Origin of the sequence: Tessaracoccus coleopterorum (assembly GCF_011174705.1) — a bacterium.
GTDB lineage: Bacteria > Actinomycetota > Actinomycetes > Propionibacteriales > Propionibacteriaceae > Arachnia > Arachnia coleopterorum.
The window spans coordinates 773202-829188 of sequence record NZ_JAANIJ010000001.1; the positions used below are offsets into that span (position 1 = coordinate 773202).

Genomic DNA, 55987 nt, shown 5'->3' on the forward strand with positions numbered 1-55987 from the left:
GCTGACGCCGCACGCCCTTGAGCCTGCGGTACGCGACGAGGCCGGCCACGATGATCAGCAGCAGCCCGACGCCGGCGACGATGAAGGCGAGCTCCACGGAGAGGGTGGCGAGGCCACCCAGGGCGAACCATCCGGCCGCGCCGCCGACGAGCGCCACCAACGTCGCGATGGCGACCATGCCGATGATCCACTGGATGGTGGTGATGATCCAGGTGCGGTCGAGGCCCTGCTCGGCCGCGGCGAAGGCCACGAGGCCCGCGGCACCGAGGCCGCCCGCGAGGGCCCAGATGCCGACCTGGCCCAGCGTCGAGCCGGTCAGGGCGGCGATCAGGGCACCGAGCAGCGCCCCTGCGCCGAGCGCGAGGGCGATGGCCGCGACGAGTCGTCCGGCAAGCAGCTTGCGGCGGTCGGTCGGGCCGTCCATCAGCCAGAACCCCTCGGCCGCGGAGGCCGCGACGGGGCCGAACATGCGCGAGAGGATCAGGGTGGAGGCCAGCACACCGGCCACGGCGGCCCACGGCAGCAGGCCGCGGGCGGCGATGCAGCCGTCGGTGTCACAGACGGCCACCACGCGCTGCGCTTGGATGATCGAGGACACGAGCATGGCGCCGATCAGCACGATGCTGAACACCATCACGTAGCCGTCGGAGAGCACCTGCATGAGGTTGCGGTCGGCGCGCCCGCGGCGCCAGTCGCGCATCAGCAGCTTCAACTGCTTCTCGTCGACGACGCCCAGCTCGCCGAAGCGCGGGTCGGACACGCTCATCAGGCGCCCAGCCGGATCTGGCGGGCACCGATCGCCTCGAGCAACGACGGCTCGTGGCTTGCCAGCACGATCGCGAGGCCACCCTCGAGTTCCTGCTTCAGGCGACGGCCGAGCCATTCGACGCCCTCGACGTCGAGCCGCTGCTCCGGCTCGTCGAGCACCAGCAGCCTGCGGGGACGCACGAAGGCGGTCGCCAGGGCGAGGCGCCTGCGCTGACCGGACGAGAGGGTCGAGGGGAGCTGCCCGCCTGCGGAACGAGTTGCACCTCGTCGAGCACCTCGTCGACGAGGGCGTCGGGGTCGGTGAGCCCGTGGGCACGGGCGAGCAGGTCGAGGTGCTCGACCACGGAGAGGTCGGGGAAGAAGTCGAGGTCGTCGATGACGGTCGCGACGTCGCGGCGGATCGCGGCGTTCGTCTCGGAGACCTTCACGCCGTCCACCAGGATCGTCCCCTCGTCGGGGCGGTCGGCGCCGCAGAGGCAGCGCAGCACGGTCGACTTGCCCGCGCCGTTGCGTCCCGTGAGCGCCACGGCCTCCCCTCGTGGACCTTCATGGAGAAGCCCTCCACGATCGTCACGGGGCCGTAGCCCTTCTTCAACTTGTCCACCTGGAGCACGACATCTTTCTTAGCCACGGTCCCATTGTGGGCCATGGGGGAAAGCGGAGCGCAACGCACCCTGTCCGAGGTCGGCGCTAGGCTGGCGCAATGCAGAACCAGAGGGCCGGGCTCGACAAGCAGCACGCCGATGTCGCCGCCATGTTCGACGGCGTCGCGAAACGCTACGACTTCATGAACTCGGTGATGTCCGGCGGGCAGGATGCGGCCTGGCGCCGCGCCACCGTCGAGGCGATCGATCCGCGGCCCGGGGAGCGGGTCCTCGACCTGGCCGCGGGCACGGCGAAGTCGTCGGCCGCGATCGCGGAGCGGGGGGCCGCCGTGACGGCCGCCGACCTTTCCTTCGGGATGCTGAGCGAGGGTTTGGCCAACTTCCCGTTCCTCGACTTCGCCAACGTCGACGCCCTCGCACTCCCGTTCGCCGACGAGGTGTTCGACGCCGTCACGATCAGCTACGGCCTGCGCAACATCGACGACACGGCCGCGGCCCTCACCGAGCTCCTGCGGGTCACCCGGCCGGGGGCCGCATCGTCGTCAACGAGTTCTCGACGCCGACCCACCCGGCGTTCCGCTACGTCTACCAGCACTACCTGCCGGTCGCCCTCCCGCGATGGCGAAGCTGTCGAGCAACCGGGCCGCCTACGGCTACCTCGCGGAGTCCATCCTCGCGTGGCCCGCCCAGAAGGAGCTGGCCGACATCATGGCCTCCGTCGGCTGGAGCGACGTCGAATGGCAGAACCACACGGGAGGCATCGTCGCCCTGCACCGTGGCAGGAAGGCGATGTGAACTCCTTCGTGCTGGACGCCTACTCGGCGCGCAGCTGCCCGGTGAAGACGTTCAACACCTTCGATCCGACCCGCGCGGAGCCACCACTCGACGAGTCGCTGCGCGAGTCGTTCCAGGGGGCTCCGACTTCCGCGACGCCGTGCTCGCCCGGATGGCGGCGGCTGAGGAGGCGGTCGACCTGCGCGGAATGAGCGCCCCGGCGGAGGAGCGGGCGGAGGCGTGCCTCGCGGCCATGGGCCTCGGGCCCCCGTCATCATCGGTGGGCTGCTCCCTCTCGACCTCGACGGTCATCGCAGCGGGCGCCCCGACGCGCTGATCCGCGGCGAGGACACCGCCTCCGGCTCACCCGGCTACTGGCCGCTGAAGGTGAAGCCGTACCGGGTGCGCGAGCGGCAGGCGGGGTCTGAGACGCTGAGCACCTCGACCCTCGCCGCGCCACAGGCGCTGGTGCCCCTTCACGATGCCCGTTACCGCGTCTACCGCGAAGGGTGCTGCTGGAGCTCGCCCACTACCGCCGGATGCTCGAGTCGTGCGGCTTCGCCTCCGGGGTCAACCTCGCGGCCGTGGTCGGCGACGACCGCAGTGCTGGTGCCGAGCCCGGCATCACCTGGGTGGATCTGACGATGAAGTTCATCCGCACCTACTCGAAGACCGCGGGCCACAAGCTGCGCTCCACCATGGAGCGCTACGACCACGAGCACCAGTTCAGGGTCTACGTCGCCGAGCACGCGGCCACCCGCGTCCCGACGATCCGACGCCACCTGTGGTGCGCCCATCCGGGTGAAGGAGTGCGAGTGGTGCGCCTGGTGGCAGGTGTGCCGCCCGCAGATCGACGATGACGACCTGTCGCTGCGGATCTCGAAGGCGCCGCTCGACGTGCGGGAACTGCAGACCCTGTTGTCGCTCGGTATCAGCACCGTCGCCGAGCTCGCCCGGGCCGACGTCGACGAGATCCTCCCCGCTTACCTGCCCGGACGGGGCACCGCGACCGGGCCGAGCAGCGGCTGAGGCAGGCCGCGCGCCGGGCGCGGATGCTGGCCAACGGAGTCAACCTGGAGCGGGTGAGCGTCGATCCGATCGGGGTGCCCCGCTCCCCCGTCGAGGTCGACCTCGACATCGAGACGGCCGATGACGGTTCGGTGTACCTCTGGGGCGTGCTCCTCACCGACGAGGAGGGCACCCGCTACACCTCCTTCAGCGAGTTCTCCCATTTCTCGGAGGACCGCGAGGTCGAGATCGCCGCCAGTTCGCCGCCTGGCTGGTGGAACTGGCGGCCCGCAGGCCCGAGGTGTTGGTGTACCACTACAGCGACTACGAGACGGTGCATCTGAGGCGCCTGGCCGAGCGGGCGGGCGACGACCCCGACCTGCTCGCGGCCTGTGGGCTCATCAGGGGCACTTCGTCGACCTGTTCGGCTTCGTGCGCGACAACTTCGTGGGCGTCGACGGCCTCGGCCTGAAGGTGGTGGCCACCCGCGGCGCACGGTTTGCCTGGCGCGACGAGGAGCCGGGCGGCCTCGCCTCCCAGTCGTGGTTCCGGGAGGCCGTCGAGTCCCCGATCCCGCTGCGAGGGCCAGCGCGCGGCAGCGTGTCCTCGAGTACAACGAGGACGACGTGCGCGCAACGCTCGCGGTGCGCGCCTGGTTGACGGCCTTCGACGATCCCGACACCGCCACGGAGCCGGAGCCTGCCTGAGCGTCGCGCCTGACCCGCTGCCAGGGAGACTTGGCCGATGCTGCGCTGGCTCGTCATCCCTTTGTCCTGCTGGCCTCGGGTTGTCTCTCCCCTCCCTCCTACCGGGCCGACGAGAACTTCACCGATCCTGCCGCCATCGAGATCGCCCGCGCCATCGAGGCGGGGGAAACCGGGCGCGTGGAGCAGTTGCTGGCCGACGGCTCAGATGCCAACGTGGGAGAGGGCCGCATGACGATGGCGAAGTGGGCCGTCCTGATGGGCCGGCTCGACTCGCTCACGCTGTTGCTCGCTGCGGGGCGGACCCCGACGGGACCGGGGAAGGGGCCGACCCCTGCTGTTCGAGGCAGTGCGCACGCGCGATCCGAGCTACGTGACGGCGGTGCTCGAGGCCGGGGCCGAGCCGGGCATCCGCCACCCGGTCGCGAAGACCTACGTGCTCCATGAGGCATGCAGCTTCCCCGAGCGCTCCGTCCTGGAGCCGCTCATCGCCCGTGTACCCGACCTGGACGCGACCGACGCGGAGGGGATCACCGCTCTGCACGTGTGTGGGGTCGCCAACCAGGGCGCTCTGGTGCTGCTCCTCCTGGAGGCCGGGGCCGACCCCTCGCCACGGACAACTCGGGGCGCACGTTCCAGGACGGCTACTTCAACTGGGACACGGGGCTCCTCAACGAGCGGGCCGCCTCCGAACGCGCCGCCGTGGTCGCGTGGCTCGAGGCCCGCGGGATCCCGGTCGACCCGCGCGCCTGAGGGTCACCCCGCCGCGGCGGGTTCGCTCTCCTGCTCCTCTGCGTGCGTGGTGACCCACAGGCGGCCGGCCACGAACAGGCCGAGCACCAGCAGCCCACAGGTGAGCACGAACGGCCACCGCCGGTCCATCCCCGACAGCCAACCGCCGATCCAACCGAAGGGGGCCGTGACCAGCATCACGCAGGTGCGCTGGATCGCCATCACGCGGGACCGCTCCGCCGGTTGACGTGGAGCGCCACCAGCGACTCGGCCAGCATGAACAAGATGCCCGCCCGAACGCGTCGAGCACGAGACAACCGGCGAGCAGCGCGTAGGTGGTCGCGTCGGCGCCGCCCTCCGGCGCCGCGATCCCGACCAGCAGCGCCTGCCCGACGAGGTAGACGCCGAACCCGATGAGGGTGGGCGCCTTCAGGTGCCGGGAGTGGGTGAGCCTCGGGATGATGGTGAAGAAGAAGAGCACCGACAGCAGCGAGCGGACCATCGGGAAGAACGGGAGCAGCGCGTCGGGGACCCGAGGCGCTGGTTGATGATGACCTGCCAGAAGGTGCCGTTGATCAGGACGACGGCGCCGACGATGGCGGAGATGGTCAACGAGAAGAGGGTGCCCTTAGACCGCACGATCAGGCCGAACACGCCCCGGTACTCGCGGAGCGAGGTCCAGATCGAAACCCCACGCGTCTGCTCCATCCGGACCCGACCGGTGGCGGTCTCCGTGGTGAAGCGGTAGAGCAGCCAGATCTTGACGGACATGATCAGGAAGGCATTCACGTACAGGATCCGCACGGCCAGTTCGAGGCCGAGGCCCGAGACCAGCAGCGCGGCGATGGGCGCGAACAGCGCGGAGAACTCGGCGGCCACCTTCACCAGGGAGTAGACCTTCGGGATCTCCGCACGGTCGATGTCCTCGACGAGGAGGCAGTCCCACGAGTTCTGGGTCACCTGCCACGCACCGTTGATGATTGACGCCGCCAGGAACCACCAGAAGTTCTGCGCGAGCGCCCAGATGAGGCACGGGACGACCCAGGCGATGATGTCGAAGATCGCGGTGGTGGCCCTACGGCCCAACTTGTCGGTGATCACGCCACTGAGCAGGCCGAACACCACCTGTGACAGCATCGAGATGGTGGCGAGCAGGCCGATCTGCGCGTCGCGGACTCCGAGCGCCAGCATGAACACCGACGCGTACGGCGCCACGAGTTGCATCGACAGCCCCAGAGGGCTCGGTGTATACCGATGCCCGCCCGTTGCCTCGGAGGGCGAGCAGGGTGGCGATCATGGGGTTGCGCTGGCGGGTCACCCGGCCAAGTCAAGCCGGGTCGCAACCGGTTTGTCCAAACGTGGTTCACACACGGGCGACGATGAACTCCGCATCGGAGTCGAGCGCCGCCTGCAAACCTCCTGCGTCGGTGACCGTCATGGTGCGCCAGCCGAGCGCCGAGGCCACGGCCGCCAGGTCGGACCGCTGGGGGTCAGGAACACCCTGTCGAAGCTGTCCGCGTACTCGGGCGCCCCTGCTCGAGGCCACGGAAGATGCTGCCGCCACCGTCGTCGACCACGACGACGCGGAACCGTTGCGGCCACGGTTCGGACGGTGGGCGGACCAGCGCCCCGACGTCGTGCTGGGCGGTCAGGTCGCCGAGCAGCAGCGTCAACGGCCGGCCTGTGGAGAGCGCGATGCCGGTGGCGGTGGCGATGGTGCCGTCGATGCCTGCGAGGCCGCGGTTGGCCCAGGTGACGGGGGTCGCTCCCGCACCGGGCTGACGTCGGCGGCCCGGATGATGGAACTGGAGCCGTACATCAGGTCCTCGCCGGAGTCGAGCGATGCGAGCACCGCGTCCGCGACCACCCGCTGCCCGAAGGCCGGGCCCGGGGGCGCCACGGGAAGGCGCGCCAGGCATCCAGCCAGGCCGGGTCCTGCGGGTCCAGCTGCACGCGGTCGGCGATGATGGCCGCCCGGTGCCCGGGGTCGTGCCAGCGCGCCGAGTCGGTCACGACGACGAGCTCGACGTCGTCGCGCCTGAGCAGCGCGTTGACCGGGCGCGACAGCGTCGGGTGGCCGAACATCACGACCCGTTCGATGCCGTCGGACATCGCGAGGAGCGCGTGCCGGTACCCGGGGATCGCGTTGGGGCCCGAGCGGGCATTCGACGTCGGTTCCGCGAAGAGGGGCGCGCCGCTGACCTCCGCGAGCGCGCGGGCCTCCGCGCCCACCGCGGGCGACGCGTCGCCGGCCAGCACGACGGTGCGGCGGTCGTCGAGCTCGACGATCTCGGTGCCGAGCGACCGGGAGACCCGGAGCCTGCGGGGTTCGGGCGGCGGGAGTTCCCCGACGAGGGGTTCCTCGAACTCGAGGTTGAGTTGGACCGCCCCGGACGTCTGGTGCGGCGGCCCTCGGCCGTGACGACCCCACGGTGCACGGCCGCCGCCCAGGCCGCCGGCCCCCGGACGTCGAGGAAAGGCGCGCGACGTCGAGGGCGGCGGTGCCGACCAGGCCGACCTGCTCTCCGGTCTGGCTGGCCCCTGTGCCGACCTGGTGGGCGGGCCGGTCGGCGGTGAGCAGCAGCAGCGGGACGCCCGCGAGGGTGGCCTCCATGGCCGCGGGAACCAGGTTGGCGACGGCGGTGCCAGAGGTTGTGATGACGGCGACGGCCCGGCCGCCCGCCCGTGCGAGGCCGAGCGCGGTGAAGGCGGCCACCCGCTCGTCGATCCGCACATGGAGCCGGAGCAGGCCGAGCCGGTCGGCCCGGTCGACGGCGAGCGCCAGGGCCGCCGAGCGGGAGCCCGGCGAGAGCACGACGTCGGTGACGCCGACACCGATCAGCGCGTCGATGACGGTCGAGCCGAGTGCGATGCTGCTCATCTGTTCCCTCCACGATCCGGTTGACCCTCTCCCACCGGGCGAGCCAGAAGTCGGCGAGCTCTCCGACGGCCCGGTTGGCGGCGAGCAGGTCGGCGTCGACGACGACGGGCCCGACGCGGAGCAGGCCGTCGACCGGGCGCAGCGGGTCGACGACGACATCCGAGGCGAGCAGCCGCTGCGTCTCGAGGCCGCAGGCATACGGCAGGTCGGGAAGGGCCGCGGCCAGCGCGACCCCGGCCGCGAGGCCGACGGAGGTCTCCACCGCCGACGACACGACCACCGGCATGCCCAGCTCGGCGGCAAGTTCGAGGCAACGCGCCGCCCTCCGACGGGCTGCACCTTGAGGATCGCCACGTCGGCCGCGCCCGCCCGCTTCACCCGCATCGGGTCGTCTGCCCGCCGGATGGATTCGTCCGCGGCGATGGCGACCCCTGATCGAGGGCCCGCAGCCACGCGAGGTCTTCGACGGTGGGGCTGGGCTGCTCGACGTACTCGAGCCCGAAGCCCGCGAGTTCGGCGATCGCGATCCGCGCCTCCTCCCGCGTCCAGCCACCGTTGGCGTCCACCCTCAGTCGGGCCTCCGGCAGGGCGTCGCGCACCGCGGCGACGCGGGCGATGTCGTCGTCGAGCGGTCTGCCGTTGACGGCCACCTTGATCTTGATGGTGCGGCAACCGGAGTCGACGGCGCGGCGGGCGGCCTCCCGCGGGGGCAGCGCCGGGACGATGCCGTTCACCTCGACCGTCTCCCGCACCGCCCGGGGATGACCGAGGGTGGCGGTCTCGAGGGCGGCCCGCAGCCATGCGGCCGCCTCCTCGTCGCCGTACTCCGGGAACGGGCTCCATTCGGCCCAGCCGGCCGGGCCCTCGAACAGCACGCCGGAGCGGCGGGTGATGCCCGGAAGGGCACCGTCATGGCGATGTCGTAGACCAGCGGCCTCATCCGAGGAACACCCCGACGAGCAGGCCGAGGCCCAGCCCGATCTCGGCGAACCCGGTCGATGCGATGACGGGGATCAGGCCGGGCCGGCTGCCCCACCGAGCACGCGGCGCAGCGGGTCGATCAGCAGCCCGAGCGACAGCAGAGCGATGAGCGAGGCCCAACCGGTGAGGGCCGCGAACACCACGATGCCGACGGCGGCGATCCCGCAGAGCACGGCGTAGAAGATGCGGGCATTCCGATCGCCCAGGCGTGCCGGGAGCGTCAGTTTCCCGGACTCGCGGTCAGTGGGGATGTCCCGGATGTTGTTGGCCACCAGGATCGCGCTGGCGAGCGCACCGACCGCGGTACCAGCGACCCAGGCGTGCGGCGGGGTGGAGCCGGAGATCACGAAGGTGGTGCCGACGGTGGCGACCAGCCCGAAGAAGACGAACACCATCAGTTCGCCGAGCCCGAGGTAGCCGTACGGCTTCCTCCCGCCGGTGTAGAACCATGCCGCAAGGATGCTGAGGGCACCAACGAGCAGGAGCCACCACTGCCCACTGAGCGCGACCACCGCGAGCCCGGCGACGGCCCGACCCCGAACGACGCGAAGGCCGCGGCCTTGACCGAACCTGGTGATGCGAGCCCCGATGCCACGAGCCGGACGGGCCCGACCCGCTCGTCGTCGGTGCCGCGCACGCCGTCGGAGTAGTCGTTGGCGTAGTTGACGCCGACCTGGAGCGCGACGGCGACCACGAGGCAGAGCAGGGCGATCAGCCAGTCCTGGCTGCCGACCGCGAGGGCGGACGCCGAGCCCGCGAGGATCGGGGCGAGGGCGGCGGGCAGCGTGCGTGGGCGCGCACCGGCCACCCAGATGGAGATGGAGTTGTTCATGGTTGGACCAACTCTAGGAGCTTTTCGCGGTCGGGCTTGCCACCCAGGCCCCTGGGGATGCGGGGAACCAGCACCAGTTGACGCGGAAGGGAGGCCGTCGGGAGTTCGTTGCGGAGCGCCTCCCGCCAGGCGTCCAGGGTGCCCGACGGCGCGAACAGCACCACGCGGGCGCCCCACTCGTGGTCGTCGACGGCGAACACCGCCGACTCCTCCTCACGGCGGGCCACCACCGCGCGCACCAGGGCCAGATCGACGTTGACCCCGCCGCTGATCACGACGTCGTCGATCCGTCCGTCGATGACCAGCCGCCCGTCCACGAGGTGTCCGCGGTCACGGGTGAGGACGGCGCCGTCGACGAGGGTCTCCGCAGTCAGATCGTCGCGACCCAGGTAGCCGCGGAACACGCTCGGGCCGGCGAGCGCGATGCGCCCGTGGTCCCCGAGCCGGACGTCGACGCCGGGCAGTGGCACGCCGTCCCAGACGACACCACCGCAGGTCTCGCTCATGCCGTAGGTCTCGATGATCCGGATCCCGGATCCCTCGGCGCGGGCCCTGAGCTCGGGACGCAGCGCCGCTCCGCCGACCAGCACCGCATCGAACGCGGCGAGACGCGCGGCCTTGGTCGGGTCGCTGAGGGCCCGGTAGAGCTGGGTTCCCACGATGGAGACGCAGTTGCGGCCGGGGTGCGGCTCCAGGGTTTCGAGGGCCGCATCCGTGACGGCGATGCCCCGGCCCAGGATGCCCCGCACCATCACCATGAGGCCCGCCACGTAGCGGGGCGAGAGGGTGAGATGCCAGGTGGCGTCGTAGCCGAGGCGTTCCCTGGCGGCGCCGGCCCCTGCCACCAGCGCGTCGCGGTGCAGCACGACGAGCTTTGCGTCGCCGCTCGATCCCGACGTCGCCACGACGGCGCAGCCCTCGGGGCGATGCCCTCCCCCGGCGCGAGCCATGGTCCCGGTCCTCCCGCGAGGAAGCGCGCGACCGGTGTAGCCAGATCCTCCATCCTGCAAGCCTATCGACGGCGGGTAGAATGACCACATGGTCCGGGTAATCCTCATCATCGCTGTCGTGATGCTGACCGTGTACTGCGTCGTCGAGGTCGCGCAGGCACGTGGCTACGGCGTGCGGGCCATGCCCCGTTGGTTGTGGGCGTTCACCGTCATCTGCGTCCCCTGGTGGGGCCGGTCTGCTGGCTGATGTTCGGCCGTCCGGTCGGCCCGGGCAGGCCCGCGGGCCCCGAAGGCACCGGACGACGATGAGGACTTCCTGCGCGGCCTGCGCTGAGCCGGGCTTGACAGGACCGCCTCGGACCTGTGGGAAACTGGACCCATGAGTGATGGCGTGAGGGCAGTGATCGCGTGGCTGCGAGAGTGTGGCCGGCAGTTCGATGCCCGTGCCGATGAGCTGAACGAACTCGACCGGGCCCTGGGCGATGGCGACCATGGCACCAACATGCGCCGCGGCTTTGAGGCCGCCGAGTCGCTCAACCTCGAGGAGCATGCACACGCCGCCGACGCGCTGCGCCAGGTCGGGATGGCGCTGGTGAGCAACGTGGGCGGCGCCTCCGGCCCCTCTTCGGCACCTTCCTGCTGCGTGCCGGAGCCAACTGGCCCTCGTCGGTCAGCACCGTCGGTGTGGCGCGCGCGGTCCGCCAGGGCCTGAACGGCGTCGTCGCGCGGGAAAGGCCGAGGTCGGCGACAAGACGATGGTCGACGCGATCGCGCCGGCCGCCGAGTCGCTCGAGCGCTCCGCGGCCGAGGATCTCGACATCGCGAACGCCCTGCGGTTGGCCGCCGAGGCCGCCGAGGCCGGGCGCGACGCTACCGCCTCGATGGTCGCCCAGCGCGGGAGGGCACACCTGCGCGCCGCGGAGTCGGTGGGCGTGCTCGACCCGGGGCGGTGTCGATGTCGATCATTCTGCGCACGGCGGCCAACCACATCGCCTGACTTGCGAACAGCGCACGTGATTGCTTATTTCGCGCGGTGAGCTGAGGGCCATAGCCTTGGGGTCATGAGCTTCCAGGCACCACACAAGGCCGTCATCCTCGCCCGCGGACTCGGTTCGCGCATGCGCAAGGAGGCTGAGGGCGTCACCCTGAGCGACGAGCAGTCGAAGGCGGCCGATGCGGGCGTCAAGGCGATGATCTCCGTCGGGCGGCCGTTCCTCGACCACGTCATCAGCGCACTGGCCGACGCCGGCTTCACCGACGTCTGCCTCGTGATCGGTCCCGAGCACGACCTGATCCGCGACTACTACGACAACATCGCCAAGTCGCGCGTCACGATCAGCTACGCGATCCAGGAGGAGCCGCTCGGCACCGCCAACGCCGTGTTGTCGGCGGAGGAGTTTGCCGGCGACGACCGCGTGCTTGTGATCAACTCCGACAACTACTACCCGGCCGAGGCCCTCGCGCTGCTGGCCGGGGTCCCCGGCTCCGCACTGGTCGGCTTCACCCGCGAGGGCATGCTGACGAGGTCCAACATCGCCCGCGACCGGATCGCCGCGTTCGCGCTGGCGACCGCAGACGCGGAGGGCAACCTTGACGAGCTGGTCGAGAAGCCCGACGAGGCGACCATCAGCCGGCTCGGCGACGACGCCGTCATCTCCATGAACTGCTGGCTCTGCGGGCCCGCCATCTTCGCCGCGGCCAAGGCGATCCCGCCGTCGGCGCGTGGCGAGTATGAGATCACCGACGCCGTGCGCCGGGCGATCGAGGACGGTGACCCTACGCGGTCGTCAAGGCCGATGTCGGCGTGCTGGACATGAGCAACCGCGGCGACATCGCCTCGGTCGTCGAGGCGCTCGGTGACAGCGAGGTCGTGCTGTGAAGTGGTTCGTCCCCGGCCGCCTCGAGGTGCTCGGTAAGCACACCGACTACGTCGGGGGCCGCTCGCTGCTCGCCGCCGTCGACCGCGGCGTCACCATCGAACTGAGCGACTCCGAGGGCCCGGGCTTCCTGGTGTCCTCGACCGCGATCGAGGGTGAGCAGCGCCTCGTCCCCGGCACCGATCCGGGGCTCGCGAAGGGCCACTGGGCCAACTACGTCCAGGCAGTGCTCGACCGGCTGCAGCTGAACTTCGGTGAGCTGGCCCCGGCCCGCCTGGTGATCGACTCGGACCTGCCGCTCGCCTCCGGCATGAGCTCCTCGTCGGCGCTCGTGGTGGCCGTCGCGCTCGCCGTGATCGACCACAACGGCATCCGTGAGCGCGCGGAGTGGACCTCCAACATCTCCGACGCCATCGACCTGGCCGGCTACCTGGCCACGATGGAGAACGGCCTGACCTTCGGCACCCTCGAGGGGCTCCGCGGCGTCGGTACCTTCGGCGGCTCCGAGGACCACACGGCCATGCTGAACTGCCACCCGGGCCAGCTGACCGAATTCACCTTCTGCCCCATCGTCGAGGGCGATTCGGTGGCCCTCCCGGAGGGCCTCACCTTCGTCGTGGCCGTTTCCGGCGTGCTGGCCGAGAAGACCGGCGCCGCCTCGAGCACTACAACTCCCTCTCGCTGAACGCGGCACGGCTCGCCGAGTTGTGGAACGACGCGACGGGCAGCGATGACGCCACCGTGGCCGACGCGCTGGCCTCCGACGAGGACGCCCTCGAGGGACTGCGCGCAGTAGCGGCCCACGACGAACTCCTCACGCGCCGCCTCACGGCCTTCGTCACCGAGTCGGAGGTGGCCATCCCCGCGCCATCGAGGCGCTGCGCGCCGGCGATCTCGAGGCCTTCGGGAAGGCCGCCGACCTGTCGCACCGCAACGCAGACGCGGTGCTCGGCAACCAGATCCCGAGACGAACCGGCTGCAGTCCCTTGCCCGGGAGATGGGCGCGATCGCCTCGACCGGCTTCGGCGCCGGCTTCGGCGGCTCGGTCTGGGCCCTCGTCCCGACGGAGGGCGCGCAGGCCTTCGGCGACCGCTGGCTCGCCGCATACCTGGCCGAGTATCCGCAGTGGGAGGAGACGGCCTCGATCGTCCTCACCCGTCCGGGCGGCCCGGCCGTCGCCTGTGAGCCGGATCCACGACTCTCTGGTGCGTCTGCTCTCCGATTGGCCCGCGGCCGACGGTGGGCAGGCGCTCCTGCTGTCCGCTACCTGGACTTCGCGCGCGGCGGAGCCTCCGCGCTGCGCAAGGACGGCGGCCCCGTCCACTTCACGGCGAGCCTGCTGCCGTTCAGCGAGGACCTGACGCGTGTGCTGCTCGTCTTCCACCGCAAGGCGGGACGCTGGCTGCAGCCCGGCGGCCACATCGAGGAGGGCGACGCCTCGATCCCGGAGGCGGCCCGGCGTGAGGGCGTCGAGGAGTGCGGCATCGCGATCGACGGCGACCTCGTCCCCGCGGAACTGGACGCCCACGTGCTGGGCGGAGGTTTCTCCTGCCATGAGCACCTCGACATCCGCTTCGCCGTCCGGGTGCCCGGTGACGCCGTCCCGCACGCATCGGATGAGTCGGAAGACGTCGCCTGGTTCGATCTCGCCTCCGTCCCGCCCGAGCTCGGGTCGCTGGTCGCGGCCGGGCTGTGGTCGCTCCGCTGACGGAGACGGCGCACGCCCGGCATCGGGTCCGGGTGATCCGATCGGGCCCTAGGATCCTACCGAGCAGGGAGGGCTTAGTGAGCGAACAGACATTCGTGGACGAGACCGGCACCGTCGAGGTGGAGTTCACCGGGACAGAGGTGGACGCGGTCCGGGTCTCGAACCTCTGGAAGAACCGCATGGGTGCGGAGGAGTTGGCAGCCACCATCACGCGACTGATCCGGATGGGGCTTCCTCCCTGCCCGAGCCTGCCCGAGCGGAACTCCGGGCGGTGTCGCTCCCCGGGCCGCGGTCGCCGGGTATCTCGCGGAGAACCGGGCCGGCCGGGCGGCCACCCGCCGCTATCTCGAGCGGCTGCGCGCGGGCCAGGTGACGCGTCCCGAGGCGAGGCGCGTCTCCGTCGAGAACCACGTGGAGGTGGTCGCACGCGGAGGCCGGTTCTCCGAGCTGCTCCTCCACGCGCCCTGGGCACAGGAGGCGACGGTGCAGACCATCTGCGACTCGATCATGGAGGCGCTGGCGCAGTTGCCGCTGGTGGAAGACGTCGAGCCTGATCCGGACCTGACCGAGGCGAGGGCCGCTACGCGGCCGCCCGCCGCTACCTTGTCGAGAAGTAAAGGAGGAAGCCACGATGTCCATCGAAGCGACCCTCGGAACCATCGGCGACCTGATCGCCGACCTCGAGGAGACCTACACCCTGCAGGCCGATCTGGTCGACGCGGAGATGAAGAACCAGGAGTCCGTCATCGGCGCCTTCAAGCGCTGGACGTGCGAATCCTGGCCGTTCTGCCCAGCGGTGGCTACTCGAGCGACTCGGAACCGGGCGGCATGGCGAAGTTCTGGCACACGATCAGGGAGAACGACCACCCCGATCAGGGCAAGGCACGCGAGCAGGTGGAGGCCGCGGCTGCCGAATACAACACCACGGACACCGCGCAGATGGATCGACAGGCGCAGTTGTCGACGATCCCGACCGATCTCGGTGACTTCCTCAGGGACTGGCTGAGCGTCGACAACTCCTTCGCCAACATCTACTACCCTCGAATGCCAACGAGATCCCGTCCGTGGGGAAACCTGGCTGAGCACCGCCTCCGGAGGCTACGACAGCGCCATCGGCACCCAGCGGACGGCGGCCGACACCGCGCGGAGCGTGCTCGGCGACCTGATCTCCAACAGCTCCGCGTTCCTGACCGAGATCACCGACACCATGGCGTCCTTCACAGATCTTGCCCTGCAACAGGAACAGATCTACCTGGACGCCCTCCTGTCGATGGCCCAGGACTACACCAGCATCGGTGGCTACATCGACGCCGCGAAGGGGCTGCTGCAGACCGTCAAGTCGGAGCGCGACATCTACTACCAGCGCGTCAACGAGCAGGGACGGCTGCTGGCGGCGGCCGTCGACTCGGTGATCCAGACGACCCTGCTGGAGAACGACCTCGACGGCATCGGCCCCGGAGGAAGCTGGCCCGACCCGCAGAATGTGGCGACGAACAAGGACAACCCGGCCGGACCCACGCGCGATGAGATCATCACGGACGCCGAGTGGTTCCGCAGGCACATCGCGTACTGGGACGATCTCAGCTCCGACCTGGCCGAGCTGAAGGTCTCCGCCGATGCGGCCGCCGTGCTGCCGATCAAGATCATCGACCTGCCGCACTTCTCCGCTGTCCAGTCGACCGCGCTCAACGGGCTGGCCGAGAGCCTCCAGACCGCGATCGGGCAGGGGCAGAGCGCCGCAGGGAAGATGAGCGATGCCCTCACCCGCAGCATCCGTAACTACATCAACAACGAGCTCGGAGCGGGAGCGGAGGCGGATGCGTTCTTCCATCAGCACGTCGGCGGCTAGCGCTCTCACCGCACTGTTGCTGATGACGGCAGGCTGCCAGGCGACGCCGCCGGAACCGGGTTCCGCCCGCGAGGCGGCCGCCGCCGTCCTCGGCGAGGCGATCGGCGACGGCACCCGGGTCGTCGGCTACTCGATCGGCGCCGACGTCGTGCTCCTGGAGGGTCGGGACACCAGGCAGCGACGCCTGTATCCCGTCAGGCAGAGACCGGATGAGGCGACACCCAGCACCGAGGGCGGCCCCTGGGTGCTCGGCAGAGACTTCGATCTGGCCGCGAGCCTCGCCCGGGCCGAAGCCCAGCTCGACCGGTGCCCGGGATGGGGCGAGGTCGACGTGCGGGTCCTCTCCCAGAGGCGCTGCTGACGGTGACCCACTGCGATGAGGCCTCTTACGCCATGCTCAACGACCGGGAACTGCCGCCGCTCGGCGAACCCGTGGACGGCAGGGCACTGGCCACGCTGATCACCGAGCTGGAGTCCTCCGGTCTGGAGGGTTCCGTGACCGCCATCGAGTACCACCGGGCAGAGGATGCGGTCACCGTCTCCTATCTGGGTGACGACAGGCTGCGGGAGTACCACTGGATCCGTGGGTGGAGCGGGGCGACCTCACTGGTGACGGCCAGTGACATCCCTGCCGGCACGCGCATCCCGATCCGGCCGCAGGCGCTCCTCGGGGCACCTGCCGAGCTGGATCGGATGGTGGACGGTGCGACCGGAGCCGACGTGATCCTGATCGGGCCGGCGGCCGGGGCGATGCCGTCGAGGTGCAGGTGAGCTGACCGGGCCCGGTCAGTCGAGGTGCTGGTCCTCATAGCTGCGTGGGTCCTCGATGGGCTCGAGGTGCCCAGTCACGTGCAGGTCCGGGAACTCGGAGCGGATCTCGTCGATCAGATCCTCCATCGCGTCGTGGCCCTTCTTCACACTCCACGCGCCCGGAACCAGCATGTGCATCTCCATGAAGGCGCGGGCGCCGGAGACGCGGGTGCGCAGGGCGTGGAAGTCGATCTGGTCGCTGGAGCGGGCCGCAAGGATCTCCCGCAGCCGTTCGTTGGTCTCCTTCGGGAGCGCCTCGTCCATCAGCCCTGCGGTCGATTCCGACACGAGCCGCCACCCCGTCCACAGGATGTTCAGGCCGACGGCGATCGCGACGATCGGGTCGAGGATCTCCCAGCCGGTGAGCCACACGAGCCCCACGCCGATGACGACGCCGACCGACGTGATCAGGTCTGTCATCAGGTGATTGCCGTCGGCGCGCAGTGTGATCGAGTTGTGGCGCCGGCCCGCCCGGATCAGCACGACGGCGACGACGCCGTTGACCGCGGCCGCAACCATCGAGATCAGCAGGCCGATGCCCACCTGCTCGAGCGGCTGCGGGTCGAGGAGCCGCTGGATGCCGAACACCAGGATCACGGAGGCGGCCACGAAGATCATCACGCCCTCGACGGCCGACGAGAAGTACTCGGCCTTCGAGTGGCCGAAGTGATGGTTCTTGTCGGCCGGCTTGGCCGCGATGCGCAGTGCGATCAACGCGACGATGGCGGCCACCAGGTTGACAACCGATTCGGCGGCGTCGGAGAGCAGGCCGACAGAGCCGGTGATGCGCCACGCGACCGTCTTCAGGGCGATCGTGGCGAGCGCGGCCGCGATGGACAGCCAGGCGAACTTGGTCAGGTCGACGCGGGGGAAGTCACGGTTTCAATCATCCCGCCCCACACGGGAGGCCAAATCTGGGAGCGACCCGGGTGCCGACGGCAGACCCGGGTCGCTCTCCGCGTCAGCGACGCACCAGGTTGCGCACCTCGGTGCCGTTGCGGACGGCGGCGACGTTGTGTGCCAGCAGCACATCCCGTGTTGCGGCCGGCCTCCCGCGATGTGCGGGTGATCAGCAGGTTGGGCTGGTCCCACAAGGGCGAGTCGGCGGGCAGCGGCTCCGTGGCGGTGACGTCGATCGCGGCGGCCGCGAGGCGACCCGACTCCAGGGCGGCGACCAGCGCGTCCTCGTCGACGGTGCTGCCACGGCCGACGTTGACGAGCACTGCGCCCGGCTTGAGCTCCGCGAACCGCTCCGCGTTCATCGCGCCCGCGGTCGACGGGTGGTTCGGCAGGATCATGACGAGCACGTCGGTGTCGGCCAGCACCTCGGCCAGGCCGTCCTCGGTGACGACGGGGACCCGTCGCGGTCGCCCGCCGTCCGGGCCACCCGGTGACCTCGGCGCCGAGCATCTTCACCAGCGGCGCGAAGGTGGAGCCGATGGAGCCGTAGCCCCAGATGGTGACGCGGGCACCGTCGAGGGTGGTGACGCGGCCGTCATCCGCGCGGGTCTTCATGGCGCCCGCGTGCTTCACGTCCCAGGTGTGGCGGGCGGCGTTCTGCACCGCCAGCGGCAGCAGCCGCAGCAGCGAAAGGGTCATGGCGAGGGCGTGCTCGGCGACGGGGCCGTCATGGAGACCGACGCCGGTGGCGATGGGACCTCGGCCGGAAAGCCCGCCGCCACGATCGAGTCGGGCCGGCCAGGAAGGCCTGGATCAGCTTGAGGTCGGTCAGCCGCTCGGCCGAGTCGCGCAGCACCTCGTTGGATTGTCCCCAAGCCACGAGAACCTCGGCGTCGAGGTGCTCGTCTGGGACGGGAACGGTCTGGTCGATGATGACGATCTCTGCGTCATCGATCTCGGGCAGGGCGCCCGGTAGGCCCTCGGAACCAGGATCTTCACGATGCTCCTTGAATGTTCGGGTGTCGTCGGTTCCAGCATGTCACATACCGGATGGGCGATCCGCAGCGGAAGTAGGTAATCTGCTGGGGTGCTGACGATGCAAGATGCCCTACGCCGACTCTCCGACTACTGGACCTCGAAGGGCTGCCTCACGTGGCAGCCGTTCAACACGGAGGTGGGTGCGGGAACCATGAACCCGGCCACCGTGCTGCGGGTGCTCGGACCCGAGCCCTGGGACGTCGCCTACGTCGAGCCCTCGGTGCGCCCCGACGACTCGCGCTACGGCCTGAACCCCAACCGCCTGCAGACACACACCCAGTTCCAGGTGATCCTGAAGCCGGAGCCCGGCGACCCGCAGGAACTGTACCTCGGCTCGCTCGAGGCCCTCGGGATCGACCTGTCGAAGCACGACGTGCGGTTCGTGGAGGACAACTGGCAGCAGCCGGCCATCGGGCATGGGGCCTCGGCTGGGAGGTGTGGCTCGACGGCATGGAGATCACCCAGTTCACCTACTTCCAGCAGGTGGGCGGCCAGAACCTCGACCCGATCCCCGTCGAGCTGACCTACGGCGTCGAGCGCATCCTGATGGCACAGCAGGGCGTGACGCACTTCAAGGACATCGCCTACGCCACCGCCGCCGACGGCCGCATCGTCACCTACGGCGAGGCCTTCGGGCAGCAGGAATACGAGATGAGCCGCTACTACCTCGACGACGCCGACGTCGAGGCAAACCGCAAGCTGTACGAGACGTTCGTCGGCGAGGCCACCCGCATGGTCGAGGCCCGCCTACCCGTGCCCGCCCACTCCTACATCCTGAAGTCCAGCCACGCGTTCAACGTCCTCGACGCCCGAGGCGCCATCTCCACCACGGAGCGTGCGAAGGCCTTCGCGACGATGCGCCGCCTGATGCGCGACACCGCCATCCTCTGGATCGAGCGACGCGAGGAGCTCGGGTTCCCCTGACCCGCGAGCAGGCCCCGACGCCCCGCCACCCGGAGGCGGCCCCGGCCGAGCTGCCCGACACGCCGCAGACGTTCGCGTTGGAGATCGGCGTGGAGGAGCTTCCCCGCATGTGGTGCCGCAGACCGTGGAGGCCGTCCGCGAGGCGCTCACGTCGAAGTTGGCCGCGACCCGCCTGACCCACGGGCCGTCACGGTCGAGGGCACGCCCCGCCGCATCGTCGCCACCGTCGAGGGCCTCGCCGCCGCGGAGCCCGACGCGGAGCAGCTGCGCAAGGGCCCGAAGTGGTCGGCCGCCTTCGACGCCGACGGCAACCCCACCAGGCCGCTCGAGGGCTTCATGCGCGGCCAGGGCGTCACCGCCGACCAGGTCATCAAGGCCGAGATCGGCGGCAACGAGCACGCCGCCGTCGCCGTCACAGTGGAGGGCCGAGGGGTCCTCGATGTGATGGCGGCCATCGTCTCCGACGTCGTCACCGGGTTGCGCGCCGAGAAGAACATGCGCTGGAACGACCCGGCCCTCTCCTTCTCCCGCGCCATCCGCTGGCTGGTCGCCCTGTGGGAAGCGCCGTCGTGCCCGCCGTGATCTCCGACGTGACCGCCGGCCGCACCACCTACCTCCAGCGCCCCGTCGTGGGTGAGGAGTCGGGCAGGCGCTCCGACGGCGCCCTCGTCGGCCGCGTAACGATCGCCGGCGCCGACGAGCTGCTCGCGACCCTCGCCTCGGGCGCGATCGCCCTGTCGAGCGACCGGCGCCGCGCGTCCATCGTCGAGCAGGCCACCGCGCTGGCCACGGGCGTCGGCGGCACCGTCGACGTCGAGGGCGAGGCCGCGCTGGTCGACGAGATCACCAACCTCGTCGAGGACCCGCACGGCGTGCTCGGCAACTTCGACGAGCGCTACCTCGACCTGCCCGAGCGCATCCTCACCACCGTGATGCGCAAACACCAGCGCTACCTGCCGGTGTACCGCGACGGGAAGCTCGCCCCGCACTTCGTCACCATGGCCAACGGCCTGTGCGACGACGACACCGTCCGGGCGGGCAACGAGTCGGTCATCCGCGCCCGCTACGAGGACGCGCTGTTCTTCTGGAACTCCGACCTGGAGGCCGAGGACGTCGACACCTTCGTGCCCGGGCTCGAGAAGCTGACGTTCGAGGACCGCCTCGGCTCGGTCGGTCTGCGCGCCCGCCGCATCGCCGATGTCGCAGGCAGGCTCGCCGACCGCGTCGGCCTCGTCGGCGTCGAGCGCTCGACGCTGGATCGCGCCGGGCAACTGGCCAAGTTCGACCTCGCGACGCAGCTCGTCGTGGAGATGAGCTCGCTCGCCGGGTTCGTCGCCCGCGAGTACGCCGTCCGCAAGGGTGAGACGCAGGCCGTCGCCGATGCCCTGTACGAGATGGAGCAGCCGCACACCTCGGCCGACCCGTCCCCGCCTCGACGCCCGGCGCGTTGCTCGCGTTGGGAGACCGGTTCGACCTGCTGGCCGCCATGTTCGCGCTGGGTGCCAAGCCGACCGGCTCGTCCGACCCGTTCGGCCTGCGCCGCGCCGCCCTGGGTGTGGTGCGGATCCTGCGCGAGTCGGCGGGCACCCGCTCGAGTCGCTCACCGTCCGCGCGGGCCTCGAGGACGCTGTCGCCCGCCTCGCCGAACAGGGCGTCGAGATCGCGGCCGACGCCGTCGACTCCGCGCTCGAGTTCACGATCGGGCGCTTCGCGCAGCTGCTGCGCGACGAGGGCACCCCGGCCGACCTGGTCACGGCGATCCTGCCCGCGGCCGACGCCCCGGGCGCGCGGCGCGGCTGCTGGCCGAGCTGTCCGCCCTCGAGGGCGACGAGCGCCTGGGTCGCCTCGTGGCGACGCTGGTGCGCACCTCGCGGATCCTCCCTGATGGCGTCACCGCGGGCTTCGATGCCGCCCTCCTGACGGAGCCGGCGGAGGTCGCACTCGCCGGCGCCGTCTCCGGGCTCCCGGAGGGCTCTGCGGGCCTGCCGCTCGGCGACCTCCTCGAGGCGACCGCATCGGCCGTCGACGCGGCGGAGCGGTTCTTCGAGGACATCCTCGTCAACGCGGACGACGCGTCGGTGCGCGCGGCCCGACAGGGCCTGCTTGCCTCACTGCTGGAATCCGCCCGGCCGGGATCGACTGGAAGGCGCTCGACATCGCGCTCGGCTGAGCGGGGCCGATCCGGCCTGCACGGTGGAGGGCCGCACCCGTCGGGTGCGGCCCTCCGCCGTTTTTCAGGACCTGTTCAGGCGATCCGGATCCCGAGGATGTCAGCGAGGACGGGCGCGAGCTCCTGCACCTGGTCACCGGTCATGGTGACCCCTTGAGGCCCTCCGGGTTGGACTCGAGCCCGTTCAGCCGTGCCCCTTGAGGGTGAGGCGCCTGTTGCGCGAGCTCGTCAGCACCAGCTTGCCGATGGTGACGTCGACGAAGTTGAGCACCTCGATCTTCGCCTCGGACAGGTCGAGCTCGCCGACGACGGCGCGGTCGATCTCCAGCCGGTTGATCGTGGCGCCGCGCAGGTTGAGGTAGTCGATCTTGCCTCCGAGGATCCGCACCCGCGTCCAGGTGCCGCCGAAGGCCTGCGCCGCCCCGATCCTCGAGTCGGAGATGGTGACGTCCTGCAGCGACGACTTCGCGAGCGACAGGTCGGCCGCGCGGGCACCGTCGAACTCGACATCGACGAGCCTGCAGCCGATCAGTCGCGCCCGTCGAGGTCGGCCCCTGTGAACCGGCTGTCGAGGAACCGCAGGCCGTGTCGCTCCGGCCCTCCGAACGCGACCCCATCCAGGTCGATCCCCTCGATGTAGCCATCTTCCAACAGGTCCTGCACGTCGATCGTCATGGGCCCCAGAGTAGCGACGCGGCTGAAAGTGCCCCGCCGCGCACCCCGTCGGGCTTCCACTGTCGCTACGCTGTGCGCCATGGCAGGTAAGGGCTGGTTCGGACTCCCCTTCTTCTCTCTCACCCGCGCGCGGAGGTGGTGTCCTGCGTGCTGTCGGGCGGCGGCTCGAGGGCGAGCTTCCAACTGGGGGCGCTCGAATATCTCTACGCGCACGACGAGCAGTTCACCCCGACGATCTTCGTGGGTGCCTCGGCGGGGTCGATCATCGCGGCGGCGCTGGCCCAGGCCGACGACCCCGACGGCCAGCGGGCCTACCTGCGGAAGCTGCGCGCCATCTGGGACTCCATGACCTCGGCGGGCGACATGTTCACCCCGCGTCCCTGGTACGACCGCCTCGCGACCGAGGGCCCGCAGTGGCTGGAGATCGTCAAGCCGCTGCGGACCGAACACAAACCCGCGCCGCCGAAGCCGCGCCCCGCGCTGCTGCCGTTCCTGCGGAGCAGCCCCGCGAGCCCCGTCTCGCCCCGCTCACCTGACGAGCCGCCGAGCCCGTTGGAGCTCGCGCTCGCCCCGATGACGCGTCGCCGGTGCGCTCGGAGTGGTCGCTGGCCACCCTGTCCGGGATCGCCACCCATCTGGGCCGACTCCCGCGGCTCGGGAGCGACCTGAACACCATCGCCCACGGCCTCGAGTCCACGAGGTCGATGTACCGCCCCGGCCCGGTGCTGGCCCAGTTGCTGCGGGAGGACACGTTCTTCCCGCCCCGGGTCGCCGCCTCTGGCGCCACCCTGCGCATCGCAATGGTCGCCCTCGAGTCGGGCGAGCTGCGCTTCATGACCGAGGACGGCACCCTTGTCGACCGCGTCAACAAGCCGGTTGACGACGCCCACCACGACCTGACCACCGGGGTCCTGGCCTCCTGCTCCATCCCGGCCGTGTTCCGACCGGTGCCGATCGGCGGTGAGACCTACGTCGACGGCGGCGCCCGGGAGAACCTGCCCGCCGAGCTGGCCATCGGCCACCTCGGCGCCGCGCGCAACTACATCGTCAGCTCGCAGTCGACCGGCGTGCAGCGGCGCGCCTCGATGGCCGATGCCGACCTGTTCGCGATCGTGATGCGCTCCACCGAGATCCTGATCGACGAGGCGGGACGCGACGAGTTGGCGTACGCGCATTCGGCGGGGTCGATCGTGATCTACCCGGAGCTGAGCGTGCACGACGCCATGACGGTGGACCCGGCGCTGATCGCCATCAACGAGGCCTACGGCTGGTTCCGCGCCGCCGAGCAGCACCTGCACCTGGACACCTCCGCCGAGGCCCGGCACCGTCGGATCACCGAGCTGCGCGTGCGGTGCGTGCAGGCCGAGCGGGAGTACCTGGCGAGCGAGGCGCCCGAGCGGCGCAAGCTGTCGGCGCTCCGGTCGGTCAAGACAGAACTGCGCGACGCCGTCCGCTCGGCCGGCGCCATCCCGCTCCCCCTGGGGCCGAGCAGTGGTGGAGCACGTGGGAGCCGAGCGCTGTGCCGGTCGCGATCGACCCGCCCTGGCTGGCACCCTGATCCGGGCTTGCGGCCCGGTAGGCTCCCGGGAATGCCCGACCACTTCCCAGGCGATCCCCGCTCCAGCTACCAACGGATGCTGGACGGAGACGACTACATCGCCGACGATCCGCGCATCTTCGAGGCCACGCAGCGTGCCGCCCGACTCGCCGACCGCTACCACCGCGAGGTGATCGACGGCGATGACGCCGCCCACGCCACCCTCGTCGAGCTGCTCGGCGATGTCGGGGAGGGCGTCGGAGTCCGGCCACCGCTGTTCGTCGACCTCGGCTCGAACATCCGGATCGGGGCCAGAACGTTCACGAACTTCAACCTGACCGCGCTCGACGTCGCCCCCATCACCATCGGGGAGGACTGCCTGATCGGGCCCAACGTGCAGCTCCTCACGCCAACCCATCCGGTCGCTCCAGGACCCCGCCGCGACAAGGTCGAGGGTTCGGCCCCCATCACGCTCGGCGACAACGTCTGGCTCGGAGGCGGCGTCATCGTGTGCCCCGGGGTGAGCATCGGAGACAACTCCGTGATCGGGGCGGGCTCCGTGGTGACGCGCGACATCCCCGCCAACGTGGTCGCCGTCGGCAACCCGGCCCGGGTGGTTCGGGACCTCACCTGACGGCCACCGACCCCTCCCGCACTCCCGGAAAAATCGGCCAGTAGCCGATTCTGGCCGGTCCCGCTGAAAGGATCGGCCACCGACCCCTCCCGCAGGAGCGCGTGAGGATCGGGCCGCGACCCGTGTGGGATCCGTTAGGGCGCTTCCGACGGCGACGCCGCAGGAGTGGGCTTGAGGCATGCCCGGAGCGGGCACCTGGAAACCTCTCCTCGGGAGCAGTCATGCTCGACGCAACCTTCGTCATCCTCATCGTCGCCCTCTTCGTGGGCGTCGGCCTCCTTGCGAGGGGGTCGAGCGGTTGTGATCGTCTTCGAACTCCTCGCCACCGTGCTGGCCGTCGCCGGCGTCGCGTACCTCGTGGTCGCCCTGATCCGGCCGGAGTGGTTCGCATGATCTCGGCCGTCCTGACGTTCGCCGTCGTGGCCGTCCCCTCGCGCTGGTCTACCGGCCCCTGGGCGACTACCTGGCGTGGGTCTACACGTCCCCGCGGCACTGGCGCGTCGAGCGGTGGATCTACCGTGTGGTCGGCGTCGACGCGGACGCCGGCCAGGCGTGGCGCTCCTACCTGCGCGGCCTCCTCGCCTTCTCCGCCGCGGGCGTCCTCCTGCTCTACGCCCTGCAGCGGATCCAGCCGCTGCTCCCCTGTCGCTGGGTCACAGGGCGGTACCGCCCGATCTGTCGTTCAACACGGCGGCGTCCTTCGTCTCCAACACCAACTGGCAGTCCTACGTGCCGGAGTCGACGTTGGGAAACCTGATCCAGGCCGTAGGCCTCACGGTGCAGAACTTCGTGTCGGCCTCCGTGGGGATCGCGGTGGCGATCGCACTCGTGCGCGGCATCGCCGCCCGCTCGGGCGGCCAACTCGGCAACTTCTGGGTCGACCTCGTCCGGGGTGTGCTGCGGCTGCTGCTGCCCATCGCGCTGATCGGTGCCGTCGTGCTGATGGCAGCCGGCGTCGTGCAGAATCTCGCGGGCCTCACCCACATCGCGTCGATCTCCGGCGCCGGCACGACGCTGCCAGGTGGGCCGGTCGCCTCGCAGGAGGCCATCAAGCTGCTCGGCACCAACGGTGGCGGCTTCTTCAACGCCAACTCGGCCCACCCATTCGAGAACCCGGGACGTTCACCAACCTCTTCGAGGTGGCGCTCATGCTGCTCATTCCGGTGTCCCTCACCCGGGCGTTCGGCCGGATGGTGGGCGACGTGAGGCAGGGCTACGCGCTGCTCTCGGTGATGGGCGTCCTGTTCGTCGGGTCCTATGCGGCACTGGTGGCGATCGAGTCGGCGGCCGTGGGCACCGCCCGGCGCTGGCGGGGCCGCGATGGAGGGCAAGGAGGGCCGCTTCGGCATCGTCGGCTCGGCGCTGTTCGCCGTGGCGGGCACCGGCACCTCCACCGGCGCAGTCAACTCGATGTTCGACTCATACACGTCGCTCGGCGGCCTGGTGCCGATGCTCAACATGATGCTCGGCGAGGTGTCGCCCGGGGCGTCGGCTCGGGTCTCTACGGGCTCCTCGTGCTCGCCGTCATCGCCGTGTTCGTCGCGGGGCTGCTCGTCGGCCGCACCCCGGAGTATCTGGGCAAGAAGATCGGGCCACGCGAGATGAAGCTCGCCACCGCCTACATCCTGGTGACCCCCACGCTCGTCCTGGCGGGCACCGCGCTGAGCTTCGCACTGCCCGGCATCCGCGAGTCGATCTCCGGCACCTCGATTCTGAACCCCGGACCGCACGGCACGGCCGAGGTGCTCTACGCCTTCACCTCGGCCGCCAACAACAACGGCTCCGCCTTCGCGGGTCTGACGGCGGACACGCCGTGGCTGAACACCGCCCTGGGCGTCACCATGCTGCTCGGCCGGTTCATCCCCATCGCGCTCGTCCTCGCGCTCGCCGGCTCGCTGGCCGACGTGACCCCTCCGTCCCGACGGCCGGGACCCTGCCCACCCACCGGGGCCTGTTCGTCACCCTGCTGCTCGGCGTCGTCGTGATCGTCTCAGCACTCACCTACTTCCCGTGCTCACGCTCGGGCCACTCGCCGAAGGGTTCACACGATGACCACCACCATCACCCGGCCCCGACCCGCGGCCGGACCCCTACCACCGCATCGTCGCGCTGGCTCCCGGCCCTGCCGGGTGCCGTACGCAAGCTCGATCCGCGCGCCCAGTGGCGCAACCCGGTGATGTTCCTCGTCTGGGTGGGCGCCGCACTGACCACGGTGCTCGCCATCGCCGAGCCGTTCCTCGGTGGCCCGCGCCGTCGGGCGGTGCCGCCGTGCCGCCGTCGTTCACCGCACTGATCGCCGGCTGCCTGTGGCTCACCGTCCTGTTCGCCAATCTCGCCGAATCCGTCGCCGAGGGCAGGGGCAAGGCCCAGGCCGAGTCGCTCCGGCGTACCCGCACCACCACGCTCGCGCGGCGGATCGACGGATACAGCCCCGCCGACGACGGGGCCGCGGAGCGGGTCGCCGCCGTCGACGTGGCATCGTCGGAGCTGAAGCTCGGCGACGTGGTCGTCGTCTCGGCCGGTGAGATCATCCCCGGTGACGGGGACATCATCTGGGGCATCGCCTCGGTCGACGAGTCGGCCATCACCGGCGAATCGGCCCCGGGATCCGCGAATCCGGGGGCGACCGGAGCGCGGTGACGGGCGGCACCCGCGTGCTGTCCGACCGGATCGTCGTGCGCATCACCTCCAAGCCGGGTGAGACGTTCGTCGACCGGATGATCGCATTGGTCGAGGGTTCGGTACGGCAGCGCACACCCAACGAGGTCGCGCTGTCGATCCTGCTCGCGGGCCTGTCGATCGTGTTCCTCGTCGTGGTGCTGACCATCAACCCGTCGCGTCGCACGCGGCCGCGCCCGTCAGCCTGACGGTGCTGGTGGCCCTGCTCGTATGCCTGATCCCGACCACCATCGGGGCGCTGCTCTCGGCCATCGGCATCGCCGGCATGGACCGCCTGGTGCAGCGCAACGTGCTGGCGATGTCGGGGCGCGCCGTCGAGGCGGCGGGCGACGTCGGGACCCTGCTGCTCGACAAGACCGGCACCATCACCTACGGCAATCGCCGGGCGACGGGGTTCCTGCCCCTCACCGGTGGCTCCGTCGACAAGCTCGCCGCGACGGCGGCGCTCGCATCGCTCAGCGACCCGACACCCGAGGGTGCCTCGATCGTCGAACTCGCCGCGTCGCTCGGCATCACCCCGGACCCGGCCCCCGGATCGACCGCCGTGCCGTTCACCGCGCAGACCCGCATGTCGGGCGTCGATCTCATCGACGGCACCGAGATCCGCAAGGGGCGGCGGCGACGGTGCTGGCCTGGCTCGACGAGCCGTCGGCGGAGGCCACCGAGCTTGCCGACGAGATCGGCGGGACCGGCGGCACGCCGCTGGTGGTCGCCATCCGCGCGCCGCGGCACCGCTCCGTGCTGGGCGTCGTCCATCTGAAGGATGTCGTGAAGGAGGGTCTGCGCGACCGGTTCAGCGAGCTCCGCTCGATGGGGATCCGGACGGTGATGGTCACCGGCGACAACCCCCTCACCGCCGCCGCGATCGCCCGCGAGGCCGGCGTCGACGACTTCATCGCCGAGGCGACACCGGAGCAGAAGCTGGCATACATCCGTGCCGAGCAGGAGGGCGGTCGACTGGTCGCGATGACGGGCGACGGCACCAACGACGCGCCCGCGCTGGCCCAGGCGGATGTGGGGGTCGCGATGAACACCGGCACGTCGGCCGCGAAGGAGGCCGGCAACATGGTCGACCTCGACTCGGACCCCACGAAGCTCATCGACATCGTGGCCATCGGCAAGCAGTTGCTCATCACGCGCGGCGCCCTGACGACGTTCTCCATCGCCAACGACGTGGCCAAGTACTTCGCGATCATCCCCGCCATGTTCGCGGGCGTCTACCCCGGGCTCTCGGCCCTGAACATCATGGGGCTCCACTCCCCGCCTCCGCGGTCGCCTCCGCGATCATCTTCAACGCCCTCGTGATCGTGGCGCTCGTCCCCTCGCGCTGCGCGGCGTGCGCTACCGCCCGATGGGGGCCGCGCGGATACTCGGCCGCAACCTCGCCATCTACGGGCTGGGCGGCGTCGTCGCACCCTTCATCGGGATCTGGGCCATCGACCAGCTCGTGCGCCTCATCCCCGGATTCTGAATCGAGCAGGCCATGACCACCGTCTCCCGCCAGGTCGGCGTCGCGCTCCGCGCGCTCGCCCTGTTCACCGTCCTCCTCGGCCTCGTCTACCCGGCCGTCGTCACCGTCATCGGCCAGGTCGCGCTGCCCGTGCAGGCGAACGGGTCGCTCCTGCGGGCCGCCGACGGCACCGTCGTGGGCTCGTCGCTGGTCGGCCAGAGCTTCCTCGACGCGTCGGGCCGGCCCCTGGCCGCTACTTCCAGCCCCGGCCCTCCGCCGGCGGTTACGACGGCGGGCCTCCGGCGGCAGCAACCTCGGCCCCGGGAACCCCGACCTGGTGCGTGAGATCGCGGCCCGGCGCGCCGCCATCGCCGCCTTCAACGACGTCCCGGCCTCGGAGGTGCCCGCCGACGCAGTGACGGCCTCCGCGTCCGGGCTCGACCCCGACATCAGCCCCGCCTACGCCCAACTCCAGGTCGCCCGTGTCGCCCGGGCCCGCGGCCTCAGCGGCGACGCCGTCGAGAAGCTCCTGACGGCCCACACCAGTGGAGGTGGATACTTGTCGCAGACCATCGTCAACGTCGTCGAACTGAACCTGGCGCTGGACCGGCAGGAGGGCTGAGGTGGCTGTTCGCGGGCGGCTGCGCGTGCTGCTCGGCGCCGCTCCCGGCGTCGGGAAGACCTACAGCATGCTCGACGAGGGCCGTCAGCTCGTCGAGGACGGCGTCGATGTAGTGATCGCCGTCGTCGAGGCGCACGGCCGGCCCGCCACCGCTGCCATGATGCAGGGTCTCCCGCTGGTGCCCCGCCACGCCGTCGAGCACCGGGGGTGCTACTCGACGAGATGGACCTGGACGCCGTGCTCACGCGTGCCCCCGCCGTCGCGCTGGTCGACGAACTGGCACACACCAACGCGCCGGGGTCACGCAACGCGAAACGCTGGCAGGATGTCGCGGAGCTGCTCGCGGCAGGCATCGATGTCGTCACGGCCGTGAACATCCAGCACATCGAGTCGCTCAACGACGTTGTCGAGACCATCACCGGGGTGCCGCAGCGCGAGACGGTGCCCGACTCCGTGCTGCGCGGTGCCGACCAGGTCGAGGTGGTCGATCTGGCACCTGAGTCGCTGCGTGACCGCCTCGCGGGCGGGCTCGTGTACCCGGCTGAGCGCATCGATGCCGCCCTCAGCAACTACTTCCGGCTCGGCAACCTGACGGCGCTGCGTGAGCTGGCCCTGCTGTGGCTGGCCGATGAGGTGGACCAGGCGTTGACGAACTACCGCGCCGAGCACGGGTTCGCCGCCAAGTGGGAGGCCCGCGAGCGGATCGTGGTGGCGCTGCCGTCCGGCCCGAGGGCGAAACCCTGTTGCGGCGCGGGGCCAGGATCGCGGCCCGCGCCGGCGGCGAGTTGATCGCCGTCCACGTCACCACCCAGGACGGCCTGCGCCCCGGCAATCCTACGGCCATCGCGGAGCTGCGCGCGCTGGCGGAGACGCTGGGCGGCAGCTACCGGCAGGTGGTCGGCGAGGACATTCCCGAGGCCCTGATCGAGATGGCCCGCTCGGTGAACGCGACGCAGCTGGTGCTCGGCGCGAGCCGTCGGGGCGGCTGGTGGCTGCGCTGACGGGGCCGGGGATCGGCTCGACTGTGATCCGCGACTCCGGCGACATCGACGTCCACATCGTGACGCACTCCGCGGCCGGGGGCAGGAACCATCTGCCGCGCCGCGGAGGGGCGTTGTCGCTGCGTCGCCGCGTCGCCGGCTTCGCCCTCGCGCTGGTCGGTGGGCCGCTGCTGACCTGGCCGCTTGTGACGTTGAGGGGCCGGAGACGATGACCGGGGACGTCCTCAGCTACCAGCTTCTGGTGGTCGTCGTCGCGCTCGTGGGCGGCCGGTGGCCCGCGCTGTTCGCCGCCATCATGTCGGGCCTCACCCTCGACTTCTTCTTCATCGATCCGCTGCACACGGTCACCATCGCCGACCCGCTGCACGCCCAGGCACTCGTGCTCTACGCGGCGGTGGCGGTGCTCGTCAGCTTCGTGGTCGACCGCGCGGCGCAGAAGACACGGGCGGCCCGCCGCGCCGCGGCCGAGTCCGAGTTGATCCAGAGTGTGGCGGAGAACGTGCTCCGAGGTGGGGACGCCTTGACGGCGCTCGTGACGCAGCTCGTCGAGGCGTTCGGGCTGGAGGGCGCGACCCTGCTGGACCGTGGCCAGCCCATCGCGGCGGCTGGCACCCCGGGGGCGAGGCGACGCGCCTGCCGGTGGCCGACGACGCCGTCCTGGAGCTGCACGGACCGGATCTGCCCGCCTCCGAACGCAGGCTGGTGGGCGTGGTCGTCGCCCAGCTCGGGGCGGCTGTCGAGCGTCGCCGCCTGGAGCAGGCGGCCAGCGAGATCGAACCGATCGCCGCCTCCGACCGGGTACGCGGTGCCCTGCTCTCCGCGCTCAGCCACGACCTGAGGCGCCCCTTGCCGCCGCGACGGCCGCCGTCGGCGGGATGCGGCTGGCCGGACTCGAGCTCTCCGAACCCGACCGGGCGGAGCTGCTCGCGACGGCGGACGAGTCGTTGGCCGCGTTGTCGAGGCTGGTTACCGACCTGCTCGATGTGTCGCGGCTTCAGGCCGGCGTGCTCACCATCGAGGTGTTCCCCGTCGAGTTGAGCGAGGTGCTCGACCTCACTCTCGGCGAGTTGGGGCCTGATGCGGAGCGGGTCACGGTGGCTCTCGGCCATGACGCGGCCCAGGTGTCGGCCGATCCCGTCCTGTTGCAGCGCGCGCTCGTGAACCTGCTCACCAATGCGCTGCGCTACGGCCACCACGTGCGGGTGGCCACCAGCGCGTTCGGTGACCGGGTCGAGGTGCGCGTCGTCGACCACGGGCCGGGGGTGCTGCCAGAGCGCCACGGCGACATCTTCGTCCCGTTCCAGCGCCTGGGTGACGTGGACAACGCGACGGGCCTGGGGCTGGGGCTCGCGCTGTCGCGGGGCTTCGTCGAGGGCATGGGCGGCACCATCGAACCCGAGGACACCCGGGCGGTGGCCTCACCATGGTCGTGTCGCTCCCGATCGCACACTTTGAGGAGGTTTCGGCATGAAGATCCTCATCGCCGACGACGACCCGCAGCTCGTGCGGGCGTTAAGGATCACCCTGAATGCGAAGGGGTATCAGGTCGTGACGGCCTCCGACGGTGAGTCGGCCATCGCGGCGGCCATCGATCACCGACCCGACCTGTATCTCATCGACCTCGGCATGCCTCGGCTGGACGGGCTTGAGGTGATCCACGCGATCCGCGGCTGGTCTGACGCTCCGATCCTCATCGTGTCCGGACGTGCGGATTCGGCCGACAAGGTCGAGGCCCTCGACGCGGGCGCCGACGACTACGTCACCAAGCCGTTCTCCGTCGACGAGTTCCTCGCGCGGATCCGGGCGCTCGGTCGACGCTCCTCCGAGCACGCCCCGGACGCTCCGCCACAGTTGCGCATCGGCGCCGTCACGATCGACTTCGCCGCCCGCACCGCCTTGTCACCAGGCGGGTCGATCCGGCTGACCCCACCGAATGGCAGGTGCTGGAGTTGCTCGCCAGGAATCCGGGTCGACTGGTGACGCGGCAGACGATGCTCACGCACATCTGGGGCACCGAGCACGCCCGCGACACGGGATACCTGAGGCTGTACCTTTCGCAGCTGCGCAAGAAGCTCGAGCCCGACCCGTCGACCCCGAGGCACCTGATCACCGAGCCCGGGATGGGCTACCGCCTGGAGCCCTGACCCGATCGTCGTCCAGTGGGCCCGCACGGGTGGCGGCATGCCGCTAGAATGCCAACGCCCCTATAGCTCAGTCGGTAGAGCAGTGGACTTTTAATCCATGGGTCGCGGGTTCGAGCCCCGCTGGGGCACCGGCTGAGGACCCAGTGGGAGTGGCTTTGGTGCCGTCTCGGCGAGCCGCTCAGGCTTGAGAGTGGGCCTTCGAGTGGGCCTGCACCAGGGGTCGCAGCCCGGAAAGACGGCGCGACCCCGCGGGGTGGCAGGCTGGGCGCATGAGTCCGTGGATGTGGTTGGCCGCAGTCGTCGTCGTGGGATGCCTCCTGCTGGCCGGTGCGCTACTGCTCGACCGGCGGGCCCGGCGCCAGGTCACCGGAGCGGGCCAACCCGCCCCGCTGAGGTCGAACGAGGCCGTCGACAGCCACATCCCCACCTACCTCACCCAGGATGAGATCGACGCCCTCCCCTTCCCGGCCGCGGGCACCACGGAGTGGCCCCCACGCAGGCGAAGGGTTCGCCTTCGGGCACGCCTCACCCGACTTCGCCACCCTGGCCGAGGGCGGCGCCGTGTGGCAGTGCCCCAGTCTGCTGATCGTCGACGGCGCCGTCGAGTCGATGCGGGAACTCCTCACCCGGTATCCCGGGCGACCCCGAGACCCCGCTCGTGATCGTCGCCGACGCATTCCACCGGGACGTCCTGGCCACCCTCGCCGCGAACAGGCGGGCCCTCGGCGTGCCTATCGTGGCCGCAATGGCCGGGATCCGGGACCGCCGCCGGCTCGCCGAGGTCACCGGAGCCACGGCGGTCACGCCATCAGACCTGCAGGCCGGGTACGTGCCCGAGCAGGTCCTGGGCCACGCCGCGCGCTGGTCGAGCACGGCGACGCGATGCTGGGTCGACCCCTCGACTGACGCGACAACCCTCAACCTCGAACCTCAACCTCCACCCCGAACCTCAACCGGGGCTTGAGCTGGCTTGCCCCTGGGGTGTTGAGTGTTTTCTCACAATTACCAGCCATCTCTCAGCCCTGAGAACATCCCATCTTCCCTAGTCACAGCCATGTAGTCCGCCCGGGAAGCGCGATGAATCACATCAATGTTGTTTACGCAATACGCCGCAACCGCCCTTCCCTCTCTTCTCAGCAAACTCTCAACCTCCGTTGTCGGGCCCCGCACCAGCTACCTAATGTCCGTCGCAGCGATCGGACGTTGCGGGGCCTTGGCCCGGGGAAGCGGAACGTCCGGTCTCACCCCACAGATTGAGGAGAGACGTGAGAAAAGCACTCAGGGGCATACGCGGCGTCGCCGCCGCGGCCGGAGTAGCAGTTCTGGTTCAGGGAGTCGGCACCCTGGCGCTCGGCCCGTCGGCCGACGCCGTGAACGGGAGCGTGACGACAACCACCAGGGTCAACGTGCGCACCGGCCCGTCGACCTCCTACAAGTCGCTCACCATCCTCGCAAAGGGCACCTCCCTTCCGAGCCAGGGCTCCTCGAACGGCTGGACCAAGGTCACCTACAAGGGCCAGACCGCCTACATCTCCTCGACGTACGTCTCGGGCTCCTCATCCGACGCCCCGCCCCGGAGACCTCGAACGGCACCACCGAGGGCGAGGGTGGGACCAGCTACACGACGGCCAACCTCAACCTTCGCCAAGGCCCGTCCACCAGGGACAAGGTCGCCACGGTCGTCAAGAAGGGCACCAAGCTCACGCTCACAGGAAAGGTGAGCGGCGGTTACGCCCAGGTCACCTACAGCGGCTCGACTCTGTGGGGCTCGACCGCCTACCTCAGCTCGTCGCAGCAGTCTTCCTCCACCGACCTTCCCAAGATCACCGGCCAAGCGCGCGGCACCACCGCCCTGATGATCCGCACGAGCTCCTCGAGCAAGTTCACCAACCTCGGTGACGCCCCAAGGGAACGATCTTCGACGTCACCGGCGTCCGCGAGAACGGCATGGCCCAGGTGGTCTACAAGGGCGCGGTCCGCTGGGTGAACGCCAGCTACCTCACCCCGTCGACAGCGGCGCCTCATCACCCTCGACCCCGACTCCCCCGAAGACGAGCAAGCGCTACGCGACCACCGTGCTCAACATCTGGGCGGCATCGAGCGGCCAGAAGTACAGCGGCGAGATCCCCGCGGCGGCGAGCTGCAGGTAACGGGAACCGTTCAGAACGGGCGGGCTGAGATCATCCTCAACGGCGCCTCCAAGTGGGTCACCGCGAAGTACGTGGCCACGACCCGCCCTCGTCGGGCGGCGCATCGGGCGGAAACGGGACGAGCCTGAACCGCGGCTACTCCAGCGGCCTCGATCAGACGAACGCCAACGTGCAGCGCATCGTCCGCGACATCTGGAACAGGTACAGCGCCATCAAGACGATGTACGGCTGGCGCCGCGACGTGACCCCGGACCACCCGGCCGGCCGCGCCGTCGACGTGATGATCCCCAACTACAAGTCCAACAAGGCACTCGGCTGGGAGATTGCGGAGTACTACAGGGCGCACGCCAGCGAGTACAACATCAGCTACATCATCTTCGACCAGAAGATCTGGTCGACCGCCCGCAACAAGGAAGGCTGGCGCTCCATGGCAAACCGGGGCGGCGACACGGCCAACCACAAGGACCACGTGCACATCAACACGCACGGCTGATCCTCGGATCCCCCACACCGGGGCGTGGAACCCACGGGTTCCACGCCCCGGTCCCTGTTTCCGACCGCGGTTTGTGACCACGCGGCCGGTTCCCTATGCTTGGAATCCGCTGGTCCCCATCGTCTAGCGGCCTAGGACTCCGCCCTTTCACGGCGGCAGCACGGGTTCGAATCCCGTTGGGGATGCTCTGGCTCGAAAGGGCGGTCGGGAGGGAGACCTCACGTCCGCCCGGAAGAATCAGAGCTGTGCAGCAATCCGGTCTGACTAGGCCTTTCGTTCGATGTGACATCTCGACGGAAGTCACGATATAGTTACCGGGCTGGCACAGCCCAGCAGGTCAAGAAATTGGCCCCGTAGCGCAGTTGGTTAGCGCGCCGCCCTGTCACGGCGGAGGTCGCGGGTTCGAGTCCCGTCGGGTCGCTAGGTCAGGCATAACGCCTGGGCCATCGGCCAGGTAGCTCAGCTGGTAGCAGCGTTCGCCTGAAAAGTGAAAGGTCGCCGGTTCGATCCCGGCCCTGGCCACAGACAAACCCCTGGTAAACAGGGGTTTTCGCATTTCCAGGCGTAACCATCCACCGCAGTGACCCCGCCCCGGTACCGCCGCAATGGCTACAGCGCTGGCTACAGCCGCCAAGGTGCGGGTCGTCGTCTACTGGGTCTACGCCCTGCTCGGTGTCGGCCTCGGAGCTACCCAGGTCGCCTACGCCACGGCCACCATCGACCAGCCCACATGGCTGACCGTCGCTATCGCAGTGCTCGCCTATCTGGGCATCGCGCTTGGTGCCGTCGCGGCCAGCAACGTGCAGCCGGACGCTGAGCCGGAGCACGCCGAGTGAGTCTCGCGGATCGACGGCGGCAGGGTCCACCGTGACCGAGCAGGATGGAGTGCAGCGTGGCCCGCGCCCTAGCCGCACTCCATCCTGCCGAGGCGGACGAGCTGCGTGGCCTTGCCGATGCAAAACGTGCCGGAGGATGAGGCCGGCGCCCCTAATCGCATAGGCGAAAGAACCCGCTCAGTCTTTCTGAGCGGGGTTCACTCCTGTACTTTGGTTCCTCTGCGGTCCCTCGTCCGCACAAGCACTGGTCGCGGCAGACTACGATCCGTTGATGGTGAAACTTGCGATGGCCATTCCGTCCAGAACAAGGCTCGCCGGTCCCGTGGGTGCGTCCAGTGGGACTTCAACCGTAAGTGTCGCCTTGGCTTCGGATGAGACCTCGGTGGTAGAGAATGTGGCAATAGGTTGTGCGTTGTTGGCGTCAGTCACAAGCTCGATCTCGACCGTGCCTCGCCGGGGGCCGGTGCACCGTTGCCGGTGTCGCGGCACTCGGCCAGTAGGTGCTCCATATGGACGGTCTCGGTCTGGCCAACACGGATTGAGCTTGGCAGATCCACTACCCGTGGCGCCGGGCAGGAGTTTGCCCCAGACGAACAGCCAACCAGGAAGATGATGGCGAGCGACGCGACCGACGGTCTAATCACGGGTAGATCGACTTCATGCCGGCCAAGTCAGCCGGGCCTAGGAGTCGTTGCGACACCTCGCACGTTCCCGAGTTCGGCTTCATGACTTGCAGAGTGCTGTTCGCAACGTGATTCAGTCCGTACACGTGCCCAGCTTCGTGAGCCATCACTCCTTGCGCATCATACTTTGTGCCTGAGCAGCCAGTGGTTGAGCCCGAGTACCACGTGTATGCGGTGTTGAAGCGGACCGTGGCGTAGCTAATTTCGCTGGAATTCTCATACTTGCAGGTCGCGGCCAGGGTCCCTGAAGGCAGAGCACCCATCTCAGAGGGCGGTTGTGATGAGTATGGCGAGTCTCGCGCAGTGTTTCATGGAGTGCGCTCCTTTCAGAATTGCCCCAGAGAACCACGAAAGACTCTGGAGTATGTCGGAATCGGGGATCCCGTTGGCGGACATGCCTAGACCCCTCCCGGGCTGACCTGTTTCAGTGGCTACAGCAATGGCTACAGTTGCCCAAATGCCAGCGTCCCCGAGGGGTACCGACCGCAGTCACAGCCGCTCGCCAACCTCACCAGCGTTCGCCTGAAAAGTGAAAGGTCGCCGGTTCGATCCCGGCCCTGGCCACAGTGAAGACCCCTCAGGAAACTGAGGGTTTGTCGCATCCGGGGCGGGTTCGCCCATGCCAGCTGCCTCACCCACTCCCCTCCGCGGCCGTCACCGTCGCCGCCGACCCTGGAGTGCAGCTCCCCGGACATTCACCCACCCGAGGGGCAGCGCGTAAACTCGCCGCGTGACCATCGAGACGCTTCCCGCAGGCACAGTCCATGACGTCGTGCCCGACGACCTGGTAGCCGCCCTACGGGGCGACGACGCGGCGTTGGAGGCCTGGCTCGACATCACCGCCCTGGCCCGCAACGAGTGGATCTGTCTCGTCACCGACGCCAAGCAGGACAAGACGCGTCTGCGGCGGCTGGAGCGCACCATCTCCCAGCTGGGTGAGGGACAGCGCCGGCCCTGCTGCTGGCCGGGCTGCGCCCACCGGGAGCGCAACGGGTCCTGACCGGCCCTCAGCCCCGGGTTGCCGGCGCCACCGAGGCCGAGCGCCTCGAGCTGCGCGTCGATCTCGTCGGCCGACAGTGCACCCTTCATGACGGAGGCGACGTTGCCGTCAGCATCGATGAAGTAGTGGGTGGGAACCGAGTTCGCAAGGTAGCTGAGCGAGATCTCCCCGATCGGGTCGGGTACGCTCCGGATGCTCAGGCCGAGTCGCTCCGCGTAGTCGGTCACCACGTCGCGGTCCTCCCGCAGATAGATCGACACGACATCGATCCGATCGGAGGCCTCCTCCACATCCGGTAGTTCGGCCCGGCAGATGGAGCACCAACTCGCCTGGAACAGCAGCCAGACGGGACGCCCACGGTAATCCTCGAGCGTGATGGGCTGCCCATCGATGTCCATGGCCCGGAAGTTCGGCGCGGGCGCCCCACCTTGGGCGCGCCCGCGGCCGCGGCCGGCTCGTCGGCCTCTGCCGGACCACCCTTGATCAGGTAGACCCCACCGAGCACGAGGGCCACCACCGCCACGAGTGCGACGATCCCGAGCGCCCTCCCCGCTCACGCATAGGAATGCAGGCCGCCGAAGAAGTGGTTGCCGAAGTAGGCGAACAGCACGGTCGCGAAGCCGATGACGAGCATCCAGGCGGCCTTGCGGCCCGCCAGTCGCGCACCACACGCACGTGCAGGAAGGCGCCGTAGACGAGCCACGTCACAAGGGCTGCGGTCTCCTTTGGGTCCCAGCCCCAGTAGCGGCCCCACGCCGTGTTGGCCCACACCGACCCGAGCACGATCATGATCGTGAGCAGCGGGAAGGTGATCACCGCGGCCCGGTAGCCGATGTCGTCAAGCACCTCCAGGCGCGGCAGCTTCACACGCCGGATGGAGGGATGCAGCAGGTACAGCACGGCCGCACCGAACGACACGCATGCGGCCCCGTAGGCGACCACGGCGAAGCTCACGTGCAACGTCAGCATGAGGCTGTTCTGCAGCGCCGGAATCAGCGGCTTGACGCTCGTGTCGAGCGTCATGGCGTAGACGAGCATGCCGCCTGCCACGAGCAGCACGATCAGCGAGATCAGCCTGATCCGGTAGCGCACGTCGAAGAAGAGGTTCACCAGCAGGATCCCCCACGCGAACGCGATGGCGAACTCGTGCTGGTTGGAGAACGGGCCGTGGCCCGTGTACGTCATGCGCACCACGATGTAGGCGGTCAACAACACCACGGCCGCGATCTGGAAGGCCGTGGCCCACCAGCCGAGCGAGCTCTTCCGCTGCGGCATCGCCTCCGGGCGCGCCTCCATCGCCTCCGCGGGTCCGTCACCGACGGCGACGAGCGCGCGCGTCCTGGCCTGCGTCTTCACCCCGTGGCTCCGGGTGACGGCGGCGAAGCAGGTGGCGACGGCGAACAGCACGATCACCGTCGCTGCGGTCACCAGGTACTCGGCCATCTCAAGCATCGATCAGCTCCTTGTCGCGCGGGTCTCTGACGGGTTGGGGTCGACGGGTTCTTCTGAGTCGGGGCGGACGCGTCGATCCGCTCGATGAGGGTGCGGAAGTGGCGTTCGAAGGTGGTGTCGAGCTTCTCAGCCGACGCGATCTGCACCAGCGATCCGTCGCCGTCGGGGTGACCCGCACCCAGACCCGACGGTGGCGCGCCATGAACGTCATGCACATGCCGAGCACCAGCAGCGTGGATCCGACCCACATCCAGGCGGCACCCGGATCCTGCCGGGCGATGATTCCGGTGTAGCGCAGTTCCCGCTCGAAGGTGAGCTTCATGCCCGCGCCGTCGGCCTCCTCGCCCTGCTCGACCGGCACCACGTCGAGCTTCTCGTCGGTGGCGATGTCGTACAACTCGAACACCGCGCTACCTGGCGCGATGTTGGCGTCGGTGGCCCCGAGGCGGGGGTGACGACGAGCACCTCGATGCCGGTGCCCTCCGGTGTGATCTTGCCGATCGCGTAGCGGCCGTCGTTGCTCTGCCATTTCAGGGGACCGGCGCCTCGAAGAGCACAGCACCCTCCTGGTCGGTGATGCGCAGCGCCGCCGCGATGCCGAACGAGGCCTGGTGGAGTGCCGTCCCGTCGACCCGCAGCGGTTCGTTGACGCGCACGTCCTGCTCGGCCACCACCTGCCCGTCGCGCTCGACGACGAGGTGACTCACGTAGTCGCTGGGCCTGCCCATCTCGTCGTAGGCGTCCTTGAACGACTCGGCCGTCACGCTGAGCCCGGTGCCGTGGCCGACCTGGGCGGTGTGACCGACGGAGATGTCGAGGTTCTCCTCGAAGCCGGTGAAGGCCGAGACCCCGAACGCGGCGAGGATCACGACCATGGCTGCGTGGGCGATGGCCGTGCCGAACGGCCCCCAGCGGAACCGGTCGGCGTACATGCCTACGGTGCCGCCCTCAAGGCGGTCGTCCGGCAGCCGCCGGTAGAAGTTGCGGCCGAGCACTCCCCCACGTGGTCGAGGGCCGCCTGCGGGGCCATCGGGAGCCTCATGGACGCCCGGTACTGGGCGCGGTCGAAGAACTTGGGCGTGACGTGCACCCGCGGCTGGGTCGCGCGCTTCCAGAGCTGCGGAATCCGGTGCACGGTGCAGGCGATGATGGACAGCGCCAGCAGCACGGTGACGCCGAGGAAGATGGGCGATGACCAGAGGTTGAAGATCCCCAGGGCGTCGAGGATGACAGCCCACCCGCCGTAGCGCCCCTGCATCGACTCGAGGAAGGCCGCATGCGACACGGGATCGGCGGCCGAACGGGGAGGCTCCTGTGTGATGAGGGTGCCGAGCAGGGCGAGCACCGCCATCGCGATGATGACCAGGGCGCCGAGCGCCTTGGAACGCAGGATGCGGTAGATCCAGCTGCCCAGTTCACGCATGGCCCTCACTCCTCGGTCGGGTTCGGCGTCGGTGACGGTGCGCCCATGGCTTCGAGGGCGTCGAGATGCGATTCGACGGTGGCTGCCAGATCCGAGTCGGGAGCGACCTCGAGCACCTTGTCCCAGTCGGCCTTCGCGCCGGCCGTGTCCGGCGGGTCCTCCGCGAGGTGGACGAAGCCCAGGTTGAACCACGCCTGCGGGTTGCGCGGATCGAGCTGCGTGACCTTCGTCCACAGCTCCTCGGCGCGCCCGCTGTCGCCGGCATTGAAGTGGAGCACACCGAGTTCGAGGTTGACCGCGACGTCGTCGGGGCTGCTCAGCAGCTTCGCCTCGAGCTCGGCCATCCTGGCCGCGCCGGAGCCGGTCGAGGCCGTCGCGGTGGGCTGTCCGGCCGCCTGGTCGCCCGGTTCCTGGGGCAGGCCGATGCGGAAGATGCCGTAGACCAGCGCCGCGATCACCAGGATGCCGAGGATCGGGACGAGCGGGCTGCGGCCCTCTTCACGGGCAGGGCAACGGGTGTGGGCACCTTGTCCATTGGGTATGGATCTGCGGCCCGCGCCGGGGCTCGTCCTCGTCCTCACCTAGCTCGGCCAGCGCCAGATCGGAATCGGCCACATGGGCCGACCCGGCCACAGGGCCGAGCCGTCTGGCTGGACCGGCTCGCCGGCCTCGGGCGGGAGCTGGGCGGCCGCCCACTCCCGGAGCTCCTCGGGCGCGTCCCTGAGGAACGCGGCGAGGGCTTCGGGGTCGGGGCCGTCGTGTGCGCGTCAGCTTTCACGTTCCTCGGTCTTCTGCTTGTTGGCCTGGGAGATCTCCGACGGCTCGAACGTCGCCGGATCGACCCCGTTGAGCACGAGCTGTCCCTTGCGCGACGCGTCCAGCGAGTCGGCGATGATCTTCTCGATGTAGGCGGGGCGTGGAAGCCGTAGGAGTTCTCGGAGTACACGTAGTCGAGGTAGAAGCTGGCCTTGTTCTGGAACTCACGGGCCGCGTCGATCGCGGCGGCGGGGTGCCGTCGGTCTGCGCCTTCTCGAGGGCGTCGATCAGCTGCACCAGCGAGTCGAAGGCCACGTCACGCGAGTCGATGAACTGGTCCTGGATCTTGACGACCCGGTTCTTCATCTCGTCCTCGGTCGAGTGGTGGCACGTCATGCACGAGGCGTTGACGTTGAGCATCGGCGACTGGATCTGATGGTTGGTGACCTTCTTGGCGCCCTCGGCCTCGTACGGCATGTGGCAGTCGGCGCAGCTGACGCCGTTGTCGGCGTGGATGCCCTGGCTCCAGATGTCGAACTCGGGGTGCTGCGCCTTGACGATCTCCGCACCGGTGGTGGCGTGCGTGAAGTCCTTGTGGCCGTCCTCGGCGTAGTACTCCCAGATCTGGTCGATGTTGATGCCCTTGCTCCACGGGAAGGTGAGTTCCTTGGTCTCCTTCTCGAAGTAGTACTCGACGTGGCACTGGGCGCAGACAAAGCTCCGCATCTCCTGACGGGTCGCGTCACGGTTGACGTCGTAGTCCTCGACGCCCTCGCTCTTCTTGAGCGCCGCGATGCCCTCTCGAAGGCGGGCCGCGTGATCCGGAGCTCCATCGTCTCGGGATCGTGGCAGTCGATGCAGGACACCGGATGCTCGGCCAACTGGGAGGCATCGGCATACGACATCTTGTTCATCTTGGCGAACCCTGCGTCGCGGTCGCCGTCGCCCAACTCGTCCATGATCGTGACGGTCGAGGTGTGGCAGTTGAGGCAGGCGCCCGGCTGCTTGAAGTTCTGCACCCGGAGCGTGTAGCGCTGGTCCTCGAGCATGTAGGCGTGGCCACGCGCGTGCCGGTAGTCGACGGAGAACGGGTAGCCGTCCCACATCGTGACCAGCCGCGGGTCCTCCTCGATCCGGCTCGTCGAGATGACGGTGCGCGGGTCGGTCTCGGTGGCCGTGCGCTTCTCCTCCACGGATCCCGCATGCACGGTGGGCGTCATCTCGCTGGTGCGCAGGAACGACTCGTACTGGGCGGGAAGTTGCGTCCCCACACCGCCGGGTCGGAGATGGTGTCGTCCAGGTCGACCACCTTCGAGAAGGATTCGCCCGCCTCCCCTGCCGTTCGATGATGTTGGCCAGCAGCGCCGTGATGCCTGCCGTGGCGATCGCGGTCAGTGCGATCGCTGCCACGAAGATGCCCGCCTTGCGGGCGCGCCTCTTCGGAGGGGTTGTCTGGGCGTTGGCGCTGCCGTTGTCCGGCTGCGCCTGGGGGCCTCGGGTCAGCCATGTCTACTCACCTTTTCCTGTGACCGACGTCGGAGTGGCAACGGGTGCAGTTGATCTGGTCGCTGCCTGCTGTCATGCGCATATCGCTGGTGAACTCGGAGTGGCAGTAGAGGCAGGCCTCGTTGGTCACCGCCCGGTTCGAGTCACGGATCTCGATGTTTTCCGGATACCAGCCCGTCGTGAACTTCAGGCCGTGCCAGAAACCGTTGTCAGCCTTGACGTAGTACTTGCTGACGATGTTGTCGTGCGGCGCATGGCAGTCGTTGCACGTCGCCACGTTGGTGTGGCTGCCCGCAAGCCAGGCGTCGTAGTGGCCCTCCATCACGTGGCAGTTCGCGCACGTGGCGGGATCGTTGCCCAGATAGGAGATGCCCTTGGCGTAGATGAAGGTGAAGAGCCCGACACCGATCAACGAGCCGACGACGAATACACCCGCGGCGACCAGAAGATTCTTCTTCGAAATGCGGGACAACATGCGCTTGAGCCGTGCCATCTCTCCTCCTACGACGGATCGTAGTAGACATGGTCGGAGTTTTGCGCAAGAGGGTGGCATTAATCCCGACCACCTCTCAGGAGGCGGCCACGTCAGTTGGCGTAGACGGAGAGAAAGCGCCCGTACTCCAGGAAGACGCGTGTGCGCACCTCGGGTGCGGACAGCACCAGATCGTGCAGCCCGTCGTGGATGCGGGTCAGCACCACGAGGTCACCCAACCGCGTGACGCGCTCGGCGATGCGCTCTACGTCGAGCACGGTGTCGGCCTTCAGGAGCGACTCATCCCAGCTGCGTCGGAAATCGGTTCGCTTCGAGACGGCCAGCAGGATCGGGCAGTCGATGTCGAGGCCTGAGGCCACCCGGGCATGCCCCTGGAGGATCGCCGACAACCAGCCGACGCGGACCAGGAAGGCCGGATCGCCCTTGAGGTTGTGGTTGAAGACCCACTCCCCGTCGGCGTCAGCCGAGATGGAGCGGTGGTAGATGGTGCCGTCGGCCCGCGGCAGAGCGGTCGTGGGAGCGACCGCACCCACCGCCGAGAACATGGGCTGCGTCGTCGAACGCAGCATCGGGTTGGCCTGCAGTTCCAGCCAGGGCGAGTTGAGGATCAGCGCCGAGAAGGCGCCAGGCCGCTCGTTTGCATAGAGGCAGGCGAGGAGGCCGCCCGTCGAGTGCCCCATCAGGACGATGTCGTCGTGCCCCTCGTCCCTGAGCACCTCGAGCGCGGCGTCCAGCTCGACGAAGTAGTCGTCGAGCTTCGCGACGTATCCGGCCAACTGCCTGCTCCGCAGCGACCGGCCGTAGCGACGGAGGTCGACCGCGTAGAAGTCGTATCCGAGCCCGTCCATCTCGTCTCCGAGATGGGCCTGGAAGAAGTAGTCGCTCCACCCGTGGAGGTAGAGGACGGCCCTAGCCCTGGTCGGTTGACCGCGACGGATCACGGTCGCGACGAGGGACCGCTCCGGCTCATGGGCATAGGTCGGCTCATCGGGCAGTTCGAGTGTGAACTGTTCGTAGCCGGCAAGCTCGGAGTCGGGGCCCAGGCGGTCACGGTGGAGTCGTCGTCGTCAGGACGAGCGGCGCTCGTCGTCCTCGTCGTCGGACTCGTAGTCGGAGTATTCCTCGTACTCCTCCGCCACATCGGCGTAGGAATCGGGGATCTCACCTACAGCTCCGTTGGCACCACGGAGCTCCCGCTCCAGTGATGCGAAATCGGTGTCAATCGGGCGATACTTCAGATCGCGTGCCACCTTGGTCTGCTTCGCCTTTGCACGGCCGCGCCCCATATCGGGTCGACCCCCTTGCCTTGTCCCTCGCGGACCTGCCGCGGAATCTGTCACTAACTCGTGGGTACAGGCTACCCAATCCCTCGGGTTAGTCCAAAGACCGCACAGATCGGCGCGGCGTGCGTCAGCTCTCTGCACACGTCGCCCGCATCGGCTCCGGTGGGGCAGGACTGCCCGTGGCGCCAACACTATCCCGGCGCCCCGTTCCGCGCTGACCACCCCCGACGTCGACGGCACCGCGCAGGCGGCCGATCGGTAAGCTGTGCGACAACCAACCCTCAGGAGTCGAAAAAGAACATGGGCAAGATCATCTACACCCTCACCGACGAGGCCCCCTGCTCGCTACCTTCTCGTTCCTTCCGATCATCAACGCCTTCGCAGGCCAGGCGGGTGTCGATGTCGAGACCCGCGACATCTCGCTCGCCGGGCGCATCCTCGCGCAGTTCGGCGACACCCTCCCGGAGGATCAGCGGGTCGCCGACGCCCTGACGGAGCTGGGAGAGCTGGCAAAGGCCCCTGAGGCCAACATCATCAAGCTCCCGAACGTCTCCGCCTCCGTGCCCCAGTTGAAGACGGCCATCACCGAACTGCAGGGCCAGGGCTTCGCGATCCCCGACTACCCCGAGGACCCGGCCACCGATGAGGAGCGCGACATCCGCGCCCGCTACGACCGCGTCAAGGGCTCCGCCGTCAACCCCGTCCTGCGCGAGGGCAACTCCGATCGCCGCGCCCCGAGTCGGTCAAGAGCTACGCCCGTAAGAACCCGCACCGGATGGGTGCCTGGAGCAACGACTCCCAGACCTCGGTGGCCACGATGGCCTCGAACGACTTCCGGCACAACGAACAGTCGGTGGTACTGCCCGCCGACGACACCCTGAGCATCGTGCTGAAGTCCACCGACGGCACGGAGACGACGCTGAAGGCCGGCCTCACGGTCCTCGCGGGCGAGATCGTCGACGGCACCGTGCTCAACGCCGCCGCCCTGGACGCCTTCCTCACTGAGCAGATCGCCGAGGCCAAGGAGCGCGGGTCCTGTTCTCGGTCCACCTCAAGGCCACGATGATGAAGGTGTCCGACCCCATCATCTTCGGCCACGTGATCCGCGCGTTCTTCCCCGACGTCTTCGCCCGTTATGGCGCCGACCTCGCGGCCGCGGGCCTCTCCCCCAACGACGGTCTGGGCGCGATCCTCGCCGGCCTCGACGCGCTTCCCGACGGCGCCGAGATCCGCGCAGCGTTCAACGCCGACCTCGCCGACGGCCCCGCCCTGGCGATGGTGAACTCCGACAAGGGCATCACCAACCTGCACGTGCCTTCCGACGTGATCGTCGACGCGTCGATGCCCGCCATGATCCGCCAGTCGGGTCACATGTGGGGCCCGCTCGGTGAGGAGGCCGACACCCTCGCGGTGATCCCCGACTCGTCGTACGCCGGCGTCTACCAGGCCGTCATCGACGACTGCATCGCCAACGGCGCGTTCGACCCGCGCACCATGGGCACCGTTCCCAACGTCGGCCTGATGGCGCAGAAGGCCGAGGAGTACGGCTCGCACGACAAGACCTTCGAGATCGCCGTCGACGGCGTCGTCGAGGTTCGCAACGCCGCAGGTGATGTCCTGATGAGCCACGAGGTGGCGGCCGGCGACATCTGGCGCGCCTGCCAGACGAAGGACGCCCCCGTCCAGGACTGGGTGAAGCTCGCAGTCACCCGCGCACGGGCCACCGGCTGGCCGACGATCTTCTGGCTCGACCCCGAGCGCGCCCACGACCGCAACGTCACCGACAAGGTGAACGCCTACCTCGCGGACCACGACACCGCAGGCCTCGATATCCGGGTCCTCAGCCCCGTCGAGGCGACGAAGCTTTCTGTGCAGCGCATCCGCCGCGGAGAGAACACGATCTCGGTGACGGGCAACGTGCTGCGCGACTACCTGACCGACCTGTTCCCGATCCTCGAGCTCGGCACCTCGGCCAAGATGCTGTCGATCGTCCCGTTGATGGCGGGCGGCGGCCTGTTCGAGACGGGCGCCGGCGGCTCGGCCCGAAGCACGTGCAGCAACTCGTCGCGGAGGACTACCTGCGGTGGGATTCGCTCGGCGAGTTCCTGGCGCTGGCCGCGTCGTTCGAGCACCTTGCCGCAACCGAGGGCAACGAGCGGGCCGGCATCCTCGCGACGACCCTCGACCGCGCCAACGGCACCTTCCTCGACACGGACAAGTCCCCCACCCGCAGGCTCGGTGGGATCGACAACCGCGGCTCGCACTACTGGCTCGCCCGCTACTGGGCCGACGAGCTCGCCGCCCAGACCGACGACGCCGAACTGGCGGCGGTGTTCGCACCGGTCGCCGCCGCCCTGCGCGACGGTGAGGAGGCGATCGTCGGCGAGCTGATCGGCGTGCAGGGCAACCCCGCCGACATCGGCGGCTACTACCGCCCGGATGCGGAGAAGACGGCGGCGGTGATGCGTCCCTCCGCGACGCTCAACGCCATCATCGACTCGCTGGCCTGAGCCCGGCCGAGGGGCCCCGGCGTCGGCCGGGGGCCCCTCGGTTCCGGTGGGACGGCGACGCGGCAGGCAGGGCGGTTCTGGCAGTGGGAGGGCATCGGATGGCAAACCGTGAGGGATCGGGAAACGGGAGCGCCTGGGTCGCGCCGTTGGTCACGACAGTGCTCGGCCTGCTGTATCTGGTCGCGGGCATGCTCGTGCTGATCCTGCTGACCTCCGCGGAACTGGGCCCGATGCGCTGGGCGATCGGCGTTCCCCTCCTGCTCCTGGGTGTGGCGAACCTTGCCCTGCTGCCGCGCTTCCGGCGCGACCGGCTCCCTCCGGACGAGGAGTTCCTGGACGTCGACGCGGAAGGGCACCCCGTCATCGGCACCCTCAGGTGCGCCGCGTTGCGGAGGCCATGCATGCGATGGGCTCGGGGTTGCCGCGCACCCCGCTGCAGATCCAGACGTCGCCGCTGGCGGTCCGGGTGGCGTCCTCGACCCGGCTGCCAGGCCCGGGCGGGTATCGCGGCGGTGGCGCACCACGCTGGCGCCCACCCCGATCCCGACGTGTTCATGCGGCTCGACCAGACCTGGGACTCGGCCTCGGGAGCCGGCTGGGGATCGGTCAGCACCTTCGCGGGAATACGAATCGGCGGCTCCGTCAGGATCGAGATCGATCGGGACGGGATCAACACCCGCTCAGCGACCCGGATCCCGGACCCCAGCCTCGCGGTGCGCGCCGCCGTGCGGCAGGCGGGGGTCCGCCTCGCCAAGCCGACGGCGGCCCTCGTCGGCATCGTCAACGGCGTCGGCTGCCTCCTGCTCACCATCTCCATCCTGATCGGAGTGGCCCTCTACCTGTAGGAGCCGACCGGCCCCAGTTCGCTGGTTGAGTCGACCGCCTGTCGTGACGAACCCCGTGACACGCGTAGGAACTCCCACCAGCACTAGTGTCCCGTGTCAGATATTCGCTGCGCTATGCGGCCCTCCGCTGGCGCCTCGCGGCGTTCTCCTCCCTCGACGAACGGCAAGGTGCGACTTCGGTCGTCGGCCTTGCGATGCATCCACCGGCGAGCCACCTATCATCAACTAACCTCTGACACGAAACACTAGCCCCCACGCGACGCTGCTGGTCGCGCCACCACGGAGAGCCTGGCCAAGGCGCTACTCCGGGTGGCCACGGCCGCACGCCCGGCGGAACGGCCAGTTCGCCGGCCGAGCCGATCAGTTCACTGGTTGAGCCGACCGGCGTCGACGAAGTCGACCTCCTGTCGTGGGGAACCTCATGACACGCGCAGGAACTCACACCGGCACCTGGGGTTGCCACCGTTGACCTTCCCAGAGTCCGCCTGGCCAAGACCCGCTCCGGGTGCACGGACGTGTCCGTCCCGGGCCAGCGGGTCGCACTGGGCGCCTCGCGGCACCGCTGGCGGCGCTATCGTGATGGGCGTTTGCGCGTCGCCTGGTGCCTGACCACGACACCGGGAGGCGCCCCAGGTACCGCCGTTGTCGCCGAGGAGAAACCCCATGACCGAGCCCAGCGCCCTCTCAACACTCTGGTACACGACGCCGGCAGATGTGTGGCACGCCGAGGCGCTCCCGATCGGCAACGGTCGCCTCGGGGCGATGCTCTTCGGACACGCGGACAGGGACGTCGTGCAGTTCAACGAGCAGAGCCTCTGGGGTGGGCTGAACGGGTGGGACGGGGAGTACGACCTGACCGCGACGGGTTTTGGTAGCTACCTCGACTTCGGCACCCTCACGCTCACCTTCCCCGGGGCGCCGCCGCGCCGTCGCGGTACCGCCGCGCCCTGGGCCTGGCCACCGGGCTGCACACCACGACCCTCACGCGCGACGGGGTCAGGTCGCTTCGCGAGGCCTTCGCCTCACGCGGGCGGACGTGATCGCGCTGCGCTACACGGCCGAGGTCCCCTTCGACGCGACCCTCACGTTGGCGTCCGCCCAGGACGGCGCCCCGTCCGTGTCGGACGCATCCACCCGCCGGATCTCCTTCGCGGGCACGCTCGGGAACGGACTCCGCCACGCGGCCTCCGTCCAGGTCTCCGGCGACGGCGGCGTCGCGGAGGCCGGCGACGCGCTGCTGATCACCGACGCCACCGAACTGGTGCTCATCCTCGACGCACAGACGAACTACCGGTTGAGCGAGCGGCACGGCTGGCGCGGCGAGGCCCCGGAACCGAAGCTGGAGCGCACCCTCGGCGCGGCCGCCGCGCGCACCTGGGCCGACCTGCTGGCGGAGTCGAGCGCCGACCTGGCAGCCCGGATGGGACGCGTCTCACTCGACCTCGGCACCAGCGGAGAGGAGGTCCTCGCGCTCCCCACCGACCGGCGGCTCGCCCGCTACGCGGAGGGCGGGAGCGACCCGTCGCTCGAGCGCATGATGTACGACTACGGCCGCTACCTGTTGATCTGCTCATCACGCGCTGGTGGGCTGCCCGCCAACCTGCAGGGCCTCTGGTGCAACCAGAACGACCCGACGTGGGGAAGCGACTACCACACCAACATCAACATCCAGATGAACTACTGGGGCGCGGAGCCCAACGATCTGGGTGACGCACACACCCCGCTGATCGACTTCATCGCACAGGTGGCCGAGCCGAGCAGGGTGGCGACGCGCCGCGCCTTCGGGCAGAGACCCGGGGTTGGACCGCCCGCACCTCCCAGTCACCGTTCGGGGCAACGCCTGGGAGTGGAACACCGTCTCCAGCGCCTGGTACATGCTCCACGTCTACGAACATTGGGCGTTCTCGCGCGACACCGCCTACCTGCGCGACACCGCGCTGCCGATGGTGCGCGAGATCTGCCAGTTCTGGGAGGACCATCTGGTGGAACTGCCCGACGGCGCACTCGTCGCCCCGATGGGGTGGTCCCCGAGCACGGACCGCGGGAGGACGGCGTCATGCACGACCAGCAGATCGTGTGGGATCTGTTCGGCAACTACCTCGAGCTGTCCGACGCACTCGGAGACCCGGACCCCTACCGGAAGACCGTTGCCGACCTGCAGGCGCGCCTCGCCCCGAACCTGATCGGACGTTGGGGACAGCTGCAGGAGTGGCAGAGCGACCGCGACGACCCCTCCAGCCTGCACCGCCACACGTCGCACCTGTTCGCCGTCTACCCGGGCCGCCAGATCTCGACGGGCGCGACACCGGAGCTGGCCGCGGCCGCACTCGTGTCGCTCAAGGCGCGCTGCGGCGAGCGCGTGGGCGAGCCATTCACCGAGGCCTCGGTGGCCGGCGACTCGCGACGCTCCTGGACCTGGCCGTGGCGGGCGGCGCTGTTCGCCCGCCTCGGAGACGCAGAACGGGCGCACCTGATGATCCGGGGCCTGCTGCGCTTCAACACCCTGCCCAACCTGTGGACCAACCACCCTCCGTTCCAGGTGGACGGCAACTTCGGCATCAGCGGCGCCGTGGTGGAGATGCTGCTGCAGAGCCACGGCGGGGTCATCCGCCTGCTGCCGGCCCTGCCGGACGCGTGGGCGGCGGGCGGGTCGTTCACCAACCTGCGCGCAAGGGGCGGCTACGGCGTGAGCGCCCGCTGGGAGGACGGCCGGGTCGTCTGGTTCGAGGTGCTGGCAGACCTCGCGCCCGACATGCACGATGTGGTTGTCGTGGTCAACGGCGAGCGCCGCACGGTAAGGCCCACCGACCCCAGGCCGGAGAGACGGCCCGCCGCCCGGCCCCGCCGGATAGGGCAGGGCCACGTCGTCCGCGCCCGGGCCTCAGCCGGCCAGATCCTCCAGGCTCGCGAAGACGTCCTGGTTGAGCTGGAAGGCGACGATGGCCTCGGCGACGGCGGCGTCGTGCGCTGCCTCATCCATGGGAGCCTCGTCGAGCGCTGCCCGATAGCCGTCCTTGTACGGCTTGACCTTCTCGATGGTCTCGAAGCGGTAGAACGAGATGCCGGGCTCCCCCAGCTGCAGGCCCAGCGCGCGACCGAAGATGGCGCCCAGCGCCTGGCCGCCGGAGAGGTCGCCCAGGTACCGGGTGTAGTGGTGGGCCACCAGAGCCGGCGCAGTGAAACCGACCTGCCGGATCCGGGCGGCATAGGCCCTCGCCGCGGCGGTGACCGGGACCTCCGCCTCACCGGGGAGGCTCAGCGCCACCAGGTCCGCCTTGAGCGTGTCGAGGCGGGCAAGGGCCGGATCGTGGAAGCAGCGGAACACCGGGTCATCGCCCATCGCGCGCGCCACGTCCTCGAGGGCCGTGTAGACGACGATCAGCTGCGCGGTGAGCCCCCGCAGATCCTCGCGCGTCACGTCGCCATGACCAGGCGCGCCATGAAGGGGCTCGTCTCGGCGCTCTCGTGCGCCTCCCTGCGGCATGAGGTTAGCCATAACTAACTCGGATTAGTTGATGGAAGTATCACCTATTGATCGCCCGCGGCGCAAGATGCAACACACCCTGTCTCCATCTTTGGGCAACCGTCACGGGCTCGATGCGACGAGTCACACCCGTCGGGCCCTTCATCCCGCCGCGCAGGACATGACGAACGGCGGAGCCCCTTGGAGCTTCCGCCGTTCGTCGGTTCGGGGTCAGACGAGCTTCGCCGCGCCCGCGCCCTCAGACGCTTCGACGAGGCCGAGCTGCCAGGCACCGACACCGCGCTCCCCGAGTGCCGCGATCGCCCCGGACACCTGGTCCTGCGGAAGGATCGCGACCATGCCGACGCCCATGTTGAGGGTGGCGTCGACGTCGGCCTGCGACACGTCGCCGACCTGCTGGACGAGCTGGAAGATCGGGTCGGGGGTCCAACTGGAGCGTTCGAGCACCGCAGTGGTGTTCTCCGGCATGACGCGGGCCAGGTTGTTGGCGAGGCCGCCTCCGGTGATGTGGCTCATCGCGTTGACCTTGACCCGCTTGATCAGGTCGAGGATGTCGAGCGCGTACACCTTGGTCGGCTCGAGGAGCTCCTCGCCGAGCGTGCGTCCGAGCTCCCCCACGTGCCGGTCGAGCGACCAGCCGGCCTGCGTGAGGAGGACGTGGCGCACCAGCGAGTAGCCGTTGGAGTGCAGGCCCGACGCCCTCATGCCGATGACGGCGTCGCCCACCTGCACGCGGTGCGCGCCGAGGATCTCGTCCTTCTCGACGACGCCGGTGGTGGCGCCCGCGATGTCGTACTCGTCGGGCCCGAGCAGGCCGGGGTGCTCCGCCGTCTCGCCGCCGACCAGCGAGCAGCCGGCCGCGACACACGCGTCGGCGATGCCGGAGACGATCGCGGCGATCCGCTCGGGAACGACCTTGCCGGTGGCGATGTAGTCGGTGACGAACAGCGGCTCGGCGCCAGAGACGACGAGGTCGTCGACTAGCATGCCGATCAGGTCGTAGCCGATGGTGTCGTGCTTGTCCATGGCCTGCGCGATGGCGACCTTGGTGCCGACGCCGTCGGTGGACGAGGCGAGGACGGGATGACGGTAGCCCTTCAGCGCGGACGCGTCGAAGAAGCCCGCGAAGCCTCCGAGGCCTCCGAGCACCTCGGGACGACGGGTGCGGGCGACGGATGCCTTCATCAGTTCGACGGCGCGGTCTCCGGCCTCGATGTCGACTCCTGCCGCGGCGTAGGCGCTCTGGTTCACTTCGATTCCTCCAGGTTGAGCAGTTCGGCCTGAGCCGGGGGATGGCGATGGGGTACCTGCCGTCGAAGCAGGCGCGGCACAGCTGGTCGGCCGGCACCCGCGTGGCCTCGGTGAGGCCGTCGAGCGAGATGTAGCCGAGCGAGTCGGCGCCGAGCGAGCGGCAGATCTCGTCGACGGTGAGGCCGGGCGCGATCAGCTCGGCGCGGGTGGCGAAGTCGATGCCGTAGAAGCAGGGCCACTGCACCGGCGGAGAGGAGATGCGCACGTGCACCTCCTTGGCGCCGGCCTCGCGCAGCATCCGCACCAGGGCGCGCTGGGTGTTGCCGCGCACGATGGAGTCGTCGACCACCACCAGGCGCTTGCCCTCGATCACCTCGCGCAGCGGGTTGAGCTTCAGCCGGATCCCGAGCTGACGGATGGTCTGGCTCGGCTGGATGAACGTGCGCCCCACGTAGGAGTTCTTGACGAGTCCCTGACCGTAGGGGATGCCCGATCCCTGCGCGTACCCGATGGCCGACGGGGTGCCGGACTCGGGAACGGGAATCACGAGGTCGGCGTCGACCGGGTACTCCTCGGCCAGCTTGCGGCCGATGTTGACACGCACCGCGTGCACGCCGTGGCCTGCGATGGTGGTGTCGGGCCGGGCCAGGTAGACGTACTCGAAGATGCAGCCCTTGGGGCTGGCCTCCGCGAACCGCTGGGTGCGGAGGCCCCGCTCGTCGATGGCGATGAACTCGCCGGGCTCGACCTCGCGGACGAAGCTGGCGCCGACGATGTCGAGCGCGGCGGTCTCCGAGGCGACGACCCAGCCGTTGGCGAGGCGACCGAGCACGAGCGGGCGGACACCCTGCGGGTCGCGCGCCGCGTAGAGCGTCCGCTCGGTCATGAAGGTGAGGCAGAAGGCCCCTTCAGGCGGGGAAGCACCTTCATGGCTACCGACTCGAGCGGCTCCTCGCCGAAGCTCGACATGATCGCGGTGACCAGCGACGTGTCGTTGGTCGAGTCCATCGTCTTCTTCTCGGGCACGTGCTCGCTGGGCGCGAGCTCGCCGAGCCACTGCTCAAGCTCGTGGGTGTTGGTCAGGTTGCCGTTATGGGCGAGCGCGAGGCCACCCTGCCGGGTGGCCCTGAACGTCGGCTGCGCGTTGTGCCAGACGGACGCGCCGGTGGTGGAGTAGCGGGTGTGGCCGATCGCGAGCCGGCCCGGGAGCGACTTCAGCGTCGCCTCGTCGAACACCTGGCTGACGAGCCCCATGTCCTTGTAGACCATGATCCGGTGCAGGTTGCTGACCGCCATGCCCGCCGACTCCTGGCCGCGGTGCTGCAGGGCGAACAGGCCGAAGAAGGTCAGCTGAGCGACGTCCTCCTCGGGGCCCAGACGCCGAATACGCCACATTCTTCCTTTGGGCCTTCGAAGCTCTCCACCGGCCCAACCCTACCTCCAATAGCATGGGGCGGCATGACGACCTGGTACGCGTGGGCATTGCGCCGCCTACGCGCCGCACGCGTGCTGGTCGCCGTCCTTTTCGGCGTCGTGGTGCTCACCTCCGCCATCCTCGCCGGGTCGCTCGGGAACGCCGGGCTGCTCGCAACCCGCGCCGTCACCGCGGTTCTCGACAACCCTGAGTCGGGCGATGCCGGGCTGCAGATCCAGACGCGGATGGGTGAGGACGCCGTCGCCCAGGACGACCTGGTGCGCGCCACGCTCACCGAGAGTTTCTCCCCGCTCCACGTCACGATCTGGACATCTTCGGTGAGCGAACCGAAGGAGGCCAGCGTCGACGGCGGGTCGCTCCCGAACCGCGTCCGACTCGCCTCCGCCGACCAGCTGAGCGCAGAGAACCTCACGCTCGTCGAGGGCGCCTGGCCCGACGGCGCCGCCTCCACCGCCGTGCAGCGCGACGCCGCGGAGCGACTCGGGCTCCGCGTCGGCAGCGTGGTCACAGTCGCCGGGAGCGACCTGACTGTCACCGGCCTGTGGGAGGCGAAGGATCCGGCTGCCGCCATGTGGCTGGGCGACCCGCTGATGAGTTCCGGGTTCGACGGCGCCGCCGCCGGCCCGCTCGTGGTCGCTCCCGAGGTGGTCGCGGCGAGCGGGTCGCCGTTCCTGCGTTGGGTGGTCACCGTCGGCAGCGTCAAGCCGGGCCAGTTGCCGCTCCTGACCGAACGCGCCGAGAACGCGGCCAGCGCGGTCAAGGCCGTCGACGTGTCGGGACGGGGCATCGTGGTCACCGGCGACCTCGGCCCGACGGCGGCGCAGGCCGCGCGCGACTCGGCCAGCGGCGATGCGTTCGGCTTCCTTCCCGTCTCGGTGCTGATCCTGATCGCGGTGGTCGGTCTCAGCCAGGTCGCGGGGCTGCTCGCCCGGGCCCGCGAGCCGCACGAGTCGCTCTTGGTGGCCCGTGGAGCCGGGCTCAGGCAACTTCTGGCCGTCTCGCTCGGCGAGGCGGGCGCCGTGTCGCTCCTCGGAGCCGCCGCCGGGACGGGGATCGCGGCCCTCGTCATCCGGTTGGCGGCGGGCGACTGGGGCCAGACCCGCACAGTCTTGCTGGGTGGCCTGGCCGGTGCCGTGCTGGCGTTCGGCTGCCTGGCGGCGGTCGCCGCCCTGTCCGCCGTCCGGATCCGACGCGGCCATCAACCCCGAGCGACCGGGTGCGGGGCGTGGCCGGTGCCGCCCTGCTCGTGCTCGCCGTCGTGCTGGCGTCGGTTGCCACCTGGCAGTTGCGCTCGGGCGGCGGGTTCATCCGGATCGACGATGACGGGGGCGTGCGGCTCGACGTCATCTCGGCGCTCTCCCCGGCGCTCCTCCTCGCCCTCTCGGGCGTCGCGGCGCTGGTGCTGCTGGCGCCCATCACGCGGCTCGGCGAGGTTGCTGCCCGGTCGCTCCGCTCGACCGGGGCCTGGCTTGCCGGCGCGCAGGTCTCGCGCGGGCTCCTCACCCACGCGGTCACCGTCGTGTTGACGGTCATCGCGACCGGCACGGTCACCTTCTCGGCGCTGTTCGCGGGGACGGCGACGGGGCTGGCGGCCGACATCGCGGCCGTTCGGCAGGCCGCTGCGCTGCGGGTGGGCCTCGAAGAGCCGGCGGACCCGCAGCCCTCCGCCCTGCCCGCGCTGGCGGAGGTGCCCGGCGTGACGGCGGCCGTGCCCGTGTGGCGGGAGGATCGGGCACAGGTGGGTGACCTGCTCGTGCCCCTGGTGGCCGCACCGCTCGACTCCCTTGCCGACGTCACCCGGCTGCCCTCCGGCACCGAGCTCCCGGATGGGTTGACGTCAGGCGCACCCGGGGCCTCCGCCTTGCGGCCGGGATGGAGCTGGCGGTGGACGTCGACGTGGAGGTGTGGCTCGACCCGTGGCAGGCCGCGGGCCTCGCGATCTACCCGCGGCAGGTCCTCGCCAACGCCGAGGCCGCGGGCCTGGATGGCTTCGAGCTGACGGACGAGGAGTTGACCTGGGGCCGGACGCAGCAGCTCGCGCCACTGACGGCGACCGTCATCCTGCGGACGATCGACCCGGCGACGGGGCTGACCGCCGAGTACCGGTCCACGCCGGTGAGCGTGACCCCGGGCC

At 69.7% G+C, this 55987-nt stretch carries 53 protein-coding genes, 5 tRNA genes and 21 pseudogenes (2 of these 79 only partly in view); 50 read left to right on the top strand and 29 right to left on the bottom strand.

Going from position 1 to position 55987, the window contains the following annotated elements; translation table 11 throughout:
• Positions 1-883 carry the 5' portion of a DUF6297 family protein gene (locus G7085_RS04900; RefSeq protein ID WP_408647041.1) on the bottom strand. The gene continues 866 nt to the left of window position 1, outside the view, so 883 of the gene's 1749 nt are visible here — the first part of the coding sequence; it begins with the start codon at positions 881-883; its stop codon lies beyond the left edge, outside the window.
• Positions 766-1417 (bottom strand): annotated as a pseudogene (locus G7085_RS04905) (ABC transporter ATP-binding protein). Before G7085_RS04905 ends, G7085_RS04900 begins: the two are co-directional and overlap by 118 nt.
• A 54-nt stretch (positions 1418-1471) precedes the next feature.
• Here G7085_RS04905 and G7085_RS04910 point away from each other — a divergent pair.
• The 9 genes and pseudogenes from G7085_RS04910 to G7085_RS04920 all read left to right on the top strand — a co-directional run bounded on the left by G7085_RS04910 (position 1472) and on the right by G7085_RS04920 (position 4838).
• Positions 1472-2168 (top strand): annotated as a pseudogene (locus tag G7085_RS04910) (demethylmenaquinone methyltransferase).
• Positions 2169-2176: 8 nt separating this feature from the next.
• A complete protein-coding gene (locus G7085_RS24185; RefSeq protein WP_231979227.1) occupies positions 2177-2359 on the top strand; it encodes a hypothetical protein in 183 nt (60 codons plus the stop codon).
• Positions 2356-2484 carry a hypothetical protein gene (locus G7085_RS29450; RefSeq protein ID WP_269451775.1) on the top strand — a complete coding sequence of 43 codons (129 nt, stop codon included), beginning with the start codon at positions 2356-2358 and terminating at the stop codon, positions 2482-2484. The genes G7085_RS24185 and G7085_RS29450 overlap by 4 nt, the downstream gene beginning before the upstream one ends.
• A 172-nt stretch (positions 2485-2656) precedes the next feature.
• Positions 2657-3007 (top strand): hypothetical protein, encoded by a 351-nt coding sequence (locus G7085_RS24190; protein ID WP_231979228.1) that lies wholly within the window; start codon positions 2657-2659, stop codon positions 3005-3007.
• Positions 2982-3176, top strand: coding sequence for a hypothetical protein (locus G7085_RS24195; RefSeq protein WP_231979229.1), 195 nt, complete (start codon positions 2982-2984; stop codon positions 3174-3176). Before G7085_RS24190 ends, G7085_RS24195 begins: the two co-directional genes overlap by 26 nt.
• A gap of 23 nt (positions 3177-3199) precedes the next feature.
• Positions 3200-3499, top strand: a complete 300-nt coding sequence (locus tag G7085_RS24200) for a hypothetical protein (RefSeq protein ID WP_231979230.1) — start codon at positions 3200-3202, stop codon at positions 3497-3499.
• Positions 3490-3627 (top strand): hypothetical protein, encoded by a 138-nt coding sequence (locus tag G7085_RS24205; RefSeq protein WP_231979231.1) that lies wholly within the window; start codon positions 3490-3492, stop codon positions 3625-3627. The genes G7085_RS24200 and G7085_RS24205 overlap by 10 nt, the downstream gene beginning before the upstream one ends.
• The gene (locus G7085_RS24210) at positions 3588-3815 is read left to right on the top strand and encodes a hypothetical protein (protein ID WP_231979232.1); all 228 of its coding nucleotides are present in this window, start codon (positions 3588-3590) and stop codon (positions 3813-3815) included. The genes G7085_RS24205 and G7085_RS24210 overlap by 40 nt, the downstream gene beginning before the upstream one ends.
• A 393-nt stretch (positions 3816-4208) precedes the next feature.
• Entirely contained in the window at positions 4209-4838 is a 630-nt protein-coding gene (locus G7085_RS04920; protein ID WP_197510136.1) for an ankyrin repeat domain-containing protein, read from the top strand.
• Between the two features lie 182 nt (positions 4839-5020).
• On the opposite strand, the gene G7085_RS04925 is transcribed toward G7085_RS04920, so the two are convergent.
• The 4 genes and pseudogenes from G7085_RS04925 to G7085_RS34135 form a co-directional block, all read right to left on the bottom strand.
• Positions 5021-5815: an MFS transporter gene (locus G7085_RS04925; protein ID WP_197510137.1), complete on the bottom strand. Its 795-nt coding sequence runs from the start codon at positions 5813-5815 to the stop codon at positions 5021-5023.
• Between the two features lie 266 nt (positions 5816-6081).
• Complete coding sequence (locus tag G7085_RS04930; protein WP_197510138.1) at positions 6082-6264, bottom strand: thiamine pyrophosphate-dependent enzyme; 183 nt, start codon at positions 6262-6264, stop codon at positions 6082-6084.
• Complete coding sequence (locus tag G7085_RS24215; protein WP_231979233.1) at positions 6261-6443, bottom strand: hypothetical protein; 183 nt, start codon at positions 6441-6443, stop codon at positions 6261-6263. Before G7085_RS24215 ends, G7085_RS04930 begins: the two co-directional genes overlap by 4 nt.
• Before the next feature lie 735 nt (positions 6444-7178).
• A pseudogene (locus tag G7085_RS34135) lies at positions 7179-7472 on the bottom strand (thiamine pyrophosphate-binding protein); the annotation flags it as partial.
• A gap of 20 nt (positions 7473-7492) precedes the next feature.
• Between G7085_RS34135 and G7085_RS24220 the strand changes: the two are divergent.
• Positions 7493-7816, top strand: coding sequence for a hypothetical protein (locus G7085_RS24220; protein ID WP_231979235.1), 324 nt, complete (start codon positions 7493-7495; stop codon positions 7814-7816).
• Positions 7817-7846: 30 nt separating this feature from the next.
• On the opposite strand, the gene G7085_RS24225 is transcribed toward G7085_RS24220, so the two are convergent.
• The 3 genes and pseudogenes from G7085_RS24225 to G7085_RS04950 form a co-directional block, all read right to left on the bottom strand.
• Positions 7847-8347, bottom strand: a complete 501-nt coding sequence (locus G7085_RS24225) for an enolase C-terminal domain-like protein (RefSeq protein ID WP_331715480.1) — start codon at positions 8345-8347, stop codon at positions 7847-7849.
• A 61-nt stretch (positions 8348-8408) separates the two neighbouring features.
• Positions 8409-9285: pseudogene (locus G7085_RS04945) on the bottom strand (1,4-dihydroxy-2-naphthoate polyprenyltransferase).
• Positions 9282-10235, bottom strand: coding sequence for an AMP-binding protein (locus G7085_RS04950; RefSeq protein ID WP_197510140.1), 954 nt, complete (start codon positions 10233-10235; stop codon positions 9282-9284). The pseudogene G7085_RS04945 and the gene G7085_RS04950 overlap by 4 nt, the downstream one beginning before the upstream one ends.
• Positions 10236-10356: 121 nt before the next feature.
• On the opposite strand from G7085_RS04950, the gene G7085_RS29455 reads away from it, so the two are divergent.
• From G7085_RS29455 to G7085_RS05000, 10 genes and pseudogenes are all read left to right on the top strand, one after another.
• Complete coding sequence (locus G7085_RS29455) at positions 10357-10482, top strand: hypothetical protein (protein ID WP_269451776.1); 126 nt, start codon at positions 10357-10359, stop codon at positions 10480-10482.
• A gap of 153 nt (positions 10483-10635) precedes the next feature.
• On the top strand, positions 10636-10947 hold the full coding sequence (locus G7085_RS29460; RefSeq protein ID WP_331715481.1) for a DAK2 domain-containing protein: 312 nt from the start codon (positions 10636-10638) through the stop codon (positions 10945-10947).
• A 43-nt stretch (positions 10948-10990) separates the two neighbouring features.
• Positions 10991-11272 (top strand): DAK2 domain-containing protein, encoded by a 282-nt coding sequence (locus tag G7085_RS24230; protein ID WP_197510142.1) that lies wholly within the window; start codon positions 10991-10993, stop codon positions 11270-11272.
• A 24-nt stretch (positions 11273-11296) separates the two neighbouring features.
• Positions 11297-12114 (top strand): annotated as a pseudogene (locus tag G7085_RS04965) (nucleotidyltransferase family protein).
• A pseudogene (locus G7085_RS34140) lies at positions 12111-13286 on the top strand (GHMP family kinase ATP-binding protein); the annotation flags it as partial. The pseudogenes G7085_RS04965 and G7085_RS34140, both read left to right, overlap by 4 nt.
• A gap of 48 nt (positions 13287-13334) precedes the next feature.
• Positions 13335-13820, top strand: a complete 486-nt coding sequence (locus G7085_RS04980) for an NUDIX hydrolase (RefSeq protein WP_408647175.1) — start codon at positions 13335-13337, stop codon at positions 13818-13820.
• A gap of 631 nt (positions 13821-14451) precedes the next feature.
• Positions 14452-14826 carry a hypothetical protein gene (locus G7085_RS04985; protein WP_197510146.1) on the top strand — a complete coding sequence of 125 codons (375 nt, stop codon included), beginning with the start codon at positions 14452-14454 and terminating at the stop codon, positions 14824-14826.
• Between the two features lie 144 nt (positions 14827-14970).
• Complete coding sequence (locus tag G7085_RS04990; RefSeq protein WP_197510147.1) at positions 14971-15669, top strand: hypothetical protein; 699 nt, start codon at positions 14971-14973, stop codon at positions 15667-15669.
• A 22-nt stretch (positions 15670-15691) separates the two neighbouring features.
• Positions 15692-16030 carry a hypothetical protein gene (locus G7085_RS04995; RefSeq protein WP_197510148.1) on the top strand — a complete coding sequence of 113 codons (339 nt, stop codon included), beginning with the start codon at positions 15692-15694 and terminating at the stop codon, positions 16028-16030.
• 32 nt (positions 16031-16062) lie between these two features.
• A complete protein-coding gene (locus tag G7085_RS05000) occupies positions 16063-16440 on the top strand; it encodes a hypothetical protein (RefSeq protein WP_231979236.1) in 378 nt (125 codons plus the stop codon).
• Positions 16441-16455: 15 nt separating this feature from the next.
• Here the strand turns inward: G7085_RS05000 and G7085_RS05005 are convergent, their stop codons facing one another.
• The 3 genes and pseudogenes from G7085_RS05005 to G7085_RS34145 all read right to left on the bottom strand — a co-directional run.
• Positions 16456-17337, bottom strand: a complete 882-nt coding sequence (locus G7085_RS05005; protein WP_231979978.1) for a cation diffusion facilitator family transporter — start codon at positions 17335-17337, stop codon at positions 16456-16458.
• Positions 17334-17804: an NAD(P)-dependent oxidoreductase gene (locus G7085_RS29470; protein ID WP_197510150.1), complete on the bottom strand. Its 471-nt coding sequence runs from the start codon at positions 17802-17804 to the stop codon at positions 17334-17336. The genes G7085_RS05005 and G7085_RS29470 overlap by 4 nt, the downstream gene beginning before the upstream one ends.
• 112 nt (positions 17805-17916) lie before the next feature.
• Positions 17917-18078 (bottom strand): annotated as a pseudogene (locus G7085_RS34145) (hypothetical protein); the annotation flags it as partial.
• 397 nt (positions 18079-18475) lie between these two features.
• Between G7085_RS34145 and glyQ the strand changes: the two are divergent.
• The 3 genes and pseudogenes from glyQ to G7085_RS24255 all read left to right on the top strand — a co-directional run bounded on the left by glyQ (position 18476) and on the right by G7085_RS24255 (position 21668).
• A pseudogene (glyQ, locus tag G7085_RS05020) lies at positions 18476-19341 on the top strand (glycine--tRNA ligase subunit alpha).
• Positions 19342-19554: 213 nt separating this feature from the next.
• Positions 19555-21226, top strand: a pseudogene (glyS, locus tag G7085_RS24250) (glycine--tRNA ligase subunit beta).
• Positions 21201-21668: a hypothetical protein gene (locus tag G7085_RS24255; RefSeq protein WP_231979237.1), complete on the top strand. Its 468-nt coding sequence runs from the start codon at positions 21201-21203 to the stop codon at positions 21666-21668. The pseudogene glyS and the gene G7085_RS24255 overlap by 26 nt, the downstream one beginning before the upstream one ends.
• Before the next feature lie 27 nt (positions 21669-21695).
• On the opposite strand, the gene G7085_RS05035 is transcribed toward G7085_RS24255, so the two are convergent.
• On the bottom strand, positions 21696-21899 hold the full coding sequence (locus G7085_RS05035) for a hypothetical protein (RefSeq protein ID WP_197510152.1): 204 nt from the start codon (positions 21897-21899) through the stop codon (positions 21696-21698).
• Positions 21900-22039: 140 nt separating this feature from the next.
• Positions 22040-22174 carry a hypothetical protein gene (locus G7085_RS29480; RefSeq protein WP_269451778.1) on the bottom strand — a complete coding sequence of 45 codons (135 nt, stop codon included), beginning with the start codon at positions 22172-22174 and terminating at the stop codon, positions 22040-22042.
• A 150-nt stretch (positions 22175-22324) separates the two neighbouring features.
• Here G7085_RS29480 and G7085_RS05040 point away from each other — a divergent pair, with 150 nt between their 5' ends.
• The 18 genes and pseudogenes from G7085_RS05040 (at position 22325) to G7085_RS05120 (ending at position 35732) form a co-directional block, all read left to right on the top strand.
• Entirely contained in the window at positions 22325-22855 is a 531-nt protein-coding gene (locus tag G7085_RS05040) for a patatin-like phospholipase family protein (RefSeq protein WP_331715482.1), read from the top strand.
• Complete coding sequence (locus G7085_RS29485) at positions 22774-24357, top strand: patatin-like phospholipase family protein (protein ID WP_197510154.1); 1584 nt, start codon at positions 22774-22776, stop codon at positions 24355-24357. Before G7085_RS05040 ends, G7085_RS29485 begins: the two co-directional genes overlap by 82 nt.
• 300 nt (positions 24358-24657) lie before the next feature.
• Positions 24658-24750 carry a potassium-transporting ATPase subunit F gene (locus tag G7085_RS05050; RefSeq protein ID WP_197510155.1) on the top strand — a complete coding sequence of 31 codons (93 nt, stop codon included), beginning with the start codon at positions 24658-24660 and terminating at the stop codon, positions 24748-24750.
• A 70-nt stretch (positions 24751-24820) separates the two neighbouring features.
• Positions 24821-25114, top strand: coding sequence for a potassium-transporting ATPase subunit KdpA (locus tag G7085_RS29490; RefSeq protein WP_269452033.1), 294 nt, complete (start codon positions 24821-24823; stop codon positions 25112-25114).
• Positions 25033-26314, top strand: a pseudogene (locus tag G7085_RS36205) (potassium-transporting ATPase subunit KdpA); the annotation flags it as partial. The gene G7085_RS29490 and the pseudogene G7085_RS36205, both read left to right, overlap by 82 nt.
• A 219-nt stretch (positions 26315-26533) precedes the next feature.
• Positions 26534-28507 (top strand): annotated as a pseudogene (gene kdpB / locus G7085_RS05060) (potassium-transporting ATPase subunit KdpB).
• A 12-nt stretch (positions 28508-28519) separates the two neighbouring features.
• Positions 28520-29108: pseudogene (kdpC, locus tag G7085_RS32060) on the top strand (K(+)-transporting ATPase subunit C).
• A gap of 25 nt (positions 29109-29133) precedes the next feature.
• Positions 29134-31580, top strand: a pseudogene (locus tag G7085_RS05070) (DUF4118 domain-containing protein).
• A pseudogene (locus tag G7085_RS05075) lies at positions 31577-32253 on the top strand (response regulator transcription factor). Before G7085_RS05070 ends, G7085_RS05075 begins: the two co-directional pseudogenes overlap by 4 nt.
• A gap of 55 nt (positions 32254-32308) precedes the next feature.
• Positions 32309-32382: transfer RNA gene (locus tag G7085_RS05080), tRNA-Lys, on the top strand.
• A gap of 529 nt (positions 32383-32911) precedes the next feature.
• Positions 32912-33217 (top strand): hypothetical protein, encoded by a 306-nt coding sequence (locus tag G7085_RS05085; RefSeq protein WP_197510156.1) that lies wholly within the window; start codon positions 32912-32914, stop codon positions 33215-33217.
• 442 nt (positions 33218-33659) lie between these two features.
• Positions 33660-33794: pseudogene (locus G7085_RS32065) on the top strand (SH3 domain-containing protein); the annotation flags it as partial.
• A 17-nt stretch (positions 33795-33811) separates the two neighbouring features.
• Positions 33812-34240, top strand: a complete 429-nt coding sequence (locus G7085_RS24275; RefSeq protein ID WP_331715928.1) for an SH3 domain-containing protein — start codon at positions 33812-33814, stop codon at positions 34238-34240.
• A 215-nt stretch (positions 34241-34455) separates the two neighbouring features.
• Positions 34456-34896, top strand: coding sequence for a hypothetical protein (locus G7085_RS05100; protein WP_231979238.1), 441 nt, complete (start codon positions 34456-34458; stop codon positions 34894-34896).
• 112 nt (positions 34897-35008) lie between these two features.
• Positions 35009-35081: transfer RNA gene (locus G7085_RS05105), tRNA-Glu, on the top strand.
• A gap of 162 nt (positions 35082-35243) precedes the next feature.
• A tRNA-Asp gene (locus tag G7085_RS05110) sits at positions 35244-35316 on the top strand.
• A gap of 28 nt (positions 35317-35344) precedes the next feature.
• Positions 35345-35418, top strand: a tRNA-Phe gene (locus tag G7085_RS05115).
• 83 nt (positions 35419-35501) lie between these two features.
• Positions 35502-35732 (top strand): hypothetical protein, encoded by a 231-nt coding sequence (locus G7085_RS05120; RefSeq protein WP_197510159.1) that lies wholly within the window; start codon positions 35502-35504, stop codon positions 35730-35732.
• 640 nt (positions 35733-36372) lie between these two features.
• Here the strand turns inward: G7085_RS05120 and G7085_RS34150 are convergent.
• Entirely contained in the window at positions 36373-36678 is a 306-nt protein-coding gene (locus G7085_RS34150; protein WP_197510160.1) for a matrixin family metalloprotease, read from the bottom strand.
• 199 nt (positions 36679-36877) lie between these two features.
• On the opposite strand from G7085_RS34150, the gene G7085_RS05130 reads away from it, so the two are divergent.
• A tRNA-Phe gene (locus G7085_RS05130) sits at positions 36878-36979 on the top strand.
• Positions 36980-37069: 90 nt separating this feature from the next.
• Here the strand turns inward: G7085_RS05130 and G7085_RS36210 are convergent.
• The 11 genes and pseudogenes from G7085_RS36210 to G7085_RS05185 form a co-directional block, all read right to left on the bottom strand.
• A complete protein-coding gene (locus G7085_RS36210; protein WP_331715483.1) occupies positions 37070-37972 on the bottom strand; it encodes a TlpA disulfide reductase family protein in 903 nt (300 codons plus the stop codon).
• Entirely contained in the window at positions 37899-38867 is a 969-nt protein-coding gene (ccsA, locus tag G7085_RS05140; protein WP_231979239.1) for a cytochrome c biogenesis protein CcsA, read from the bottom strand. The genes G7085_RS36210 and ccsA overlap by 74 nt, the downstream gene beginning before the upstream one ends.
• On the bottom strand, positions 38860-39273 hold the full coding sequence (locus G7085_RS05145; protein ID WP_197510162.1) for a cytochrome c biogenesis protein ResB: 414 nt from the start codon (positions 39271-39273) through the stop codon (positions 38860-38862). Before G7085_RS05145 ends, ccsA begins: the two co-directional genes overlap by 8 nt.
• Before the next feature lie 124 nt (positions 39274-39397).
• The gene (locus tag G7085_RS05150) at positions 39398-39862 is read right to left on the bottom strand and encodes a cytochrome c biogenesis protein ResB (protein ID WP_197510163.1); all 465 of its coding nucleotides are present in this window, start codon (positions 39860-39862) and stop codon (positions 39398-39400) included.
• Positions 39802-40290 carry a cytochrome c biogenesis protein ResB gene (locus G7085_RS05155; protein WP_197510164.1) on the bottom strand — a complete coding sequence of 163 codons (489 nt, stop codon included), beginning with the start codon at positions 40288-40290 and terminating at the stop codon, positions 39802-39804. The genes G7085_RS05150 and G7085_RS05155 overlap by 61 nt, the downstream gene beginning before the upstream one ends.
• 5 nt (positions 40291-40295) lie before the next feature.
• A complete protein-coding gene (locus tag G7085_RS05160; RefSeq protein WP_197510165.1) occupies positions 40296-40748 on the bottom strand; it encodes a tetratricopeptide repeat protein in 453 nt (150 codons plus the stop codon).
• A 316-nt stretch (positions 40749-41064) separates the two neighbouring features.
• The gene (locus G7085_RS05165; RefSeq protein ID WP_197512755.1) at positions 41065-41772 is read right to left on the bottom strand and encodes an ammonia-forming cytochrome c nitrite reductase subunit c552; all 708 of its coding nucleotides are present in this window, start codon (positions 41770-41772) and stop codon (positions 41065-41067) included.
• A gap of 98 nt (positions 41773-41870) precedes the next feature.
• A pseudogene (locus G7085_RS34165) lies at positions 41871-42266 on the bottom strand (ammonia-forming cytochrome c nitrite reductase subunit c552); the annotation flags it as partial.
• Between the two features lie 293 nt (positions 42267-42559).
• Positions 42560-43045, bottom strand: coding sequence for a cytochrome c nitrite reductase small subunit (gene nrfH, locus G7085_RS05175; protein WP_231979240.1), 486 nt, complete (start codon positions 43043-43045; stop codon positions 42560-42562).
• Positions 43046-43137: 92 nt separating this feature from the next.
• Positions 43138-43986 carry an alpha/beta hydrolase gene (locus G7085_RS05180; protein ID WP_197510166.1) on the bottom strand — a complete coding sequence of 283 codons (849 nt, stop codon included), beginning with the start codon at positions 43984-43986 and terminating at the stop codon, positions 43138-43140.
• A gap of 126 nt (positions 43987-44112) precedes the next feature.
• On the bottom strand, positions 44113-44331 hold the full coding sequence (locus G7085_RS05185; RefSeq protein WP_197510167.1) for a DUF3073 domain-containing protein: 219 nt from the start codon (positions 44329-44331) through the stop codon (positions 44113-44115).
• A gap of 297 nt (positions 44332-44628) precedes the next feature.
• Here G7085_RS05185 and G7085_RS05190 point away from each other — a divergent pair.
• The 5 genes and pseudogenes from G7085_RS05190 to G7085_RS34175 form a co-directional block, all read left to right on the top strand.
• Positions 44629-46838 (top strand): annotated as a pseudogene (locus G7085_RS05190) (NADP-dependent isocitrate dehydrogenase).
• A gap of 158 nt (positions 46839-46996) precedes the next feature.
• Positions 46997-47683 (top strand): hypothetical protein, encoded by a 687-nt coding sequence (locus G7085_RS05195; RefSeq protein WP_197510168.1) that lies wholly within the window; start codon positions 46997-46999, stop codon positions 47681-47683.
• Positions 47684-48346: 663 nt separating this feature from the next.
• Positions 48347-48448: pseudogene (locus G7085_RS24280) on the top strand (glycoside hydrolase N-terminal domain-containing protein); the annotation flags it as partial.
• Positions 48449-48719: 271 nt separating this feature from the next.
• Positions 48720-49415: pseudogene (locus G7085_RS34170) on the top strand (glycosyl hydrolase family 95 catalytic domain-containing protein); the annotation flags it as partial.
• Positions 49416-49557: 142 nt separating this feature from the next.
• Positions 49558-50363 (top strand): annotated as a pseudogene (locus tag G7085_RS34175) (glycosyl hydrolase family 95 catalytic domain-containing protein); the annotation flags it as partial.
• 201 nt (positions 50364-50564) lie between these two features.
• Here G7085_RS34175 and G7085_RS34180 read toward each other — a convergent pair.
• The 3 genes and pseudogenes from G7085_RS34180 to purF all read right to left on the bottom strand — a co-directional run.
• Positions 50565-51179 (bottom strand): biliverdin-producing heme oxygenase, encoded by a 615-nt coding sequence (locus tag G7085_RS34180; RefSeq protein WP_197512757.1) that lies wholly within the window; start codon positions 51177-51179, stop codon positions 50565-50567.
• A gap of 198 nt (positions 51180-51377) precedes the next feature.
• Complete coding sequence (gene purM, locus G7085_RS05210; protein ID WP_197510169.1) at positions 51378-52418, bottom strand: phosphoribosylformylglycinamidine cyclo-ligase; 1041 nt, start codon at positions 52416-52418, stop codon at positions 51378-51380.
• A gap of 37 nt (positions 52419-52455) precedes the next feature.
• Positions 52456-53878, bottom strand: a pseudogene (gene purF / locus G7085_RS05215) (amidophosphoribosyltransferase); the annotation flags it as partial.
• On the opposite strand from purF, the gene G7085_RS05220 reads away from it, so the two are divergent.
• The 3 genes in view from G7085_RS05220 to G7085_RS05230 are tightly spaced (each overlapping or abutting the next) and all read left to right on the top strand, a layout consistent with a single transcriptional unit that may run on beyond the window.
• Positions 53877-55379 carry an FtsX-like permease family protein gene (locus tag G7085_RS05220; protein ID WP_197510170.1) on the top strand — a complete coding sequence of 501 codons (1503 nt, stop codon included), beginning with the start codon at positions 53877-53879 and terminating at the stop codon, positions 55377-55379. The pseudogene purF and the gene G7085_RS05220 overlap by 2 nt on opposite strands.
• Positions 55376-55852, top strand: a complete 477-nt coding sequence (locus G7085_RS05225; RefSeq protein WP_197510171.1) for a hypothetical protein — start codon at positions 55376-55378, stop codon at positions 55850-55852. Before G7085_RS05220 ends, G7085_RS05225 begins: the two co-directional genes overlap by 4 nt.
• A protein-coding gene (locus G7085_RS05230; RefSeq protein ID WP_197510172.1) for a hypothetical protein crosses the window boundary here: on the top strand, positions 55738-55987 show its 5' end (the start). Its footprint extends 383 nt past the window's final position; 250 of the gene's 633 nt are visible here — the first part of the coding sequence; it begins with the start codon at positions 55738-55740; its stop codon lies beyond the right edge, outside the window. Before G7085_RS05225 ends, G7085_RS05230 begins: the two co-directional genes overlap by 115 nt.

Bases quoted from the DNA above. Each gene is read 5' to 3' on its own strand.
- G7085_RS29450 (WP_269451775.1), top strand. From the start codon at position 2,356: ATGAGCGCCCCGGCGGAGGAGCGGGCGGAGGCGTGCCTCGCGGCCATG.
- G7085_RS24200 (WP_231979230.1), top strand. From the start codon at position 3,200: ATGCTGGCCAACGGAGTCAACCTGGAGCGGGTGAGCGTCGATCCGATC.
- G7085_RS04925 (WP_197510137.1), bottom strand. From the start codon at position 5,815: ATGCAACTCGTGGCGCCGTACGCGTCGGTGTTCATGCTGGCGCTCGGA.
- G7085_RS04950 (WP_197510140.1), bottom strand. From the start codon at position 10,235: ATGGCTCGCGCCGGGGGAGGGCATCGCCCCGAGGGCTGCGCCGTCGTG.
- G7085_RS29455 (WP_269451776.1), top strand. From the start codon at position 10,357: ATGCTGACCGTGTACTGCGTCGTCGAGGTCGCGCAGGCACGTGGCTAC.
- G7085_RS24230 (WP_197510142.1), top strand. From the start codon at position 10,991: ATGGTCGACGCGATCGCGCCGGCCGCCGAGTCGCTCGAGCGCTCCGCG.
- G7085_RS04985 (WP_197510146.1), top strand. From the start codon at position 14,452: ATGTCCATCGAAGCGACCCTCGGAACCATCGGCGACCTGATCGCCGAC.
- G7085_RS04995 (WP_197510148.1), top strand. From the start codon at position 15,692: ATGACGGCAGGCTGCCAGGCGACGCCGCCGGAACCGGGTTCCGCCCGC.
- G7085_RS05000 (WP_231979236.1), top strand. From the start codon at position 16,063: ATGCTCAACGACCGGGAACTGCCGCCGCTCGGCGAACCCGTGGACGGC.
- G7085_RS05120 (WP_197510159.1), top strand. From the start codon at position 35,502: ATGGCTACAGCGCTGGCTACAGCCGCCAAGGTGCGGGTCGTCGTCTAC.
- G7085_RS34150 (WP_197510160.1), bottom strand. From the start codon at position 36,678: ATGGGTGCTCTGCCTTCAGGGACCCTGGCCGCGACCTGCAAGTATGAG.
- ccsA (WP_231979239.1), bottom strand. From the start codon at position 38,867: ATGCTTGAGATGGCCGAGTACCTGGTGACCGCAGCGACGGTGATCGTG.
- G7085_RS05155 (WP_197510164.1), bottom strand. From the start codon at position 40,290: ATGCGTGAACTGGGCAGCTGGATCTACCGCATCCTGCGTTCCAAGGCG.
- G7085_RS05165 (WP_197512755.1), bottom strand. From the start codon at position 41,772: ATGCGGAGCTTTGTCTGCGCCCAGTGCCACGTCGAGTACTACTTCGAG.
- nrfH (WP_231979240.1), bottom strand. From the start codon at position 43,045: ATGGCACGGCTCAAGCGCATGTTGTCCCGCATTTCGAAGAAGAATCTT.
- G7085_RS05185 (WP_197510167.1), bottom strand. From the start codon at position 44,331: ATGGGGCGCGGCCGTGCAAAGGCGAAGCAGACCAAGGTGGCACGCGAT.
- G7085_RS34180 (WP_197512757.1), bottom strand. From the start codon at position 51,179: ATGGCTAACCTCATGCCGCAGGGAGGCGCACGAGAGCGCCGAGACGAG.
- G7085_RS05220 (WP_197510170.1), top strand. From the start codon at position 53,877: ATGACGACCTGGTACGCGTGGGCATTGCGCCGCCTACGCGCCGCACGC.